53 protein-coding genes (1 of these 53 only partly in view) are annotated in these 57,087 nt (G+C 69.3%); 41 read left to right on the forward strand and 12 right to left on the reverse strand.

Going from position 1 to position 57,087, the window contains the following annotated elements:
* Positions 1–228: 228 nt before the first annotated feature.
* The 3 genes from ACFO5K_RS05510 (at position 229) to ACFO5K_RS05520 (ending at position 2,565) form a co-directional block, all read left to right on the forward strand.
* On the forward strand, positions 229–1,050 hold the full coding sequence (locus ACFO5K_RS05510) for an acyl-CoA thioesterase (protein WP_378556698.1): 822 nt from the start codon (positions 229–231) through the stop codon (positions 1,048–1,050).
* Positions 1,051–1,096: 46 nt separating this feature from the next.
* Positions 1,097–1,717 carry a pyridoxal 5'-phosphate synthase glutaminase subunit PdxT gene (gene pdxT / locus ACFO5K_RS05515; protein WP_378556700.1) on the forward strand — a complete coding sequence of 207 codons (621 nt, stop codon included), beginning with the start codon at positions 1,097–1,099 and terminating at the stop codon, positions 1,715–1,717.
* 92 nt (positions 1,718–1,809) lie between these two features.
* On the forward strand, positions 1,810–2,565 hold the full coding sequence (locus tag ACFO5K_RS05520) for a YebC/PmpR family DNA-binding transcriptional regulator (RefSeq protein ID WP_378556702.1): 756 nt from the start codon (positions 1,810–1,812) through the stop codon (positions 2,563–2,565).
* 51 nt (positions 2,566–2,616) lie between these two features.
* Here the strand turns inward: ACFO5K_RS05520 and ACFO5K_RS05525 are convergent, their stop codons facing one another.
* Positions 2,617–3,108, reverse strand: a complete 492-nt coding sequence (locus tag ACFO5K_RS05525) for an SRPBCC domain-containing protein (RefSeq protein ID WP_378556704.1) — start codon at positions 3,106–3,108, stop codon at positions 2,617–2,619.
* A 78-nt stretch (positions 3,109–3,186) separates the two neighbouring features.
* The gene (locus ACFO5K_RS05530; RefSeq protein WP_378556707.1) at positions 3,187–3,846 is read right to left on the reverse strand and encodes a TetR/AcrR family transcriptional regulator; all 660 of its coding nucleotides are present in this window, start codon (positions 3,844–3,846) and stop codon (positions 3,187–3,189) included.
* Between the two features lie 68 nt (positions 3,847–3,914).
* Here ACFO5K_RS05530 and ACFO5K_RS05535 point away from each other — a divergent pair, with 68 nt between their 5' ends.
* From ACFO5K_RS05535 to ACFO5K_RS05555, 5 genes are all read left to right on the forward strand, one after another.
* On the forward strand, positions 3,915–4,286 hold the full coding sequence (locus ACFO5K_RS05535; RefSeq protein ID WP_378556710.1) for a nitroreductase family deazaflavin-dependent oxidoreductase: 372 nt from the start codon (positions 3,915–3,917) through the stop codon (positions 4,284–4,286).
* Between the two features lie 317 nt (positions 4,287–4,603).
* Complete coding sequence (gene ruvC / locus ACFO5K_RS05540; protein WP_378556713.1) at positions 4,604–5,173, forward strand: crossover junction endodeoxyribonuclease RuvC; 570 nt, start codon at positions 4,604–4,606, stop codon at positions 5,171–5,173.
* Positions 5,170–5,769 carry a Holliday junction branch migration protein RuvA gene (ruvA, locus tag ACFO5K_RS05545; RefSeq protein ID WP_378556716.1) on the forward strand — a complete coding sequence of 200 codons (600 nt, stop codon included), beginning with the start codon at positions 5,170–5,172 and terminating at the stop codon, positions 5,767–5,769. The genes ruvC and ruvA overlap by 4 nt, the downstream gene beginning before the upstream one ends.
* A 3-nt stretch (positions 5,770–5,772) precedes the next feature.
* Positions 5,773–6,873, forward strand: coding sequence for a Holliday junction branch migration DNA helicase RuvB (gene ruvB / locus ACFO5K_RS05550; protein WP_378556719.1), 1,101 nt, complete (start codon positions 5,773–5,775; stop codon positions 6,871–6,873).
* A gap of 53 nt (positions 6,874–6,926) precedes the next feature.
* On the forward strand, positions 6,927–7,439 hold the full coding sequence (locus ACFO5K_RS05555; RefSeq protein ID WP_378556722.1) for a GtrA family protein: 513 nt from the start codon (positions 6,927–6,929) through the stop codon (positions 7,437–7,439).
* A 19-nt stretch (positions 7,440–7,458) separates the two neighbouring features.
* Here the strand turns inward: ACFO5K_RS05555 and ACFO5K_RS05560 are convergent, their stop codons facing one another.
* Entirely contained in the window at positions 7,459–8,028 is a 570-nt protein-coding gene (locus tag ACFO5K_RS05560) for a DivIVA domain-containing protein (RefSeq protein ID WP_378556725.1), read from the reverse strand.
* 254 nt (positions 8,029–8,282) lie between these two features.
* Between ACFO5K_RS05560 and ACFO5K_RS05565 the strand changes: the two genes are divergently transcribed.
* The 6 genes from ACFO5K_RS05565 (at position 8,283) to ACFO5K_RS05590 (ending at position 15,632) form a co-directional block, all read left to right on the forward strand.
* On the forward strand, positions 8,283–9,773 hold the full coding sequence (locus ACFO5K_RS05565; protein WP_378556728.1) for a flavin-containing monooxygenase: 1,491 nt from the start codon (positions 8,283–8,285) through the stop codon (positions 9,771–9,773).
* Positions 9,774–9,892: 119 nt separating this feature from the next.
* The gene (yajC, locus tag ACFO5K_RS05570) at positions 9,893–10,237 is read left to right on the forward strand and encodes a preprotein translocase subunit YajC (RefSeq protein WP_378556731.1); all 345 of its coding nucleotides are present in this window, start codon (positions 9,893–9,895) and stop codon (positions 10,235–10,237) included.
* 103 nt (positions 10,238–10,340) lie between these two features.
* Positions 10,341–12,119, forward strand: coding sequence for a protein translocase subunit SecD (secD, locus tag ACFO5K_RS05575; RefSeq protein WP_378556734.1), 1,779 nt, complete (start codon positions 10,341–10,343; stop codon positions 12,117–12,119).
* Positions 12,116–13,294: a protein translocase subunit SecF gene (secF, locus tag ACFO5K_RS05580; RefSeq protein ID WP_378556737.1), complete on the forward strand. Its 1,179-nt coding sequence runs from the start codon at positions 12,116–12,118 to the stop codon at positions 13,292–13,294. The genes secD and secF overlap by 4 nt, the downstream gene beginning before the upstream one ends.
* A gap of 23 nt (positions 13,295–13,317) precedes the next feature.
* On the forward strand, positions 13,318–15,030 hold the full coding sequence (locus ACFO5K_RS05585; RefSeq protein WP_378556740.1) for an ABC transporter substrate-binding protein: 1,713 nt from the start codon (positions 13,318–13,320) through the stop codon (positions 15,028–15,030).
* A 29-nt stretch (positions 15,031–15,059) separates the two neighbouring features.
* Positions 15,060–15,632, forward strand: a complete 573-nt coding sequence (locus tag ACFO5K_RS05590; RefSeq protein WP_378556743.1) for an adenine phosphoribosyltransferase — start codon at positions 15,060–15,062, stop codon at positions 15,630–15,632.
* A 3-nt stretch (positions 15,633–15,635) separates the two neighbouring features.
* Here ACFO5K_RS05590 and ACFO5K_RS05595 read toward each other — a convergent pair whose 3' ends face one another.
* Positions 15,636–16,247 (reverse strand): GNAT family N-acetyltransferase, encoded by a 612-nt coding sequence (locus ACFO5K_RS05595; RefSeq protein ID WP_378556746.1) that lies wholly within the window; start codon positions 16,245–16,247, stop codon positions 15,636–15,638.
* Between the two features lie 309 nt (positions 16,248–16,556).
* Between ACFO5K_RS05595 and ACFO5K_RS05600 the strand changes: the two genes are divergently transcribed.
* The 18 genes from ACFO5K_RS05600 to ACFO5K_RS05685 all read left to right on the forward strand — a co-directional run bounded on the left by ACFO5K_RS05600 (position 16,557) and on the right by ACFO5K_RS05685 (position 38,063).
* The gene (locus ACFO5K_RS05600) at positions 16,557–18,134 is read left to right on the forward strand and encodes an ATP-binding cassette domain-containing protein (protein ID WP_378556749.1); all 1,578 of its coding nucleotides are present in this window, start codon (positions 16,557–16,559) and stop codon (positions 18,132–18,134) included.
* 177 nt (positions 18,135–18,311) lie between these two features.
* On the forward strand, positions 18,312–20,675 hold the full coding sequence (locus ACFO5K_RS05605; protein ID WP_378556752.1) for a RelA/SpoT family protein: 2,364 nt from the start codon (positions 18,312–18,314) through the stop codon (positions 20,673–20,675).
* 255 nt (positions 20,676–20,930) lie between these two features.
* A complete protein-coding gene (locus ACFO5K_RS05610; protein ID WP_378556755.1) occupies positions 20,931–22,538 on the forward strand; it encodes a cutinase family protein in 1,608 nt (535 codons plus the stop codon).
* Positions 22,539–23,348: 810 nt separating this feature from the next.
* The gene (locus tag ACFO5K_RS05615; RefSeq protein WP_378556758.1) at positions 23,349–24,161 is read left to right on the forward strand and encodes a hypothetical protein; all 813 of its coding nucleotides are present in this window, start codon (positions 23,349–23,351) and stop codon (positions 24,159–24,161) included.
* A gap of 13 nt (positions 24,162–24,174) precedes the next feature.
* Positions 24,175–25,029 carry a MinD/ParA family ATP-binding protein gene (locus ACFO5K_RS05620; protein ID WP_378556761.1) on the forward strand — a complete coding sequence of 285 codons (855 nt, stop codon included), beginning with the start codon at positions 24,175–24,177 and terminating at the stop codon, positions 25,027–25,029.
* An 8-nt stretch (positions 25,030–25,037) separates the two neighbouring features.
* Positions 25,038–25,667, forward strand: a complete 630-nt coding sequence (locus ACFO5K_RS05625; protein ID WP_378556764.1) for a hypothetical protein — start codon at positions 25,038–25,040, stop codon at positions 25,665–25,667.
* Between the two features lie 94 nt (positions 25,668–25,761).
* On the forward strand, positions 25,762–26,055 hold the full coding sequence (locus ACFO5K_RS05630) for a hypothetical protein (RefSeq protein WP_378556767.1): 294 nt from the start codon (positions 25,762–25,764) through the stop codon (positions 26,053–26,055).
* Between the two features lie 8 nt (positions 26,056–26,063).
* Positions 26,064–26,309 (forward strand): hypothetical protein, encoded by a 246-nt coding sequence (locus ACFO5K_RS05635; RefSeq protein WP_371852067.1) that lies wholly within the window; start codon positions 26,064–26,066, stop codon positions 26,307–26,309.
* Between the two features lie 25 nt (positions 26,310–26,334).
* Positions 26,335–26,937, forward strand: a complete 603-nt coding sequence (locus ACFO5K_RS05640; RefSeq protein WP_378556770.1) for a hypothetical protein — start codon at positions 26,335–26,337, stop codon at positions 26,935–26,937.
* The gene (locus ACFO5K_RS05645) at positions 26,934–27,749 is read left to right on the forward strand and encodes a hypothetical protein (RefSeq protein WP_378556773.1); all 816 of its coding nucleotides are present in this window, start codon (positions 26,934–26,936) and stop codon (positions 27,747–27,749) included. Before ACFO5K_RS05640 ends, ACFO5K_RS05645 begins: the two co-directional genes overlap by 4 nt.
* A gap of 59 nt (positions 27,750–27,808) precedes the next feature.
* Positions 27,809–29,266, forward strand: coding sequence for a hypothetical protein (locus ACFO5K_RS05650; RefSeq protein ID WP_378556776.1), 1,458 nt, complete (start codon positions 27,809–27,811; stop codon positions 29,264–29,266).
* Positions 29,263–30,759, forward strand: a complete 1,497-nt coding sequence (locus ACFO5K_RS05655; protein WP_378556779.1) for an SCO6880 family protein — start codon at positions 29,263–29,265, stop codon at positions 30,757–30,759. Before ACFO5K_RS05650 ends, ACFO5K_RS05655 begins: the two co-directional genes overlap by 4 nt.
* A gap of 7 nt (positions 30,760–30,766) precedes the next feature.
* Positions 30,767–33,187 (forward strand): hypothetical protein, encoded by a 2,421-nt coding sequence (locus ACFO5K_RS05660; protein WP_378556782.1) that lies wholly within the window; start codon positions 30,767–30,769, stop codon positions 33,185–33,187.
* Positions 33,184–33,492, forward strand: coding sequence for a transposase (locus ACFO5K_RS05665; protein WP_378556785.1), 309 nt, complete (start codon positions 33,184–33,186; stop codon positions 33,490–33,492). The genes ACFO5K_RS05660 and ACFO5K_RS05665 overlap by 4 nt, the downstream gene beginning before the upstream one ends.
* A 61-nt stretch (positions 33,493–33,553) precedes the next feature.
* A complete protein-coding gene (locus ACFO5K_RS05670; protein ID WP_378556788.1) occupies positions 33,554–35,203 on the forward strand; it encodes a peptidoglycan DD-metalloendopeptidase family protein in 1,650 nt (549 codons plus the stop codon).
* The gene (locus ACFO5K_RS05675; RefSeq protein ID WP_378556798.1) at positions 35,200–35,784 is read left to right on the forward strand and encodes a hypothetical protein; all 585 of its coding nucleotides are present in this window, start codon (positions 35,200–35,202) and stop codon (positions 35,782–35,784) included. The genes ACFO5K_RS05670 and ACFO5K_RS05675 overlap by 4 nt, the downstream gene beginning before the upstream one ends.
* Positions 35,785–35,823: 39 nt before the next feature.
* Positions 35,824–37,650, forward strand: coding sequence for a type IV secretory system conjugative DNA transfer family protein (locus ACFO5K_RS05680; RefSeq protein WP_378556802.1), 1,827 nt, complete (start codon positions 35,824–35,826; stop codon positions 37,648–37,650).
* Positions 37,647–38,063, forward strand: coding sequence for a DUF4913 domain-containing protein (locus ACFO5K_RS05685; protein ID WP_378556805.1), 417 nt, complete (start codon positions 37,647–37,649; stop codon positions 38,061–38,063). Before ACFO5K_RS05680 ends, ACFO5K_RS05685 begins: the two co-directional genes overlap by 4 nt.
* Positions 38,064–38,104: 41 nt before the next feature.
* Here the strand turns inward: ACFO5K_RS05685 and ACFO5K_RS05690 are convergent, their stop codons facing one another.
* Complete coding sequence (locus ACFO5K_RS05690) at positions 38,105–38,710, reverse strand: hypothetical protein (RefSeq protein ID WP_378556808.1); 606 nt, start codon at positions 38,708–38,710, stop codon at positions 38,105–38,107.
* 151 nt (positions 38,711–38,861) lie between these two features.
* Positions 38,862–39,755, reverse strand: coding sequence for a peptidylprolyl isomerase (locus ACFO5K_RS05695; protein ID WP_378556811.1), 894 nt, complete (start codon positions 39,753–39,755; stop codon positions 38,862–38,864).
* 85 nt (positions 39,756–39,840) lie between these two features.
* On the opposite strand from ACFO5K_RS05695, the gene hisS reads away from it, so the two are divergent.
* Together hisS and ACFO5K_RS05705 are read left to right on the forward strand one after the other, a co-directional pair.
* The gene (gene hisS, locus ACFO5K_RS05700; protein ID WP_378556814.1) at positions 39,841–41,115 is read left to right on the forward strand and encodes a histidine--tRNA ligase; all 1,275 of its coding nucleotides are present in this window, start codon (positions 39,841–39,843) and stop codon (positions 41,113–41,115) included.
* A 71-nt stretch (positions 41,116–41,186) separates the two neighbouring features.
* The gene (locus ACFO5K_RS05705) at positions 41,187–41,819 is read left to right on the forward strand and encodes a hypothetical protein (protein WP_378556817.1); all 633 of its coding nucleotides are present in this window, start codon (positions 41,187–41,189) and stop codon (positions 41,817–41,819) included.
* 8 nt (positions 41,820–41,827) lie between these two features.
* Here the strand turns inward: ACFO5K_RS05705 and ACFO5K_RS05710 are convergent, their stop codons facing one another.
* Both ACFO5K_RS05710 and ACFO5K_RS05715 read right to left on the reverse strand, forming a co-directional pair.
* Positions 41,828–42,841 carry an Rv2578c family radical SAM protein gene (locus ACFO5K_RS05710; RefSeq protein WP_378556820.1) on the reverse strand — a complete coding sequence of 338 codons (1,014 nt, stop codon included), beginning with the start codon at positions 42,839–42,841 and terminating at the stop codon, positions 41,828–41,830.
* A 31-nt stretch (positions 42,842–42,872) separates the two neighbouring features.
* The gene (locus ACFO5K_RS05715) at positions 42,873–43,847 is read right to left on the reverse strand and encodes an NAD-dependent epimerase/dehydratase family protein (RefSeq protein ID WP_378556823.1); all 975 of its coding nucleotides are present in this window, start codon (positions 43,845–43,847) and stop codon (positions 42,873–42,875) included.
* A 190-nt stretch (positions 43,848–44,037) separates the two neighbouring features.
* Between ACFO5K_RS05715 and ACFO5K_RS05720 the strand changes: the two genes are divergently transcribed.
* Positions 44,038–44,367: a type VII secretion target gene (locus tag ACFO5K_RS05720; protein WP_378556826.1), complete on the forward strand. Its 330-nt coding sequence runs from the start codon at positions 44,038–44,040 to the stop codon at positions 44,365–44,367.
* Positions 44,364–46,007 carry a hypothetical protein gene (locus ACFO5K_RS05725; RefSeq protein ID WP_378556829.1) on the forward strand — a complete coding sequence of 548 codons (1,644 nt, stop codon included), beginning with the start codon at positions 44,364–44,366 and terminating at the stop codon, positions 46,005–46,007. The genes ACFO5K_RS05720 and ACFO5K_RS05725 overlap by 4 nt, the downstream gene beginning before the upstream one ends.
* 92 nt (positions 46,008–46,099) lie before the next feature.
* On the opposite strand, the gene ACFO5K_RS05730 is transcribed toward ACFO5K_RS05725, so the two are convergent.
* A complete protein-coding gene (locus ACFO5K_RS05730) occupies positions 46,100–46,594 on the reverse strand; it encodes a hypothetical protein (RefSeq protein ID WP_378556832.1) in 495 nt (164 codons plus the stop codon).
* Between the two features lie 45 nt (positions 46,595–46,639).
* On the reverse strand, positions 46,640–47,569 hold the full coding sequence (gene ypfJ, locus ACFO5K_RS05735) for a KPN_02809 family neutral zinc metallopeptidase (RefSeq protein WP_378556835.1): 930 nt from the start codon (positions 47,567–47,569) through the stop codon (positions 46,640–46,642).
* A gap of 197 nt (positions 47,570–47,766) precedes the next feature.
* Between ypfJ and aspS the strand changes: the two genes are divergently transcribed.
* Complete coding sequence (gene aspS / locus ACFO5K_RS05740; RefSeq protein WP_378556838.1) at positions 47,767–49,584, forward strand: aspartate--tRNA ligase; 1,818 nt, start codon at positions 47,767–47,769, stop codon at positions 49,582–49,584.
* Positions 49,585–49,652: 68 nt separating this feature from the next.
* Positions 49,653–50,615, forward strand: a complete 963-nt coding sequence (locus ACFO5K_RS05745; protein ID WP_378556841.1) for a DUF389 domain-containing protein — start codon at positions 49,653–49,655, stop codon at positions 50,613–50,615.
* Here the strand turns inward: ACFO5K_RS05745 and ACFO5K_RS05750 are convergent, their stop codons facing one another.
* Entirely contained in the window at positions 50,616–51,488 is an 873-nt protein-coding gene (locus tag ACFO5K_RS05750) for a hypothetical protein (RefSeq protein ID WP_378556844.1), read from the reverse strand.
* 340 nt (positions 51,489–51,828) lie between these two features.
* On the opposite strand from ACFO5K_RS05750, the gene ACFO5K_RS05755 reads away from it, so the two are divergent.
* Complete coding sequence (locus ACFO5K_RS05755; RefSeq protein ID WP_378556847.1) at positions 51,829–52,998, forward strand: phosphotransferase family protein; 1,170 nt, start codon at positions 51,829–51,831, stop codon at positions 52,996–52,998.
* Between the two features lie 56 nt (positions 52,999–53,054).
* Positions 53,055–53,891, forward strand: coding sequence for a siderophore-interacting protein (locus ACFO5K_RS05760; protein ID WP_378556850.1), 837 nt, complete (start codon positions 53,055–53,057; stop codon positions 53,889–53,891).
* A gap of 4 nt (positions 53,892–53,895) precedes the next feature.
* Here ACFO5K_RS05760 and ACFO5K_RS05765 read toward each other — a convergent pair whose 3' ends face one another.
* Positions 53,896–55,569, reverse strand: coding sequence for an alkaline phosphatase D family protein (locus ACFO5K_RS05765; RefSeq protein ID WP_378556853.1), 1,674 nt, complete (start codon positions 55,567–55,569; stop codon positions 53,896–53,898).
* A gap of 188 nt (positions 55,570–55,757) precedes the next feature.
* Between ACFO5K_RS05765 and ACFO5K_RS05770 the strand changes: the two genes are divergently transcribed.
* Positions 55,758–57,087, forward strand: the 5' portion of a protein-coding gene (locus tag ACFO5K_RS05770; RefSeq protein ID WP_378556856.1) for a replication-associated recombination protein A. The gene runs 17 nt beyond the window's last position; the window shows 1,330 of its 1,347 coding nt (coding positions 1–1,330); the start codon lies at positions 55,758–55,760; its stop codon lies off the right edge, out of view.

The raw sequence follows: 57,087 nt of genomic DNA on the forward strand, positions 1-57,087 counted from the left end.
ATGTGGTTGATGTGCCGTTCGTGGCCGAGGACGGTGTGTGGAAGGTCCAGAAGTCGTGGGCGTGCACGATGCTGACGAACCTGGGCCAGCAGTCGGTCGCCTGCGCCTGATCGCTGCGCACCTGGCCCCGATCGGATCACCGGTCGGGGCCTTCGTGTCGGCGCTGCCGTCGACGCCCGCGTGGAGCCGGACAAACCGCTCGGTCGGGCAGACGATAATCTCGAGCCCATGGCGACAATCGAAGAGGCGCTCGAGATCGAGCGGCTGGAGCGCGACATCTTTCGCGGCGCGGCTACCGAATCCCAGCTCACGCGCACCTTCGGCGGCCAGGTAGCGGGCCGGGCGCTGGTCTCGGCGGTGCGTACCGTCGACCCCACCTTCCAGGTGCACTCGCTGCACGGGTACTTCCTGCGCCCGGGCAACCCCGAAGAACCCACCGTGTACCTGGTGGAACGCATTCGCGACGGTCGCTCGTTCTGCACCCGCCGGGTCACCGGGTTGCAGGACGGGCAGGCGATCTTCACGATGTCGGCCTCGTTCCACCGCGGCGACGAAGGCCCCGAACATCAGGACGTGATGCCGGTGGTCGAACCGCCCGACGACCTGCCCGACGCCGCGACCACGATGAGCCCCGAACGCCTGTGGGCGATGCGCGAATGGGAGCACTGGGACATCCGCACCGTGCCCCAGGACCAGGTCGCGCGCCGCGAGGGCACCGTCTCCCCGCAGCAGGTGTGGTTCCGGTACCGGCACCCGCTGCCCGACGACCCGATGTTCCACGTCTGCACGCTGGCCTACATGAGCGACATGACGCTGCTCGGTTCGTCGAAGGTGACCCACCCGGGCGAACCCACCCAGGACGCCTCCCTCGATCACGCCATGTGGTTCCTGCGCCCGTTCCGCGCCGACGAATGGCTGCTCTACGACCAGTCCTCGCCCTCGGCGGGGTTCGGCCGCGCGCTCACCGGCGGCAAGATCTGGGATCGTGCGGGCAACCTGGTCGCCGCCGTGGTCCAGGAAGGTCTGATCCGCACGCCGCGGCACAAGTGAGGCCGTGAGCGGGCCCACACCGGCGCGGCTCGTAAGCTCAGCGGCTGTGAACGCAACCTCGACCGCCGACCGCCCGACCATCGGTGTCCTCGCGCTGCAGGGTGACGTACGCGAACACGTGGCGGCGCTGGCGCACTGTGGTGCCGCGCCGGTGCTGGTGCGCCGCCCGGCCGAGCTGGCCGCCGTCGACGGGCTCGTGTTGCCGGGCGGCGAGTCGACCGCCATCTCCAAGCTGCTGCAGGCCTTCGAGCTGCTCGAACCGCTGCGCGCGCGCCTGCGTGACGGGCTGCCCGCGTTCGGATCGTGTGCGGGCATGATCCTGTTGGCCAGCGAGGTCCTCGACACCCGTGCCGACGCCGAGCACCTGTCCGGCATCGATATGACGGTGCGCCGCAACGCATTCGGCAGGCAGGTCGATTCCTTCGAGACCGACCTCGACTTCACCGGCCTCGACACGCCTGTGCGCGCGGTGTTCATCCGCGCGCCCTGGGCGGAGCGGGTCGGCGCGGACGTCGAGGTGCTGGCGCGGGTGCCCTCGGGTCCGGCCGAGGGGCGCATCGTCGCCGCCCGGCAGGGCAATGTGGTGGCGACCTCGTTCCACCCCGAGGTCACCGGGGATCTGCGGGTGCACGATCTGTTCGTCGGGTTGGTGCGCGCGGCCCGCTGAACGCCCGCGTCCACCGCCGTGGTGGGCCCGAGTAGGCTGGTTCGAGCTTGTCCGCCCGGGCAGACGCGCAACCGACCTGAAGGAAGTAGGGCATGAGCGGCCACTCCAAATGGGCCACCACCAAGCACAAGAAGGCGGGAATCGACGCCAAGCGCGGCAAACTCTTCGCCAAGCTGATCAAGAACATCGAGGTGGCGGCCCGTACCGGTGGCGGTGACCCGGCGGGTAACCCGACGCTGTACGACGCCATTCAGAAGGCCAAGAAGTCGTCGGTCCCCAACGACAACATCGAGCGTGCGCGCAAGCGTGGCGGCGGCGAGGAAGCCGGCGGCGCCGACTGGCAGACGATCATGTACGAGGGCTACGGCCCCAATGGTGTCGCCGTGCTGATCGAGTGCCTCACCGACAACCGCAACCGCGCCGCGGGCGAGGTGCGGGTCGCGATGACCCGCAACGGTGGCAACATGGCCGACCCCGGTTCGGTGGCCTACCTGTTCGCCCGCAAGGGCGTGGTGACTCTCGAGAAGAACGGCCTGTCCGAGGACGACGTGCTCGAGACAGTGCTCGACGCGGGCGCCGAAGATGTCAACGACCACGGCGACTCGTTCGAAATCATCAGCGAGCCCGGCGATCTGGTCGCCGTGCGGACCGCCCTGCAGGGTGCGGGCATCGACTACGACTCGGCCGAGTCCGGTTTCCAGGCTTCGGTGTCGGTCGCGGTCGACGCCGAGGGCGCCCGCAAGGTGCTCAAGCTGGTCGACGCGCTCGAAGACAGCGACGATGTGCAGAACGTGTACACCAATGTCGACATCTCCGACGAGGTCGCCGCCGAACTCGACGACGAATAACCCTCGCCCGTACCGCCCCGGCCGTGTCGTCGGCCGGGGCGGTCGGCGTTTCTACTGCCGGTAGTGCCGGGCCAGTGCCGGATAGTAGTCGGCGAAGTCGGGTCGTTCGGTGTTGGTGCACGCGGCGACGAACATGTCCGCGTAGTACTCCCAGCCCGGTCCGATCCGCTCGATCTCGGCCAGTTGGTACTCCGAGGTGAGGTGGTGGACCAGGCGCACCTGGGTGCTCGCTCCCGTGTCGAGCAGGCTCACCTCCATCCGCCACAGCCCGATCTGGTCGGCCGAGGACAGGCCCAGGTGCAGCGGTGGGGTGCAGTCGTCGATGTGCATCTCGGTCCACGGTTCGCCCTCTTCGAACCGCATCTGCACCTGGATGGTGTTGCCCGTGCCGGGTTCTCCCTGCCAGGTGCCGTACCAGCCCGCGGTCAGATCGGGATCGGTGAGCCTGCCCCAGACCTGTTCGATCGGCAGGCCGAGTGAGCGGGTGATCACGAGGTCGCGTCCTTCGGGGTTGGGCAGGATTTCGCCGGTGGGTATGGCCATGTGCGGTTCTCCCTCGCCTCGGATGCGTCGAGCAAACGGGTCTCTTCCGAAGGTACGCCGCCCGGTGATCGAGTGGATCTACCCCGATCGACGGCGGGCTTGGAGTGCGTCCAGGATCAGGTCGAGGCCGAAGTCGAACTCGGCGGTGTGGTCGTAGCCGGGTAGCAGGGCGTGCTCGGCGATCATCTCGGTCAGATACGGCAGGTCGGTCCCGGTCTGGGCGAGGATGCCGCCCGCGACGTCCTCGAGCTCGGTTGCCGTGCGCACCGGCAGGCTCGCCTCTTGCAATACGTATCCGCTGATGTAGCTGTCGATGAGGGACACGGCGTGCGCCGCCATGGGCAGCGAGAACCCTGCTGTGCGCAGGACGCCGAGGACCGCGTCGTGGTGGCGCAATGTCGACGGCCCCGGATTGCGGCGCGAGTCCATGAGCCCCAGTGCCCAGCTGTGCTGTGTGAGCACCGCGCGAGCGGATCGCGCGCGGGTCCGGACCGCGGAGCGCCAGTCGGGGGAGTCGATGCTGGGCAGGTCGATGGCGGCGAACACCGTGTCGACCACGCCGTCGAGCACCGCGTCCTTGTTGGGCAGGTGGTGGTAGAGCGACATCGCCTCCACCCCTAGTTCCTGGGCGATCCGGCGCATGGTGATCGCCTCGGCGCCACCGCGATCGGCGACGCGGATCGCGGCGTCCAGTATTCGTTCCCGGCTCAGCGGTGTGCGTGTCGGCGACGGCGGCATATTGACAATCTTACAGGCGTAAGTCAGCCTTACAGCTGTAAGCCACGCACAACGAAGGAGGCCATCCGATGCCGATGCCGAAGTGGTGGGGTCAGGTGAACAAGCGCGTGTTCAACCCGCGCGCACTCACGGGCGGGAAATGGCCGGTGCTCACCCACACCGGTCGTGTCTCCGGCACCATCTATCGCACCCCGCTCGATGCCCATCCTGTCGATGGCGGCTACCTGTTCGTCCTGGTCTACGGCTCGCGCTCGGACTGGGTGCGCAACGTCTTGGCTGCCGGCCACGCCCACCTCCGCGTCGACGGCACCGACCTGGCCCTCACCGCGCCGCGCCTGCTCGACCAGCCCGAGGCCGCGCGCCTGCTCCCCACCGACGTCACCAGCCCGCCGAAACTCCTGCGCATCACCGAATTCCTGCGCATGGACTTCGCTGACTGACGAACCTGTCGGACGCCGGTGTCACACTGTGGGCATGACCGAACACGCACTGCCGAATCCGGCTCGGAGCCCAGCGCGAGTGCCCGATCTCCGTCTGCGGCAGCAAGTTACGAGCGCGGCTCGGTCGCGGTTCGGAGGCTGTCCGGGGTTCGGACGCGTTCGTGTGGCCGGTCGTATCCCGCGCCGATCGGACGAGCCGACCCGCTCTGCTCGGTGGACGTTACCGTATCGACGGGGGGACGTGTCGCTGGTCGGGCCCTGCGCGGCAATGCCTTAGACTTCGAACAACTGTTCGTTTTCTTCGAAGGGGTTTGCCGGTGCGGGTGATGGGCGTCGATCCCGGGCTCACCCGGTGCGGGCTCAGCATGGTGGACAGTGGACCCGGCCGTAAGGTCGTCGCACTGGATGTGGGGGTGGTGCGCACGCCGCCCGAGCACGAGCTGGCGTTGCGGCTGATGGCGGTCGCCGATGCCGCCGAGGAATGGATGGATGTGCACCGGCCCGAGGCGGTGGCGATCGAGCGGGTGTTCGCCCAGCACAACGTGCGCACCGCGATGGGGACCGCGCAGGCCGGTGGGGTGATCGCGCTGGCCGCGGCCCGGCGCGGGATCAGGGTGGCCTTCCATACGCCCAGTGAGGTGAAAGCCGCGGTCACCGGCAACGGTACCGCCGACAAAGCGCAGGTCACCGCGATGGTGACCAGGATTCTGGGGCTGCAGGTGGCACCGAAACCGGCCGATGCCGCCGATGCGCTCGCCCTGGCGATCTGTCATTGTTGGCGGGCGCCGCTGCTGGACCGGATGGCGGCCGCGCAGGCGAAGGCCGAAGAGGTACGTCGCCGCTACGAACAGCGGCTGGCCGAACAACGGAAGGTGGTGCGCGGGTGATCGCGTCGGTACGCGGTGAGGTGCTCGAGATCGCGCTCGACCATGTGGTGATCGACGCCGCGGGCCTCGGGTACCGGGTCAACGCCACACCGGCCACCCTGGGCGGGCTCACCCGCGGCCAGGAAACACGGCTCTACACCGCGATGATCGTGCGCGAGGATTCGATGACCCTCTACGGGTTCGCCGACACCGAAGCGCGCGAACTGTTCGGCCTGCTGCAGACCGTGTCCGGCGTCGGCCCCCGCCTGGCGATGGCGGTGCTGGCCGTGCTCGAACCCGAAGCCCTGCGAAAAGCTCTGGCGGAGAGCAACGTTTCGGCGCTCACCCGGGTCCCCGGCATCGGCAAGCGCGGTGCCGAACGGATGGTCGTGGAACTGCGCGACAAGGTGAACGCGGTGCCGGTGCCCACCGGGGCACCCGGCGCCGAAACGCCGCGCACCCCGGTGCGTGAACAGGTCGTCGAGGCGCTCATCGGCCTGGGCTTTCCCGCCAAACAGGCCGAACAGGCCGTCGACACCGTCCTGGCCGACCAGCCCGCCGCCACCACCTCACCGGCCCTGCGCGCCGCACTCGGCCTGCTCGGCAAGAACAGGTAGCGCATGGACGACGACTTCGAAACCGACGAAGCCCTCGACACCGACGAATCCGCGCTCACCGCCCGGTATCTCAACGCCGACGGCGAAGCCGAAACCGGTCTGCGCCCCAGCTCGCTCGACGAGTTCATCGGCCAGGCCCGGGTGCGCGAACAACTCGCCCTGGTACTGCACGGTGCCCGGCAACGCGGCGCCACCCCCGACCACGTCCTGCTCTCGGGGCCGCCCGGGCTGGGCAAGACCAGCATGGCGATGATCATCGCCGGTGAACTCGGCACCGCCCTGCGCATCACCTCCGGACCGGCCCTGGAACGCGCCGGTGACCTGGCCGCCATGCTGTCCAATCTGGTCGAGGGCGATGTGCTGTTCATCGACGAGATCCACCGGATGGCGCGCCCGGCCGAGGAAATGCTGTACCTGGCGATGGAGGACTTCCGGGTCGACGTGGTGGTCGGCAAGGGGCCCGGCGCCACGTCGATCCCGCTCGACATCGCCCCGTTCACCCTGGTCGGTGCCACCACCCGCTCCGGCGCGCTCACCGGGCCGCTGCGCGACCGCTTCGGCTTCACCGGCCACATGGACTTCTACGAACCCGCCGAACTGCTGCGGATCCTGCTGCGCTCGGCCCGCATCCTGGGCGTCGAGCTCGATCACGCCGCCGCCGCCGAAGTGGCCGGCCGCTCCCGGGGCACCCCGCGCATCGCCAACCGGCTGCTGCGCCGGGTGCGTGACTTCGCCGAGGTCAGGGCCGACGGCATCATCACCCATCCGATCGCGCAGGCCGCGCTCGAGGTCTACGACGTGGACGCCCTCGGCCTCGACCGGCTCGACCGCGCTGTCCTCGGTGCCCTGGTCCGCGGATTCGGCGGCGGACCGGTGGGGGTGTCGACGCTGGCGGTCGCCGTCGGCGAGGAAGCCGCGACCGTGGAAGAGGTGTGCGAACCGTTCCTGGTGCGGGCCGGGCTCGTCGCCCGCACCCCGCGCGGGCGGGTCGCGACCGCGGGCGCGTGGGAACATCTGGGCTTGGTCCCGCCGCCGGATCTGGTGATCGGCGCCATCGAAGTGCGCGGGCGCGAACCACATCCGGGTGTCGAGCTGCTGGACTGAGGCAGCCGGTACCCGGCAGGCAGAGCGCCGCGACGTCGTCTACTGTCGATTCGGTGGCAGTCCATGCGGTGGTGCAGCGGTTCCCCGAACCGCTGCGTTCCCTGTTGCTGAAGCACCGGGAACTCCTGAAGTTCGCGATGGTCGGTGCGATCACCTGGTTCATCGACACCGGCGTCGTCTACGCGGTGAAGCTGACCGTCCTCGGCGACAAGCCGCTCACGGCGCGTCTGCTCGGTGCGCTGATCGCGACCATCGCCTCCTACATCCTCAACCGCGAATGGTCCTTCCGCACCCGCGGCGGCAGGCAGCGCAGCCACGAAGCCGCCCTGTTCTTCACCGTCAGCGCACTCGGCATTCTGGTCACCATGATCCCGCAGGCGATCTCGCTGTACGCGCTGAATCTGCGGGTGCCGCACGTGGATCCGATGGTGCAGATGGTCGCCAACTTCGTTTCCGGCCAGATCCTGGGTGTGCTGCTGGCGATGGCGTTCCGGTTCTGGGCGTTCCGCCGCTACGTTTTCCCCGACGACCTGCGCGAAGCCGAGCTGCACAGCATCCAGGGCTGAGCCGGCCCGGCCGTCGCCGTCACACCTTGCGCTCGAGCGCGGTGATCACCAGGTCGACGAAGGCGTCGACCTCTTCGCGGGAATAGCCGCGGCTGCCCAGCCGGGTGTCGGTGAAGCGGACCCCGCGCACATCGGCGGCGGTGAGACTGCCCGGGCCGTCGTGGGCCAGGGTCGCCGCCACCAGGTCCAAGAACGCGTCGACCTCTTCCTCGTGATAGCCGCGTCTGCCCACCGCCGACTGGCTGAACCGCATGCGGTGCACGTCGTCGGGGGAGAGCATGTCGGTGGCGACATCGCCGGCCCGGGCGGCGGGGACCGGAGAGCCGCCCTTCTGGCGGTGTTCGAGTTCGGTCCTGACCCGGTCCAGGAAGTCGTCGACCTGGTCGGCCTGGTAGCCGCGGCCGCCGAAACGGGGCGCGGGGAAGTGGACGTGCCGGATGTCGTCGGCGGTGAGCGCGCCTTGCCCGTGCAGCGTGGCCGCGACCAGTTCCAGGAAGGCGTCGACCTCGTCTGCGTGGTAGCCGCGATGGCCCAGGGTCGGCATGGCGAAGTGGGTGCGGCTCACATCGTCGGGCGTCACAGCGGTCATTGTGTCAGGATTGCCCTTCCATCCCAGCGGTTTTCGTCATCGGGCAGCCACGCGCACGTCGGCGATGAACTACCGGCGCACCGCGTGACTGTACACCGACAGCCCACCGGATCAGGGTGACGCAGGTGGGCGACGATGCCCGCCGAAGGGTGTTCTCGCCCCATGGCTTCGGTACTTCGGCGGTGTTACTGTCGAGGTACCGGGGACGACCTGTCGTCTCGCGGGGAGATGCTCGCAGTGCGAGGAGGTTCGACGTGGCGCCTCAATGGGACGCGGTCGTGGTCGGGGCGGGTTTCGGCGGCATCGGTGCCGGCATCGAACTCGATCGGCTCGGACTGCACGATTTCGTCATCCTGGAGCGTGAGGACGACCTGGGCGGCACCTGGCACGTGAACAGGTATCCGGGTCTGGCCGTCGACATCGCCTCGGTCACCTACTCGTACTCGTTCGAACCGAATCCGTCGTGGTCCAGACTGTTCGCGCCCGGCGCCGAACTGAAGAAGTACGCCGAGCACGTCGCGGTCAAATACGACCTGCGCAGGCGGATGCGCTTCGGAACCGTCGTCGAGGGCGCGCGCTGGGACGCCGGCAACGAGCAGTGGGTGGTCACCGTCGCCGGTGGGGAGACCCTCACCGCGCGTTACCTGCTCACCGCCACCGGCTTCCTTTCCCAGCCCTACACCCCGCCGTTCCCCGGGATCGAATCCTTCGCGGGCAAGATCATCCACACCACCGCCTGGGACGACGACTACGACCTCACCGACCGCCGGGCCGCCGTCATCGGTACCGGCGCCACCGCCGTGCAACTGGTGCCAGAGGTGGCCGAGCGGGTCGCCGAACTGACGGTGTTCCAGCGCACCCCCATCTGGGTGGTGCCCAAGGTCGACGCCCCCATCCCCGGTGTGGTGCGCGGGCTGTTCGCCAAGGTGCCGCTCACCCAGAAGGCCGCGCGGCTGGTGAACACCGGCATGCTCGAGGCGCTGATGGTGGTGGGCGTGCTGCACTACGCGCAGGCCAAGCCGGTGAACTCCGCGGCCGCCGCGCTGGCCAGGGCCCACCTGTACGCCCAGGTACGCGACCCCGAGACCCGGGCGAAGCTCACCCCGCACTACGACTTCGGCTGCAAGCGGCCCACCTTCTCCAACACCTACTTCAAGACGTTCAACCAGCCGCACGTGCACCTCGAGACCAACCCCATCGACCACGTCGAACCCGACGGCATCGTCACCGCCGACGGTCACAAGACCGAGATCGACACCCTGCTGCTGGCCACCGGCTTCAACCTGTGGGACGTGAACTTCCCGGCCATCGAGATCATCGGACGCGACGGGGTGGATCTCGGAAAGTTCTGGCGCGACAACCGATTCCAGGCCTACGAGGGCATCACCGTGCCCAAGTTCCCGAACTTCCTGAGCCTCAACAGCCCGTACTCCTACAGCGGGCTGTCCTACTTCACCACCATCGAGGCCCAGATGAAGCACATGGGCAGGCTGTTCACCGAGATGTTGCGCCGCGGCGAACACACCTTCGAGGTCACCGAACGCGCCAACGCCGAGTTCCTCGACCGCGTCACCGCCAAGCTGGGCTCCTCGGTGTTCTACGGCGGCGACTGCGCCACCGCGCGCAGCTACTACTTCAACCAGCACGGCGAAGCGGCCCTGCTGCGCCCGACCAGCACCACCAACGCCCATCGCGAGGCGGTCACCTTCCCCCTCGACGACTACACCTACGGCCGCACCGCCTGAGGGCCTGGCCGCCCGGTTTCCGCGTGCGCGGTGGTGTCCGGTGTGTCGGTACGGCGGGGAACTGGCAGACTGTCAGGCGTACTTGCACGTCCACCACTGACTAGGGACTGACTTCGACGATGGACTTCCTGTTTCCGCTGCTGATCCTGGCCCTGCTCGTGCCGATGTTCTTCGGTATCCGCAAACAGAAGCGGGAGGCCGAGAAGGTCTCGACGATGCAGGAGAGCCTGCAGGTCGGTGACGCGGTGATCACCACATCGGGCCTGTACGGCACCGTCGTCGACCTCGACGATTCCACCGTCGACCTGGAGATCGCCGAGGACGTCATCACCACCTGGCTGCGACAGGCCATCCGTGAGGTGCGCGTCGAGGAGACCACCGCCGAGCAGACCGCCGCCGTGGCCGCCGACGCCCCCGTCGAGGAAGCCGCCGAGCAGACCGAGACCCGGCTGACCAAGGACTGAGCAGTCCTTCTCGAACCGGTGCGGGCGCCCTCGCCGCGCACCGGTCGGGCACGGTTGTGCCCACCCGATCCAGCCTCGACTTCCGCCTAGGAGATGACCTGCTGTGCCACCTTCCCAAGGATCGGCGCATCCGTTCCGGTTGCTCGGCGTCTACGCCGCGCTGCTGGCCGTGATCTACGCGCTGGTGTTCTTCACCGGTGACCATTCCCCGTCGGCCAAGCTCGGCATCGACCTGCAGGGCGGTACCCGCGTCACGTTGACCGCGCGTACCCCCGACGGCACCCAGCCCAGCCAGGAGAGCCTGAAACAGGCGCAACAGATCATCGAGAAGCGTGTCAACGGTCTCGGCGTCTCCGGCTCCGAGGTCGTCATCGACGGCGACAACCTCGTCATCACGGTGCCCGGCGAGGACAGCCAGCAGGCGCGCGCCCTGGCCACCACCGCCAAGCTCTATATCCGGCCGGTGCTGGCCGCCACCCCGCCGCAGGTCGGTGGGGCCGCGCCGCCGGAACAAGGTGGAACACCGCGATCCCCGGCCCCGGTGGATCCGAACGCGCCGGTCGATCCGAACGCCCCGGTCGCTCCGAACGCCCCGGTCGATCCGAACGTGCCGGTCGATCCGAACGCGCCGGTCGATCCGAACGCTCCGGCAGCCGACCCGGCGGCTCCCGCCGAGCCGGTCACCCCGGCACCGCAGTCGCGAGTGTTCCCCGCGCAGGCACCGCCGACCCCCACCCCGCCGCCGGGTGGTGAGCCCACCTTCCAGGAACAGCAGGCCAAGGAGATCGCCGAGGCCAAGGAACTGCGGCAGAGCACCGATCCGGCCGTGCAGCAGGCCGCGATGGCGAGCATGGACTGCACCGTGCCCGACCCGCTGACCGGTAACGACGACCCGGCTTTGCCGCTGGTCACCTGCTCGCAGGACGGCACCGAGGTGTTCCTGCTCGGCCCCAGCCGCATCGACGGCCAGGAGATCGCCGACGCCACCTCCGGCTTCAACGCCCAGCAGGCCCGGCACGAGGTGAACCTCGAGTTCAAGTCCGCGGGTGCCGACGAGTGGGGCAAGCTCACCGGTGAGTACCTGAACAAGCGGGTCGCGTTCGTACTCGACTCGCAGGTGGTCAGCGCACCGCAGGTGCAGCAGGGTCCGCAGCTCGGTGGCAGCACCTCGATCTCGGGCAGCTTCACCGCCGACAGCGCGACCGAACTGGCCAACACACTCAAGTACGGCTCGTTGCCGCTGTCGTTCCAGACCTCCGAAGCCGAGACGGTCTCGGCCACGCTCGGCTTGTCCTCGCTCAAGGCCGGTCTGCTCGCGGGCGCGATCGGCCTGGTCGCGGTGCTGATGTACTGCCTGCTGGTCTACCGGCTGCTCGGCCTGCTCGCCGGGTTCTCGCTGGTTGTCGCCGGGTTCGCCGTCTACGGCATCATCGTGCTGCTCGGGCGCTGGATCGGGTTCACCCTCGACCTGGCCGGTATCGCCGGTCTGATCATCGGTATCGGTCTGACCGCCGACTCGTTCGTGGTGTTCTTCGAGCGCATCAAGGACGAGATGCGCGAGGGCCGCAGCTTCCGTTCGGCCGTGCCGCGCGGCTGGGCCAGGGCACAGCGCACCAACCTGTCCGGTAAGACGGTCAGCCTGATCGCCGCGGTGGTGCTGTACGTGCTCGCCGCCGGTCAGGTGAAGGGCTTCGCCTTCACTCTCGGTGTCACCACCGTCCTCGACGTGATCGTGCTCTACCTGGTCACCGCACCGCTGATGATGCTCGCCGCGCGCTCCCCGTTCTGGGCCAAGCCGTCGGTGAACGGTCTGGGCGTCGTACAGCAGATCGCCAGGGAACGCGGCGCGGGCCAGGGCCGGCCGAAGGAGATGTCACGATGACCAATGCCAATCCCACCGGCGCCCCGGTGACACTCGACAAATCCGGTTCCGGCCCGGCGCCGCACTACAGCTTCTTGGAGCGGCTCTACACCGGTACCGGTGGCTTCCCGATCGTCAGCAGGCGCAAGCTGTTCTACTCGCTCGCCGCGATCTTCCTGCTGATCTCGTTGCTCAGCATCGCGGTGCGCGGCTTCACCCTGGGCATCGACTTCACCGGTGGCTCGCGCATCCAGATCCCCGCCACCGACCAGATGACCACCCAGCAGGTGGAGGATGTCTACGCCGAAGCGCTCGGCCACGAGCCGGTGTCGGTGCAGCGCGTCGGTTCCGGTGCCGCCGCGACGATCCAGCTGCGCTCGGAGACCCTCGAGGCCGAGGAGGTCGGCCAGGTCACCACCGCGCTGGTCGAGGCGTTCCAGCCCAAGGATTCCTCCGGCGCGGTCAGCCGCGATGCCATCAGCATCGCCGACATCAGCGAAACCTGGGGCGGGCAGATCACCCAGAAGGCCCTGATCGCGCTGCTGGTGTTCGTCGTGCTGACGATGATCTACATCGCGATCCGATTCGAACGGGACATGTCGATCGCGGCGATCGTGTCGCTGTTCTTCAACCTGATCGTCACCGCGGGCATCTATTCGCTGGTCGGGTTCGAGGTGACGCCGGCCGCGGTGATCGGTCTGCTCACGATTCTCGGTTTCGCGCTCTATGACAACGTCGTGGTGTTCGACAAGGTCGAAGAGAACACCAGAGGTGTATTGCACCTGCACAAACGCACTTACGCCGAACAGGCCAACCTCGCGGCCAACCAGACTCTGATGCGCTCGATCAGCACCACCGTCATCGGCATCCTGCCGATCATCGGCATGTTGGTGATCGCGGTGTGGCTGCTCGGTGTCGGTACGTTGAAAGACCTCGCGCTGGTGCAGATGGTCGGCATGATCGTCGGCGCCTACTCCTCGGTGTTCTTCGCCGTCCCGGTGCTGGTCTCGATCAAGGAACGTTGGGGGCCGGTGGCCGCGCACACCAAGAAGGTGCACGACAAGCGCGCCGACGTGGGCGTGCGTGCGCCGGTGACGGCGGGCGCGAGTGCGGCGCGTGGACCGCGGCGCGGCGAGGCGAGTGCACCGCGACCGGGTGCCCGGCCGAGCGGGAAGCGGCACAAGGGCAGGCACTGACGGCGACAGCAGGGGCTCATATCATGCGACGCAGCACGATTCGACTGATCACCGTGCTCGCCACGGCGGGTGTGAGCGCCGGCCTGCTGGCGGGCTGCTCGAGCAAGAACCAGGTGCCTTCCATCGGCTACGCCGTCGACGCGGTGGTCGCCAGCTACAACGGTGGCAGCACCCTCGGCGCGAGCAGCGGGTCGGCGGCGGTGTTCGGCCGCGTGCTGACCGGGTTCTTCTACACCGGACCCGATGGTCAGCAGGTGGCCGACACCGATGTCGGCACCGCCAAGGAAGTACCGGGCGAAACGCAGACGGTGCAGTACCGGCTCAACCCGGACGGGGTGTACTCCGACGGGGTACAGACCTCCTGTGACGATCTGGTGCTGGCCTGGTCGGCGCGTTCGGGCAAGTTCACCCGGCCGGGGGAGGGCGGACCGGTTCCGCTGTTCGACGCCGCGAGCACCGAGGGCTACGCCGATATCGAACGCGTCGAGTGTCAGCCGGGATCCAAGGACGCCACCGTGGTGTTCCGCCCCGGCACGCACTACCTGCCCTGGCGCACGCTGTTCACCGCTGCCGAGCTGATGCCCGCGCACGTGGTGGCGCAGGCGGTCGGTGTGCCGGAAGTGGTGAGCGCCCTGCAGTCCGGTGATCAGGCCGTGGTGCAGCGGATCGCCGATTTCTGGAACTCGGGCTGGACCATGGCACCGGGCGAGCTCGACCTCACCGCGTTCCCGTCCTCGGGCCCGTACCGGATCGAATCCTTCGATGCCGAGGACGGTCTGGTGCTGGTCGCCAACGAGAAGTGGTGGGGTTCGCCGCCGCAGACCAGCCGGATCGTGGTGTGGCCCAAGGGTTCGGACTTCGCCGCCAAGGCGAAGGACAACGCGCTCGGTGTCGTGGACCTCGGGGCCGGGTCGGTGCCCGAGCTGTCCCTCGAGGGTTTCGACGAGCGGACGGTGCCCAGTCGCAGTGCCGAACAACTCGTTCTCGCCACCGGCGGGGTGTTCGCTCCGGTGGAGGTGCGCCGGGCCTTCGCCCAGTGCGTGCCGCGCCAGGCCCTGTTCGACACCCTGGGCAGCGCCGGTGAACCACCCCAACACGGCCTCGGCGCGGGCCCGCTCAACAGCCGTGTGGTGCAACAGGACTCGCTGTACTACCCCGCGGTGGCCGGCACCGCCGACCGCTACCGTGGCACCGACATCCCGGCCGCCACGGCGACGCTGGCCTCGGTCGGTGCCGATCAGCCGACCGTCCGCATCGGCTATCGGGCGCCGGACGCGCGGCGTGCCCAGACCGTGGCGATGATCGCGGAGTCCTGCCGCGGCGCGGGGATCACCGTGGTCGACGCGGGCACCCCCGATTTCACCCCCGCCCAGCTCACCCAGGGTGCGGTCGACGCCGCCCTCGGTGGCACCGCCGCGGTGCCCGGCCCCGCCGGTTCGGCGACCGGAGTGCCCGCGTTCGCGGCGTTGCGGGCCGGTAACGGACTCGATGCCGGTGGCTTCGGCAACGGCCGCTACGATGCGATCACCGATCAGCTTGCGGGCGAAACCGATTCGACCGCAACGCTGAATCTGCTGACCGAAGCCGAAAACCTGCTGTGGGCGCAGGTGCCGAGCATTCCGTTGTTCGCGACACCACGCGTCATCGCGTTCGGCAACGGCATGCAGAACGGGATAGCCGGGCCGACGCAGGCCGGTACCGGCTGGAACATGGACCGCTGGGTGTTGCAGCGGTGAGCAGTCGTGATCGTGACGGAGAGGTGTCGATGAGCAAGCACGCGGTGGTCGAGTCCGACGACGAGGTGAACGAGCGGACCACCAGAGCCGCCGACGCGGTGTCGAGGCTCACCCGCTGGCACGACGACTTCCCCACGCCCGGTGTGCGTTTCGCTGATCTCACCCCCGTCTTCGCGGACGCCGAGGGGTTCCGGTCCGTCATCGATTGTTTCGCCGCCGTGGCGCCCGAAGCCGATCTGGTGGCCGGGGTGGACGCGCGCGGCTTCCTGCTCGGTGCCGGCGTGGCCGCGGCGCTGGGCACCGGCGTGCTCGCCATCCGCAAGGGTGGCAAGCTGCCGCCGCCGGTGGTGTCGCGCGAATACCAGCTCGAATACGGTTCGGCCGCACTGGAAATCCCCGCCGACGGCGTGGAACTCGAGGGCAAGCGGATCCTGCTGCTCGACGATGTCCTGGCCACCGGCGGTACCCTCGCCGCCGCGGGCGCGCTGTTCCAGGAAGTCGGCGCCGAGGTGGTCGCCGCGGCGGTGGTGATGGAACTCGAGTTCCTGAAGGGCCGCGAACACCAGGGTGACTACCCGGTGACCTCCATCGTCAAGCTCTGACGCTCAGCGCCGCGCGCGCAACATCGGCCAGATCGACGGGCCGCCGGGAAGCCGGAGTTCTCCGGTCACGGTGAAGCCGAAGCGTTCGTAGTAGCCGATGTTGTCGGGGTTACTCGATTCCAGGTAGGCATCGGCGCCCTCGGCGTCGATGCGATCGAGACGCGAGCGCAGCAGGGCGCTGCCGAAGCCGTCTCCGCGAGCGTCGGGGGCGGTGCCGATGGTGCCCAGGTACCAGTGCGGTTCACCGGGGTGATTCTCTTTCAGCAGGTCGCCGAGTTTTTTGCCGACCAGGGCGCGCCGGCCGAGAGCTCGCAAGATGCTCGGCAACATGCGCAGTTCGGTGCGAGCCGGGGTCCGCGCGTGTTCTGGTGGCGTCCACAACGCCACCCCTGCCACCGTGCGGTCCGGGCGCAACGCCAGGTCCGAGGCGCCGACCGGGACGAAGACGTGGCGGGCCATCGTGGCGAAGAAGCGGCGCAGTCCGACCGCGCGCCGAGTCGGGTCGGGCAGCATCCAGCTCATCACCGGGTCGTGCTGGAAAGCCGCGGCCAGGGTCTGCGCGGCGGCCTCGACGTCGCCGGGCCCGGCGACACGCATCGGAATGGTCTTCGACATGGCACTCCTATGAGGTTCCGGGCCGCTCGGGTATTTCGTCCGGGCGTCTCCCGGTGCCCAGGGTAATGGTCGCGTCATCGGGAGGTCGGGCGCGCTTGCCGCCCAACCGGTTTCCGCGCGCGGTGGCGACCCGGCGGGCCGGGGAGCGGACTGTCGCCCGAAAAAGGGGTGGCGGGGCGAGTGCGTTCGGTGTTATCAATGAAGAGTCCTGTTCCCGGCGATCGGAGTCGTGCGTTGATTTCTTGAGGTAGCTCTCGGACGGTCCGCAATCTGCGCACCGTGTATCCGTCGCACCTCCAGGGGATCCGCATGACCTCTTTGTCCTTTTCCGATCTCACCTTTCACTGGCCGGACGGCACCGCCCTGTTCGACGGTCTCGACGCCGTCGTCGGCCCCGGTCACATCGGCCTCGTCGGTGCCAACGGCGCCGGGAAATCCACACTGCTGCGACTGATCACCGGCGAGCTGCGCCCCGTCCGCGGGTCGATCACCGTGCCCGGCGGGCTCGGGTATCTGCGCCAGGATCTCGGCATGCGCGCCGGTCAGCGGGTCGATGCGGTACTCGGGATCGCCGGGTTGCGGGCCGCGCTGCACCGCATCGAGAACGGCACCGCCACCGCCGCCGACTTCGACACGATCGGTACCCACTGGCAGGTCGAGGACGAAGCGGTCGCACTGCTCGGCAAACTCGGGCTCGACTACGTTGCCGGGTCCGTCGCCGACCTGGATCGCACGCTCGACACCCTCTCGGGTGGGGAAACGGTGCTGCTCGGGCTAGTCGCCGAACTACTGCGAGAACCCGATGTGCTGCTGCTCGACGAGCCGACCAACAACCTCGACACGGTGGCGCGCGGACGGCTCTACGAGGTGATCCGCCAGTTCACCGGCACCGTGATCGTGGTCAGCCACGACCGGGAACTGCTCGACCGCATGGACGGCATCGCCGAGTTGCGGGCCGGAGCGATCCGGCTCTTCGGTGCCAACTTCAGCGAATACGAGCGCATCGTCGAGCAGGAACAGCTCGCCGCCAGGGCGGCAGTGCGTGACGCGCGCAGCGATGTGCGCAAACAGGCCCGTGAGCTGGAGGCGGCCCGGATCAAACTGGATCGACGAAAGCGATACGGGCAGAAGATGTTCGAGAACAAGCGTGAACCGAAGATCGTGATGGGAATGCGCAAACGCAGCGCCGAGGTGTCGGCGGGCAAACTGCGCAACTCCCACATCGACAAACTCGACAACGCCCGCGAGACCCTCGACCACGCCCAGGAGCTGGTGCGCGCCGACCGGGAGATCCGGGTGGAACTGCCCGGCACCCGGCTCTATCCGGGACAGGACTTGATCGCGCTGGACGGGGTGCGCCTGACCAACGGCCCGGTGGTCGAGCTGCGGGTGAGCGGGCCGGAACGGATCGCGCTCACCGGGCGCAACGGGGCGGGCAAGACCACGCTGCTGCGCCGGATCGTCGCCGAACAACCGAAGGTAGCGTGGCGATTGCTGCCCCAGCGCCTCGACGTGTTCGACGAGACGCGCACGGTGTTCGAGAACGTGGCCGCGGCCGCGCCGCACGCGTCGGCCGAACGGATCCGCGGGCAACTGGCTCGGTTCCTGTTCCGCGGCGCCGACGCCGACATCGCGGCCGCGGCGCTGTCGGGCGGCGAACGTCTGCGCGCCGCGCTGGCGACGCTGCTGCTGGCCGAACCGGCGCCGAAGCTGCTGATGCTCGACGAACCGACCAACAACCTCGACCTGCCCAGCCTGGCCCATCTCACCCAGGCGCTGGCGAGCTTCGAGGGCGCGTTGATCGTGGTCAGCCACGACGAACGCTTCCTCGCCGACATCGGGGTGACGCGCACCCTCGAACTCACACCCGAGGGGCTGGTCGAATAGCGTGCACGGCAGGGGCCGATGGTGGCGAACCCGTGCCGCATCGGCGCCGACGCACTACCGTCGCAGGCCTGTGACCGCAGGGATTCGAACACAGGGTCGGTGCGGGGACTAAAGTAGTGGTCCGGGGCGGTTGCAGCACTCGGTCGACGGACCGGATGCGGCGTGAGAGGTGGTGGCATGACCCGACAACTCGGCGAGGCGAAGGTGGGACAGGAATCCACCGACGCCCCGCGGAACGACGCTGCGCCCAAGACTCCCGAAAAGCAGTCTCCGACCGCCTCGGTGCCCAGCTCGGCGTCGCGGCGGGTGCGGGCCCGCCTGGCCCGCCGGATGACCGGTCAGCGCGGCATCGCGGCGGTCAAGCCGGTACTCGAACCCTTGGCCACGGTCCACCGTGAGCTCTACCCGAAGGCCAACCTCGCACTGCTGCAGCGCGCCTTCGACGTCGCCGACGAACGCCACGCCAAGCAGTTCCGCAAGTCCGGCGACCCCTACATCACCCACCCGCTGGCCGTCGCCAACATTCTCGCCGAGCTCGGCATGGACACGACCACCCTGGTCGCGGCCCTGCTGCACGACACCGTCGAGGACACCGGCTACTCGCTCGAGCAGCTCAAAGAGGAGTTCGGGCAGGAGGTGGCCCACCTCGTCGACGGTGTCACCAAGCTCGACAAGGTGAATCTCGGCGCGGCCGCCGAGGCCGAGACCATTCGCAAGATGATCATCGCCATGGCCCGCGACCCGCGCGTGCTGGTGATCAAGGTCGCCGACCGGTTGCACAACATGCGCACCATGCGTTTCCTGCCGCCGGAGAAGCAGGCCAAGAAGGCCAAGGAAACCCTCGAGGTGATCGCGCCGCTGGCGCACCGCCTCGGCATGGCCACCGTGAAATGGGAGCTCGAGGACCTCGCCTTCGCGATCCTGCACCCCAAGAAGTACGACGAGATCGTGCGCCTGGTCGCCGATCGCGCGCCCTCGCGCGACACCTATCTGACGCGGGTGCGCACCGAGATCATCAACACCCTGGCCGCGTCGCGGATCACCGCGGTCGTGGAAGGCCGCCCCAAGCACTACTGGTCGATCTATCAGAAGATGATCGTCAAGGGTAAGGACTTCGACGACATCCACGACCTGGTCGGGATGCGCATCCTGTGCGACGAGGTGCGCGACTGCTACGCCGCGGTCGGCGTGGTGCACTCGCTGTGGCAGCCGATGGCCGGCCGGTTCAAGGACTACATCGCCCAGCCGCGCTACGGCGTCTACCAGTCGCTGCACACCACCGTCGTCGGCCCCGACGGCAAACCTCTCGAAGTGCAGATCCGCACCCAGGACATGCACCGCACCGCCGAGTTCGGCATCGCCGCGCACTGGCGCTACAAGGAGACCAAGGGCAAACACTCCGGTGACGTCGCCGAGGTCGACGACATGGCGTGGATGCGTCAGCTGCTCGACTGGCAGCGCGAGGCCGCCGACCCGGCCGAGTTCCTGGAGTCGCTGCGTTTCGACCTGAAGTCGCCGGAGATCTTCGTGTTCACGCCCAAGGGCGATGTGATCACACTGCCGCAGAAGTCGACCCCGGTCGACTTCGCCTACGCCGTGCACACCGAGGTGGGCCACAAGTGCATCGGCGCCAGGGTGAACGGCAGGCTCGTGGCGCTGGAACGCCAGCTCGAGAACGGCGAGGTCGTGGAGGTGTTCACCTCCAAGGCGCAGAACGCGGGGCCCAGCCGCGACTGGCAGAACTTCGTGGTCTCACCCCGCGCGAAGGCCAAGATTCGCCAGTGGTTCGCCAAGGAGCGCCGCGAGGAGGCCCTCGAAAGCGGCAAGGAGCAGATCTCCAAGGAAGTGCGCCGCGTCGGGTTGCCACTGCAACGGCTGATGAGCGTCGACGCGATGACCGCGGTCGCCCACGAACTGCACTACTCCGACATCTCCGCGCTCTACACCGCCGTCGGTGAGCACCAGGTCTCGGCCCATCACGTCGTGCAGCGGACGATGGCCCAGCTCGGCGGCATCGGCGATGTGGAGAACGAGCTCGCCGAACGGTCCACGCCCTCCACCACGCCCAGTCGTCAGCGCGTCACCGGCGACGCGGGCGTGCTCATCCCCGGCGCCACGGGCACCGTCGCCAAACTGGCCAAATGCTGCACCCCCGTGCCGGGCGACGAGATCATGGGGTTCGTCACCCGTGGTGGCGCGGTGAGCGTGCACCGCACCGACTGCACCAACGCGGGTTCGCTCAAGGAGCAGTCCGAGCGGATCATCGACGTCGAGTGGGCGCCCTCGCCGTCGTCGGTGTTCCTGGTCGCCATTCAGATCGAAGCCCTGGATCGCACACGGCTGCTCTCCGACGTCACCAAGGTGCTCGCCGACGAGAAGGTCAACATCCTGTCGGCCTCGGTGGCCACGCACGGCGACCGGGTGGCCATCAGCAAGTTCACCTTCGAGATGGGCGACCCCAAGCACCTGGGGCACCTGCTCAACGTGGTGCGCAATGTCGAAGGCGTCTACGACGTCTACCGGGTGACCTCGGCCGCCTGACCACCACTACCGGCCCGGGCAGCGTCGTTCGCGACGGTGCCCGGGCCGGTGGTACGCCCGCCGCCGACCGGAGATCGCCACGAGTTTGCCGTCGTCGCGAGGTTTGCCGGAGGCAGCGGAAGGGCCGATTAGGGCAGGGGTTGGGTTACCCGGAATCTGTTACGGTTTACTGCGTTTCAACGTTCCACTGGTCAGCCGAAACGGACTGTGATGCGGATCGATATGGCTCGGTGCACAACACGACTCACGGGGACGATGATCGCGTTCACCGTCTCCTTGACGTCGGTGTCGGCGGGGGTGGCCGCCGCGGAAGAGGTCACCCCCGCCGCACCGTCGACACAGGTGGCGCTCGACGTGTGCCCCGCCTTGTACGCCTTGGGAATTCAGGGCACAGGGGAGTCCTCGCCCGATGCCGCGCCCAGCACCGACACCGGCATGCTGTCCACCGTCTTCCGGTCGATGTCGGCCGAGGCCGCCGAACCGGGACTCGTCGACCGGGCCTATGTGCCCTATGAGGCCGGCTTCGGCGGGGCCGTCCCGGGCGGTGTGGTGCCCTACACCGAATCGGTCGACGGCGGCCTGCAACGGCTGCGGGGGATGGCCACACAGGTAACCCAGCGCTGTCCCGACACACGGATCGCGGTGGTCGGGTATTCGCAGGGCGCGCACGTGGCCTCCCTGTTCGCCCAGGAGGTCGGCGCGGGCACCGGGACGCTGCCACCCGAGAAGGTCGCCGCGGTCGCGTTGTTCGCCGACCCGACCCGTGCCGAGAACGCCCCACTGTTCCCCGGTGCGCCCGACCGCGCAGCTCCCGACCCGGCTCCCGGCACCGACGGCATCGCGATCGCCGAGCTCGGCGAGGTGCGTCAGGCGGCGGCCCCCGGCGGTGGGCTCGGACCCCAGAGCGACCAGGCCGCCGACTTCGGTAGACTCACCGGACGCGTCGCAAGTTTCTGTGCCACAGGTGATCTCGCATGTGACGCGCCACAGGGCGCACCGATCATGCGCGCGGTCGCCAACCTGGTCGCGCAGATGAAACTGTCCGGCGGCGACCCGATCGGATCGCTGGTCTCGATCGCGCAGGCGCTGGCGTTCACCTCGATCAAGACCGCCACCACCGTGGTCGACGAGGACATCTCGGGCACCACGCTCGCCGATGTGTCGCTGTCGCCGAAGAAGTCGATCTCCCAGCGACTCGCCGACGCCTCCGACCCACGCAACCAACTCGATGTCAACGCCGCATTCCGGGCACTGCTGAAAGTGGGGATGATCGGCCTCAACGCGGTCACCACGGTGGTGAAAACGGTGCTCAATCCGGCCACTGTCGCCGAATTGGCCACCGCCACACTGTCGAACCCCCTGGCGGGTCTCACCCTGCTCGGCACCAAGCTCGTGGGCGCGGTTCCGCAGCTGGTGCCACCGACCACCGGTGTGCGGCTGGTGAACGAGGCGTTCACCGCCGTACAGCAGAACATCACCGACAACAAGGAACTGCTCGATGTCACCACCTGGGTGCGCTACTGGGACACGATGCGCCGCCACAACGCCTACTCGCGCATCGGCGCCGGTGCCCAGGGCACCACACCGACCGGGTACGTCGCCGAGTGGCTGGCCGCGCTGTCCCGCGACGCGGCGGCGGTCTCCGGCCGGGCAGCGGTGCCGGTCGGCGGGCCCGACACGCGCGGGGTGGGAATCTTCACGAGTCCGACCGGCGAGTCTACGACACCGAAACCATCCGGTGGGGGACAATTTCCGTTCGGGACAGGAGCCGATGGCGCCTCATCCGGCGGCGCGACGACTCCGCCTGCCGCGACACCCAGAACCAGCGCACCCACCACTGCCCGCCCGTTCTCTGTGAACTGATCACCGAGAGGTATCGATGCGAACCCATGTGCCCTGCGTTGCGGAAAGGGGGGAATGTTGAAGTCGTACAACGAACTGTCGCGCTGGTACTCGGCGCTGGAACCCGAGACCGACGCGTCCGACCCTGCGCGCCAGGACACCGCCGAACCGGCGCCGGGCGACGACGACGGTCCCGCCCGATATTCGCGGCGCCCCGAGCGCGCACCGTCCACCGAGCAGCCGGCCACGCCCGCGGCCCCCGGCGCCGACGATGACAGCGACGAATCCGTGAAGTCCCGGCAACCCGCGCCGGCGCCCGTACCGGCACCCGAACCCGCGCCGGCCTCGGAAAACGGGCCGTGGCCCGAACCTGCGCCCCCGTCCCGACCCGCGCAGGCGCGGAGCCCTCGAGCGAAATCCGGGTCGGCGCACGACCCCGCGCAGGCGCGGAGCCCCCGAGTGGAATCCGGGTCGGCGCACGACCCCGCGCAGGCGCGGAGCCCTCGAGCGGAGTCCAGGTCGGCGCACGACCCCGCGCAGGCGCGGAGCCCTCGAGCGGAGTCCAGGTCGGCGCACGACCCCGCGCAGGCGCGGAGCCCTCGAGCGGAGTCCGGGTCGGCGCACGACCCCGCGCAGGCGCGGAGCCCTCGAGCGGAATCCGGGCCGGCGCACGACCTCGGGTACAGGTGGGAATCGGCGACAGATCCGGAGCCGGGGCCGGGGCTCGCGCAGTGGCGCCGATCTGGGACGGCCCCCGAGTCGGAACCCGAACTCGAGCAGCGGCGCGAATCTGCGATGGAGCCGGGGCTCGCGCCGCGGCGGGCACCTGAAATGGCCCCTGGTCCGGAGCCGTTGCGCGCGCCCGAGCTCGCGCAACGGCGAGAACCGGCGCCGGAGTCCGCGCCCCCGCCGCCGGTGGAACTGGCCGAGGTGGCCGCGCGGCGCAGTGACTTCACCGGTGGTTGGTCGGACTGGGTGGAACCGGCGCCCGGCCCCGACGACGACTACGACGCCGAGCTGGTCCAGTTCCCGTGGCACGATGCCGCCGCCGACGACTACGACGAAGCACATGTGCTCGAACCCTCGGGCGCGCTGCGCGAGCGCCGCATGCGCCACCGCAACCGCACCTTTCTGGTGCTCGCGGTGTCGGTGCTGGTGCTGGTGCTCGCCGCGACCGGGGTGTTCTTCCTGCTGTTCGGCCGCGAGAGCCGTCCCACGGCCGCCGCCCAGACGCCGCTGCACTTCACGGCGGGCAACCTGAGCGCCGAGAGCGTGGGCGCGTGCCCCACCGAACGGACCGACCTGGTGGTGCGCAGTGCCGAGGCGGGCGGCACCGATTCCGGCCCGGACGCGGTGCTGGCGTTCCAGTACGCCTACTACGTGAGCCGGTCGGGGGCCGAGGCCAGGGCGGTGGCCACTCCCGACGCGGAGGTGTCACCAGCGGCGGTGATCCAGCGCGGTATCGATTCCATTCCGGTGGGGACCACTCACTGTGTGCGGATCACCACCGTCGCCCCGAACCGGTACACCGTGGAGGTCACCGAGTTCCGGCCCGCGGGTGCGCCGGCCACCTATACCAAGCAGGTGGTGCGCACGGCGCGGGTCGGCGATCGCACGCTCATCACGGGCATCGCGGCAGGGTAAAGGAGTAGAGGCGATGACAGACGACTGGAGCCGATGGCTCGACGACTCTCCCGAGGGGGAGGCGCCGAGCGAACAGACGCGTGATCCGGCTCCGGTGGTGCGGTTGCGGCGCAGAACCGGTGAGCGAGCCGACGGGGCCCGCAGGCCGATCCTGGTCGTTGGTGGTTGCGGCGGTGCGGGAACCACGACCACCACGCTCGGTCTGGCGGCCGAACTGGCCACCGACGGCGCGGCGACGGTGGCGGTGGACGCCACCGCGGCAGGCAGCGATCTCGCACTGCGCGGTGCCGACAAGCACCTGCACCCGGTGAACCTGCAGTCGTGGGTGTACGGGCGCGGCGACGACGAACCGGCGCCGCTCGAGGACTGCCTGTCGCGCTCGACATCGGGTTTCGGACTGCTCTGGCGCGACGCGACCCCGCTGCGGCGGCGCGCGACATATCTCACTGTGGCCAGGGCATTGGACGCGGGTGGCTACACCGCGGTCTACGACGGGGGCAACCCGATTGCCGGGCGGCAGCTGCGGCCGCTGCTCGATGACGCCGATATCGCCCTGGTACTGGCCATTCCGGCCCGAGTGGACGCGGCCAACCGGCTGCGGGTCACCCTGGAATGGCTCGACGACCACTACGGCGACGACGGAGCGGGCGTGGTCGCCGACACCACCATCGTTGTCTCGCATCAGTATTCACACGACGACTCCCGGGTTGCCGAGCATTTGCGCGAGCATCTGTCGGGCTGGGTTCGCGAGGTCGTGGAGATCCCCTACGACCCACATCTGGCGCGTGGCGAGCTGGTTCGCCACGGCGAGCTGGCCGAGACGACGCGCACAGCGTATGGGAGCTTGCTCGCCGGGGTGGCATCATGACGGCCGCTATGAATCTTCGTCGTCGTCGTGAACCGGAGGTGCGCGTAGGTGTCGTCGCGCCGCCGGAATCGTTGCGCGCCGAGATCTGGGAGCGTCCGATTCCCGGCGTGGGCCGGGCCCCGCTGGTGTGGCTGCTCGGTGTGCACGGTGGCTCGGGTGCCACCACCCTCGCACACGTGCTCGCCCCCGCCGCCGACGCCCGTGGACGCTGGCCCGGGGTGTTCGACCGTGAGTCACCCTATGTCGTGCTGGTCGCCAGGGAGACCATCTCCGGACTCACCCGCGCCCACGACCTGCTGCGCCAGCATCACGCCGGGCTGGCCGGCCCCTCGCACGTGCTCGGCCTGATCACCGTCGCCGCGCGCCCGGGACGGGTGCCACCGGAGATCCGGCGCTACCGGGACGTGGTCGGCTCGCTCGCCGGGCACGTCTGGCAGGTGCCGTGGTTCGAGGAGTGGACCCTGGTCGAGTCGGATGTGTTGCCGGTGTGGTCGCCCGGTGACGAAGTGACGGTCCGAAAGCGCCGGGCGGATCCGCTCGACGAGGTACCGGTCGAGATCGGTGAGCTCGGTGCCGATCTGGTCGCCGCGATCCGGGCGAGCTTGGACTCACCCGGTGCGAGCAAGGGTCGATCATGACCGCCGGGCGGGTCGTCAGCCGGTGGTGTACAAACGTGTATCGGCGTCGAAGTGTTTGTGGCACAACACCTTTACTGTGGGAGAAAGGCACCCGATGAGCATGATCCTCCTCGCCGTGCAGGACACGTACGGCACCGTCCTGGCCCAGGTGGGTAATCCGACGCCGGAAGCGCCCCCTGGATCGGAGAAGATCCTGCAGCTGGTGCGCTACCTGACCTGGTTCGTCCTGCTGTCGGGTATCTGCGGCATCACCTACGCCGGTGGCAAGTTCGCCTGGGAGCGCTGGACCGGCGGCGGTCTGGAGTCACCGAAGATGGTGGCCGGCGCCATGATCGGTGGCGTCGTCGCGACCAGTGCGGGCACCATCATGAATGCGGTCATCGGTTAGTGATCACCATGCTCGCCTACAAACAGATCCCGGCCGATGTCCTGGCGCCGATGATGCAGTTGCTCAACTGGCTGCTCTGGTTCGTCCTGCTGTCGTGCCTGGCCTGGATGATCCTGTCGGCGGGTCGATTGTGGATCGCGTTCCGCAGTGACCTGGCGGTCAACGATGCCTCGCACGGTGTGCTGATGAGCCTGATCGGTGCCTCGGTCGCCAGTACCGCGTCCGCGATCGCGCTGGCTTTTCTGCCGGCGTGAGGCTGCGGACGGAAAAGACTCGCAGATGAATTCCACAGTGACACGACCGGTCGCGGTCGGGATCGCGCTGCTGGCGGTGGGTTGCGGCGGCGGCGCCGAGCCCGGCCCTCAGCTGTCGGCCGCGCCCACAGGTGTGCGCTGGATCGACTACCAGGGCATCGCGCTCCCGCACGCCGATCAGGGCCCGGCCGACGTGACCGAGGGTGCGGCAACCGGATTCGAGCATTCCCCACGGGGAGCCGGGCTGGCGGCGCTGACCCACACCATCCGGTTGTCGGTGGCACCGGACACCGAGTGGGCCGAGGTCGTCAACCGGGAACTGGTTCCCGGCCCGGCGCGCGACGAGTGGGCCCTGAACCGGGTGCAGCTGTCGATGACCGGGCCCGCCACGCCGGAGTACGCGCCGACATTGTTGGGCTACAAAATCACCGAATACCGTGACGAGCAGTCCCTGGTCGATGTCTACACCGAGTACTCCGACAGTTCGCGCGCGGTCAACCACACCACGGTCAGCTGGTACGGCGGAGACTGGCGGCTGCGGTTACCCGATCCGCAGTCCACCGTCCGGCCCGTCGACGCGATCGACCGATTACCACCCGACATCGTGACATTGGAGGCACCGAAGTGAGCCAGAAGGAGGCGTCGACGCGCGACCGCGCTTCTTTCGGCATGATCGCCTCCGGTGCTCTGCTCGCCCTGATCCTGGTCGCCGGCGCGGTCGTGTACTTCACCAGCAGCGGCGATTCCGACACCGACAGCGCCCCGCCACCTCCACAGGCTGCGGGCGGAACGGGTTTCGCCGATCCCGAGGTCGATCTGTTCGGCAGGCGCGTCGACGTACCCAACAATCCGGCGGGGCAGCCACTGGCCCAGGACCCGAGTGCCCGCCGCGCACCCTCTGACCCGGACTGGCTCACCGCCGCGCCGTCGGGGACGAAGGATCCGCACGGCTGGCAACGCGTGTACGGCGCGTCGGTGCCGTTCTCCACTTCCGACGGGCCCTCGCGCATCGAGGACGGACTTGCCGTGGGTTACGCACGCACGCCGCAGGGTGCGGCGCTGGCCGCCGCGCAGATCACCTACCGGCTCAACGCCCGGCCCGCCGATCGCGACCTCTACGTCACGCAGTTGCGGGTGAGCAGTACACAACTGGCGGCCTACGACAGCGCGCTGGCAAGTGACCGGCTGCCCGAACAGCAGCCCGAGAAGGTGACCCGCTACTTCGTGGCCTCCGACGCTTTCAAGATCGACGACTACGCCGAGGACCTGGCCATCGTGCGGCTGGCCTCGCGCGGCCCGGTGATCGAGGGCAAACAGCTCTACGCCGCCATGCGCATGATCATGGTGTGGGACGACGGGGACTGGCGGCTCAAGCCCGCGACCACCACCAATACGCAGACCGAATACGTTGAATCGCTGGCGGGGTGGACGACATGGTGAGCATCGAGGTCAAGCACAGCCCGGATCGATTCCCTGCGGACCATCGAGGGGTGCCAACAATGCTGAGGCGGCTAGTCACCATACTCGCGGTGATCTTCACCGTGATGATCGCGACGCCGACGGTGGCCTACGGTCAGACCTACGGTTTCGACGAGGCGTGCAACGAACTGCACGACACCCTCGACAGTGTGGCCATTCCCGGGGTCTCCCTCGGTGATGCCGCCTCGGCGGTGTGCAAGGCGGGCAACGCCGCCACCCACCCCGGCGACGCGGCGACCGCGGTCAAGGACAAGGCGTGGGACTCCACCTTCGGCAAGGTGGTCGACTCGCTGATGAAGGGCCTCGGTGAGGCGCTGATCCTGGCCTTGACCTTCTGGATGAAGGTGCCCAACGAGGCGGTGAGCGACTCGGGCGCGTTGTTCACCCAGATCAACGACTACACCTATCAGATCCAGATATTGCTGTTGATCGCGTCGGTGATCATCACCGGCGGACGATTGGCCGAGGCCAGACGCGGGGCGGCGGTGAGCGAGGCCGCCGAATCGTTCCGGTTGTTCGCGCGGGTGGTGTTCAGTTCGTGGATGCTCGGGGCGGTGATCGTGGCCGGCACCAGGGCTTCGGACAAGTTCTCCGAGTGGATCATCTCCGACGCGACCGGCGGCAATGCCAAGAACATGGCCGAACTGATGGTCAAAACCTCGAAATTGCAGGCCTTTTCGCCCGGCCTGGTACTGATCATCGCGATCGTGGGCCTGCTCGGGGCGCTCGCCCAGATCGTGCTGGCCATCGTCCGCCAGGGTCTGCTCGTGGTCGCGGCCGGGGTGCTGCCGCTGGCGGCGGCGGCCTCGGCGACCGGGACAGGTAAGCAGTCCTACCAGAAGCTGGTGGGCTGGATCATCGCGTTCATGCTGTTCAAACCCGTGGCCGCGATCGTCTACATGATCGCGTTCACCACCGCGGGCCACGTGGACGAGACCACCTCCTCCGGCGGACTGCCCAGCGGTGAGGAGGCGCAGCGCATGCTGGTGGCGCTGGTGCTGCTGTGCAGTGTGGCGTTCGTACTGCCCGCGCTGATGCGCCTGGTGGCACCGGCGGTGGCCACCGTCGGCCAGGGCGGCTCAGGTCTGGTGGCGACCGGCGGTGTGGCGCTGGGCGCGATGGCCCTCGGCGCGATCGGTACGAAGGCGGTCGCCTCCCGTCCGGTGGCAGCACCGGGCGCGGCCGGCTACTTCGGCAGCGGCGGTGCGGGATCGGGTGCCGGCGGAACCGGCGGAACCGGCGGCACGGCCGGTCCTCGCGGCGGCGGACCCCGGCCCACCCCACCACCGAGGGGAGGTGGTGCGGCGCCCCCGCCCACGAGTTCGGGTTCGGTACCGGCAGGGGCGGCCCGCAATGTGGCCGCCGCGCGGGCCGCGGCGGGCGGAGCACAGCGCGCCGACGACTCGATGGGCGACATGGCCGGTGACCGCTGGGCAAATCGTTCCCCCGACCTCGGCAGGAGCACGATTCCGCGATGACGACCTCGGTGACCGACAACTACGAACGCCGCTCGTACGGACTGTGGCAGAAACCGCGCAGCGCCGGCCTTTTCGGTCTGCGCTGGGAAGAGACGGTGATCGGTTTCGTCGTGGTGATCGCGGCGCTGATCTGCGCCATGGTCGGTGGATTCAAATGGGGTCTGATCGTCGGCGGCCTCGGTGCGCTGGTGATGTTGCCCCTGGTGTGGCGGACGGGGGGCCGTTCGGGCTATGAGACGGGACTGATGATGTTCAACTGGATGCGCTCGCGCAACAACGGCGAGCACGTGTATCGCGGGGGCCGGTTCTCCCGGATCCCCGGCGGGGTCACGAAACTGCCAGGACTGCTCGCCCCGTCGAAACTCTACGAAGGCATCGACGCGGGCGGCTACCACTTCGGGATGATCCATCTGCCCGCGTTCGCGCAGTACACCGTCGTGCTGCGGGCTTGGCCGCAGGGGCACGAGGCGGTGGACCAGCCGGTGATCGACCGCTGGGTCGCGGCCTGGGGCACCTTCCTCGCCTCGGTCGGCCAGACCAGCGACATCGTCGCGGTGGTGCCGGTGATCGACACGGTGCCCGAGACCGGCAACAGGCTGCTCAACGAGGTCTCCACCATCACCCGGCCCGAAGCGCCCGAACTGGCCCAGCAGGTGATGTACGAGCTGGCCACCGAGTTGCCGCAGGAACGGGTGCAGTTGTTGCCGCGGGTGGCGATCACGTTCAAGGCCACCACCGCCGAGCGGCGCAAGAACCCGGCCGAGGAGGCCGTGGAGATCGGGCGCAGGCTGCCCGGCATCTGCGCGGCGCTGGCCGAGGCCGGGGTACGCGCGCAACCGATGTCGGCCGAGGAGGTCATCTCCTTCATCCGCCGCAGCTACGACCCGGCGGCCCAAGCCGACCTCGAGGTGGCCGCCGCCGATCCCGGTGGGCACGGGCTGGGCTGGGACGACGCGGGCCCGGTCTCCTACGACGAGAAATGGGATCACCTGGTCCACGACGGCGGCCGTTCGGTGACCTGGGAGATGGACGCCGCCCCCGAGGGCGCGGTCGACGAGCGGGTGCTGCAGCGCTTGCTCGCCCCCAATCCCGAAGTGCCGCGCAAGCGCATCGCGATCGTCTACCGGCCGCACTCGGCCGCCGATGCCGCCGAGATCGTCGACGACGACTTCAAGAACGCGCTCGTGGCCCAGCAGAGTGAACGCGGTGTGGTCTCGGCGTCGGCGACCCTGCGCGTCGGTGCCACCCAGCAGGCGCGTGAGGAACAGGCCCGCGGGCACGGGGTCACGCGGTTCGGAGCGCTGGTGACCATCACCGAACCGCTACGTGGTGACCTGCCGCGCATCGAGGCCATCACCCGCGACCTGTCCACGCAGGCCCGGCTCAAGATCCGCCGCTGCTACCGCTATCAGTCCGCGGCGTTCGCGGCCTCGCTCGGTTGCGGTGTGATCCTGCCCGAACACGCGACCATTCCGAAGGCATTGGCGGGGTGAGGCGATCATGGGACGCGACTACGAACCACCGGTACGCGACCGCGACGACATCGCGTTGCGTCCGGTCCACCGGCCGCCGCGCATCCGCGGCGAACGCGAGCCACGGCCGGCGAGCAGCACCTCGCGCGTGAGCGACGACGTGCTCGGCCTCGACGAGCGCACCGACCGCGACGACGAGACCTCGTCGCGGGGCTCCCGCATGCCCGAAGACCGGGTGGGGGAGCGCACCTCGCGGGCAGATCCACGCCCCGATCGCGGTCGTCAGCGCGCCCGTGGTGAGGAACCACGCGGACCGCGCGAGGACGACCGGCGTCGATCGCGCGACGATCAGCCGCGCGGAGCACGCGAGGATCAGCCGCGCGGAGCACGCGAGGACGGACCGGCCCGCGGCGATGAAACGCGCGGGCTCGGTGGTGCAGCGGGGCGGCCCGGCGGGGGACGTCGTGGCAGCCGGGACCCGGAGCGCCGGGTTCGTGGGCCGCGATCGGCGGCAGAGCGCGATGCCCGCGCCGGGCGTGGGCTGCGCGACGAGGACCACGGTCCACGGCTCGAACCCGAACAGCCGCGGCGACGGCCGAAGCCGCCCGGTCCCAAGTTGACCAAGAAGCCACGACCCGTCAAGGCCGCGCGTCCCGACCGCCCCGTCCGGCCCGACCTGGCCGCCGACCGGGCGATGGGCGCCGGGCGGTCGGTGAAGGTCAAACCCGAACGCCGCCAGTCCGGTCCGTCGCTGCTCGACGACGCCACCCGCGCCCGCTACGAGATGATCGCGCGCGAACAGTCGGGGTTGCGCGCGGCCTGGGCGACCTTCCGTCTCCACACCGACGACCTGCGCCGCCACAACGCCCAAGCGCGCACCGAGGCCGTCGTCAAGGACGGATTCGACCGCACCACCGCCGAACTCACCGACCGCGGTTACTCCGGTGAGGGTGGCGGCAAGATGAACGTGGTCGGTAGGCCCGTCGAGTACCGGGCGACCACCGCCCAGGTCGCGGGCCTGTGGCCGTGGTCGGTCGGTGCGGGCGCACCGCTGATCGGCACCCCGCTCGGCTCACACCTGCACACCGGCGCCCCGGTCTGCTTCGACCCGATGAACTGGTTCATGCGCGGCAGCTTCATCACTGCGCCGAGCCTGTTCGTGCTCGGCCTCAACGGGTTCGGCAAGTCCTCGCTGGTGCGCCGGATCGTGCTCGGCGGTATCGCCCAGGGCATCACCCCGCTGATCCTGGCCGATGTGAAACCCGACTACCGCAAGATGGTCGAACTGGTCGGTGGCCAGGTGATCGACCTGGGATACGGGCACGGCAAGCTCAACCCGCTCGCCGCCGGTGTGCTGGGTTCGGTGGTGCCCCGGCTCGAGGAGTTCCCCGCCCTGCAGTTGCAGGTGCTCCAAGATCTGCGCGCCCGGCAGGTGACGCTGATCGCGGGCCTGGTGGAACTGGTGCGTGGCGCCCGCGTCGCCGACTTCGAGGAAACCCTCATCGCGACCGCCCTGCGCATCCTGTACCAGCCGGGCAGCGGCTACGCCCCCGAGAAGCCGCCGATCATGGAGAACTTGCTGGAGGTGATCGTCGGTGGCGGCGCCGAGCTGATGCTCGACGCGGGCGCCGACAACGAGGACGAATACCAGCACGCCATCAAACACCTGCGCCGCTCGTTGCGCGCGCTCACCCAGGGCCCGTTCGGCGCGATCTTCAACGGTCAGACCACCGTGCCCATCGACACCGGTGCCGTCGCGGTGTGCATCGACGTCTCCCACATCCCCACCGGCGACAAGAAACTCAAAGCCGCGGTGATGCTGGCGTGCTGGGCCGACGGGTTCGCCTCGGTGGAGGCCGCGCACGTGCTCGCCGACGCAAAACTCGGCCCGCAGCGCTACTTCCAGGTGGTGATGGACGAGCTGTGGCAGGTGCTGGGGCTGGGCGACTTCATGGTCGACCGGGTCGACGAGCTCACCCGCCTGCAGCGCGGCCTGGCCACCGCGCTGATCATGATCAGCCACACCATCAAGGACCTGCAGGCATTGGGTTCGGATGCCGCGATCGCCAAGGCGATCGGCTTCCTGGAACGCGCGCGCGCGAAGATCTTCGGCGCGCTGCCCGCCGAGGAGATCTCGCGCCTGGACTCCACGGTGCCCTTCACCGCGGCCGAGCAGGAGATGGTCACCAGCTGGTCGGCGCCGCAAGCGTTGACCGGTGAGGCGTTGAGACCGGGCCAGCAGCGGCCGTCGCCGCCGGGTACCGGCAAGTTCCTGTTGAAGATCGGTGAGGATCGCCGTCCGGGCATCCCCTTCCACATGGAGTTCACGGTGTCGGAGAAGGAAAGCGGAATCCACGACACGAACCAGCGATTCAGCGAGTTCGGCGACCACCCACGCGGGCAGGCGGCGCCACCGCCGCCACCGTCGCCGGACGGGGAGCAGCCATGATGCCGCATCGCTCCTATCGCCGGGTCTCGCCCGAGGTTCGCCACGCCGCCGTCGAGCAGGTGCTCGCGCTGACCGACAAGTTGCGCAGCGAGTCCGAGGCCTGCCGGGTGGTGGCCGAACAGATCGGCGTACACGCCAATTCGGTGCGCAATTGGGTGCGCGCGGCCGAAGGCCCCAGTCTGGAGCGGCTCGACGCCACCGCGCTGCGGCGCAAAGTGGCGCTGCTGCAACAGCAGCTGGCCGCCGCCGCGGAGATGAACCGCACGCTCGCCGACACGCTCAACCAGACCCGGCGCGGCCCGTGAACACCGCCGCGGCGGACGATCGCGAGGTCGGCGCCCGGCGCGGCACGCGGGGAGGCGTCCGATGAATGCCCGCTCGATCCTGGTGTCGGTGTTCGGCTCGGTCATCGGGCTGGTGGCGTTGGTGCTGGTGATCGTGCTGCCCTCCTCGGACGAGACCTGTGAGACCGGGCAGGTGCTCGACGGGTCGGCCGTGCCCGCCCTGCCCCGGCTCGGCGGTGACCCCCGCGCGTCCGGCGCGGCCGTGCCCACCCCGAATCCGACCGTCACCGGCACACCGTCACTGGCCGCGGGGGTGGGTCCATTGCGGCGCACCCTGCCGATGGAGGTCGGCACCTTCACGATCTCCGATGTGTTCGGTTCCCGCGGTGGCGGGCACAAGGGCATCGACATGGCCGCCGCCGACGGCACCACCATCTACTCGGTGTCCGACGGCCGGGTCGTCGCGGCGGGCGCCGCGTCGGGTTTCGGCAACTGGATCGTCATCGACGCCGTCGACACCAACGGGCGCGCCTACTCCGCGGTCTACGGGCACATGTGGGATCACGGCGTGAAGGTCCGCACCGGCGACACCGTCACCGCGGGTCAGCCGATCGGCATGGTGGGCTCGGCCGGCGAATCCAGTGGCCCGCACCTGCATTTCGAGATCGTGCCCGGTGGCCGGTTCACCGGTGGGCGTCAGATCGACCCGATGCCCTGGCTCGACGGCGCACCGACCCCAGATGTCGGTGGCGCCCGCGCCTTCTCGGTCGATCCGAACTGTGTGCGCGGCTTCGGCAGCGCAGGCGGACTGCTCGCCGACGGCAAGGTGCCCGCCGAGCTCGAGATCTGGTACCGGCGCGCGGGCACGGTGTGCCCGGAGATCTCCTCGTCGCTGCTGGCCGCCCAGGCCAAGCAGGAATCGGGTTTCCGGCGCGGACTCACCTCACCGGCCGGCGCGCAGGGCCTGGCCCAGTTCCTGCCCGGCACCGCGGTGAGCATCAATCCCGACGACGGTCAGCCCTACATCCTCGATGCCGACGGCAACGGCACCGCCAGCGTCTGGGACGACGGTGACGCCATCATGGGCCAGGCCCGCTACATGTGCGCCATCGCGCACAAGGTCGCCGGCTGGTTGGCCCAGGGCAGGGTCTCGGGGGACCTGGCCGCGCTCACCCTGGCTGGTTACAACGCCGGTGAGGGCGCGGTGCTCGCCTCCGGCGGCATGCCGAATCAGTACGCGGCGCACTATTCCGAGACCCGGCCCTACGTCACCAACATCTTGACGATGGAGCCGCTGTACCGCGCGCCCGGCGCGAACGGGCGGTTCAGTCCCGAACCCGGTGGCGGCGGCGCGCAGATCGCCGAAGCCGCCCACGACTGGCTGGGCACGCCCTATGTGTGGGGCGGCGGCGGACCGCAGGGCCCGACCAGCGGCGGGTTCGATGCGCCGGGACTCACCGCCGCCGCGGTGTTCGCCGCGTCGGCAGGTGAACTCGTGCTGGCCCGCACCGCCGAACAGCAGTGGGAAGTGGGCGCCGAGGTGCCGCTGGCGCGGGTCGCGGTGGGGGATCTGGTGTTCAGCGAATTCGGGCCGAAAGGGCCTGCGCAAGTGGGGATCTACGCGGGCCGGGGGCAGCTGATCCAGGCGGTGCCGGCGACGAGTAGGAGTGGTGGTGGCGGTGTCGTCGAGGTGGCGGTGCCCGGCGACGCGCGGGCGAGGAGGATGTTGTGACCACACGGCCGGCGCCACCGGCGATAACCTGGTGGGACAGAACACGAATCCGCACGATCCCGGCGGTGATGCTCGTGGCGGTCCTCACCTCTGTCGCGGCCTGCGGCGGTGACGTCGATCCGGCGCGCCCGGATCAGGCCGGCTCGACCACCCGGCAGCTCGAGGCCGCCGCCACGGCGGATCCGTCCACGCCCGAAGGAGTGGCCGTGGTGGCCCTGCGCGAGATCTTCACCTGGAACCCGCTCACCGAGGAACCGGGCGATTCGGTGGCGCGTGCGCGAAAATGGCTGGGGCCCAGCATGGTCCGTATGCTGGACGCCTCGACCGGCGAGGCCGCGGCAGCGAAACCCTCACTGCGGTGGGCCGAATGGGCCAAGGCGCGAGCGCACGTGGAAGCGTTCACCTTCGCTTCGGGCGACCAGGCGCCCGAAGACGCCGATCCCGCCGTCGCGCAGTTCAAGATCGGCATCGAACAGACCGTGGTGTACCCCAACGGGAGCACCGAGGCCCTCCCGCCGAGCACGGTCATCGCGACCGTGGTGCAGACGACACAAGGCTGGCGCCTCGACGCGTTCCGCTGAGCACCCACCCAACCGACGAAGGTCCACAAGGAGGCACCCGTGGCGAAGAAGAAGGTGAGGGATCCGGCCGCGGTCGGACCCGACACCACGCTGATACTGATCGTGTTCGGCTTCGCGACACTGATCACCCTCGCGGTCGCACTGCACCTGGGCAACGCGATGTCGGTGGTGCCGCAGAACATTCCGATGAATCCGATCGAGGTCGTGGCCGATCTGGCCCGCGGCAAACTGCAGTGGCCGCGCGCCTCCACGGTGATCGTGCTGCTGGTGATCGCCGCGGCCGTCGCATTCGTGGTGATCCGCAAGCAGCTGAAGAAGCGCGCGGGCAAGGGCCGGCTCTCGGTCGACGACAAGGCCGACTACATGGGCAGCGGCTCGGCGATCGCCTCGATCACCGAGGCGGGAGTCCGCGCCAAGGCCAAGGACCTCGGCGTGCGGTTGGGCACCCACGATGCCCCGGGCGTGCCGATCGGGGTCGCGGTCGCCGACGGCACCCCCCTCTACGGTTCCTACGAGGACCTGCATCTAGACATCTGGGGTCCGCGGCAGGGCAAATCGACCTCGCGGGTGATCCCGGCGATCCTGTCCGCGATCGGCCCGGTGCTGGCCACCTCCAACAAACGCGATGTCGTCGACGCGACCCGCAACGTGCGCGAAGCCAAGGGCTCGAGCACCTTCGTGTTCGACCCGCAGAATGTGGCCGGGGAACGCGCCACCTGGTTCTGGGATCCGCTGTCGTGGGTGGACTTCCGCACCGAAGGCTGTGAGATGCGGGCGGCGCGACTGGCCGGTCACTTCGCCGACGCCGAGACCGGCGGCCTCGAGGACCGCGACAACTTCTTCGACCCCGAAGCCGAGGACCTGCTCGCCGCGTTCTTCCTCGCCGCCGCGATCGCGGGCAAGCCGATCACCCAGGTGTGGGAGTGGGTGACCAACCCGCAGAACACCGAGTCGATCGAATTCCTGCGCGGTGCCGGCCATCACTTCACCGCCTCCGGTCTGGCCATGCAGTACAACGCCGACGAACGCACCAGGAGCGGCATCTTCGGCACCGCCAAGAAGATGATCCGCTGCCTGCAACTGTCGAACGTGCACCCCTGGATCACCCCGGGCGGCGACGCGCGCCCGCAGTTCGACGAGCTCGAGTTCGTCGAGCGCAACGGCACGCTGTACTGCCTGTCGCTCGAAGGACGCGGGTCGGCGGCGCCGCTGGTCAGCGCGCTCACCGAAGCCGTGATCGATGTGGCGATGCGCAAGGCGTCACGCTCGTCCGGTGGCCGGTTGCCGATCCCGCTGCTCGCGGTGCTCGACGAGGCGGCCAACGTGGTGCGCTGGAAGGATCTGCCCAAGCAGTACAGCCACTTCGGTTCACGCGGGATCGTCGTGATGACCGTGCTGCAGTCCTGGGCCCAGGGCGCGCGCTGCTGGGGCGACGCCGGCATGAACGCGCTGTGGTCGGCGGCCAACATCAAGGTGCTCGGCAGCGGCGTCGACGACATGGCCTTCCTGCGCGACCGTTCCGAGGCGATCGGCGAATACGACTCGATCTCGGCATCGATGTCGCAGTCGGGCACCAGCAAGAGCTACTCGCGTTCCCTGAGTTCCTCGGTGACCTTCACCGCGCAGGCCCTGGCGACGCTGCCTCGCGGCCGCGCGGTGGTGTTCACCTCCGGTCAGCCCGCCGTGCTCGTGCGGACTGTGCCGTGGTGGGAATCCGAGTACGCCGATGCGGTCAAGCAGTCGATCGAGTACAACGATCCGACGCGCAAGACCCGCATCGACGATCTGATCGCCACGCAGGTCGCGGCGGCGAAAACCGATCCGCCGGAAGAGCTCGGTGAAGTCGAGGAGGTCAGACCGCTGTGAACAACGAAACGCCGGATACCGACAGGCAGGAACGGGTCTACGCCGGGGTCACCGATTTCGTCGGTGAGTATCTGAGTCAGCTCTACCGGCGACAGGTCACCGACATCAGCGACACGGTGTGGTGCCCGGAGTGGTGGCGCCACCCCGAGGCCGCGGTGCGCCTCGAGGCGCTGTGGCAGGCGTGGGAGCACTTCCGGATGCAAGGGGGGCCGGGCATCAGCTTGTGGTTCCTCGACCACGCCGACCCGCACATGAGCAAGCTGTTCGACCCGCGCGGCCCGTTCAAGTACTGCAGTGTGCGCAACGGCCACAAGGAGATGCTGTCGTCGTTGCCGTTGAAGACGCCGGAAGAGCGAGATCAGTGGACTGAGCCGCACAACGGCGTGTGGCACACCGGACCCGTCCGCGATTGAACCGAACGGTCTCGGCGGTACCCGGCCGGGTACCGCCGGGATCAGCGTCCGCGCTCGATCCCGCGCTCCAGGCCACGTTCGATGGCTCGGGCGCGCACGGGCGGGGTGCGGGTGGCCGCGTCGCGCATGTGGATCGCTTCGTCCGGGGAGATGCCGTGGCCCATCTCGACGAGCATGCGCACCTGACTCAGTTCCGGGGACACGCCGGAACGTTGCAGATGCGCGGCGATCGCCGAACGACGCTCGGCGGAGTTGTAGCTCGGCGTCGCGGACTGCGCGACGCCGGCGGCGGCGAACGGCGACCCGGCGTCCTTGCTGAGACGGATACCGTGTGATTCCACCGACCGCGATTCCATCGATCGCGATTCCATTGCCCGCGACTCCACCCCGCGTGACTCGATCGAGCGTGAGCCGACCGACATCATCTGCATGAGTTCCTGATTGCGGGGGTCCTTGGCCTTGAGGTCGCGCGCCTCGCGGATCTGCAGCTCGCGCGCTTCCTTCATCTTGGCCTCGATCGCCTTCGCGCGGGACTCGGCCTCCTTCTGGCCTTGCTCGCGAGACTTGAGGGCGACCAGGGTGGCCATCTGCAGCATGGTGCGCATCATGGCCGCCGTTTCGCTACCGATGTCGTCGAGTTCCGCCAAGACTGCTCCCCGATGCCGGTGTGGAAGTGGACATCTGAGCCTACCGCGTGCGGGGCGTGATCGGAGGTCGACGCAGCGCGAATCGCGCCGAAAACGGCGACGGGCCGGACGCGTCGTCGCGTCCGGCCCGTCGCCGTGGTCAGGACCGGATTCAGCCCACCTCGACCGTGTCGAACGAGATCGGCATGGCGGGTGCGCCGTCGCGTGCGCCGCCTTCGACGCCCGCGCCCGCGACCTTGTCCAAGGTCTCCAGGCCCGCCTCGTCGATCGTGCCGAACACGGTGTACTTCGGGGGCAGCTCGGTATCACCGAAGACCAGGAAGAACTGGCTGCCGTTGGTTCCCTTGCCCTCGGGTGACGTACCCGCGTTGGCCATGGCGACCACGCCGCGCTGATAGTTCACCGGCTGTTCGAGCGCCTGATCGCCGGGCGCGAACTGATCGGTGGGGTATTCGTTGTCGAAGCTGTAGCCCGGGCCGCCGCCACTGGTGCCGGTCGGGTCACCGCACTGCAGGATGCCGAAACCGGGGCTGGCCACGATGCGGTGGCAGCTGGTGCCGTCGAAGTAGCCCTGTTCGGCCAGGCTCACGATGGAATTGACCGTGCACGGGGCCTGGGCGCTGTTGAGCGACAAGCCGATCGGGCCCTGCGTGGAATCGATCGTCAGCCGCACCTCGGGTCCGTCGGTGGCCACCGATGTCGTCGCGGGCGGCGTCACCGGCTTGGCGGCGGGCTCGGGGCTCGCCGGGTAGGCGCAGTCGACGGTCGCCGGCTTCGCCGTCGGCGGCGGCGGGCCGGGAATGTCGAGGGGAGTGTTGACGAACGGCGTCGTCGGCACCGCCGAGGACTGTTCGGCACTGGTCGCCGGATCCTCGCCCTTGGTCAGGAAGTACACCCCGGTCACCGCGGCGGCGACCACGATCACACCCAGTACCGACCCCGCGATCATCAGGCGCTTGCGCTTCTTCTCCTGCTCGGCCCGTCGTGCCAGCTGGCGCTCCAGCTTGCGCTTGGCCGCCGCCCGTCGCTGTTCGTTACTCGGCACTACCGCGTTCCTCCCGTGTCGTCAGGTTCGTCTAGAGGGTAACCGGTTGGACTGGAAGGGTGCCCGTGGGGAAAACTGGGTGATCGTGACCAAGACCAGCAGCTTCACCGCCCCGAAGGGTGTCCCGGATTACGTGCCGCCCGGCTCGGCCGAGTTCGTCGCCGTGCGCGACGGCTTGCTCCACGCCGCCCGACTCGCCGGGTATGGGCACATCGAGCTGCCGGTGTTCGAGCAGACCGCCCTGTTCGCGCGCGGTGTCGGCGAATCGACCGACGTGGTGAGCAAGGAGATGTGGACCTTCGCCGACCGCAACGGTGAGAGCTTCACCCTGCGCCCGGAGGGCACCGCGGGGGTGATGCGCGCGGTCATCCAGCACGGTCTGGACAAGAGCGGCCAGCTGCCGCTCAAACTGAGCTACGCCGGTCCGTTCTTCCGCTACGAACGTCCGCAGGCCGGCCGGTACCGCCAGCTCCAGCAGGTCGGCATCGAGGCGATCGGGGTCGACGATCCCGCTCTGGACGCCGAGGTCATCGCCATCGCCGACGCCGGATTCCGTGGGCTCGGCCTGGACGGTTTCCGTCTCGAGATCACCTCGCTCGGCGACGAGACGTGCCGCCCGCAGTACCGCGAAATGCTGCAGGAGTTCCTGCTCGGGCTGCCGCTGGACGAGGAAACCCGCCGTCGCGCCGAGATCAACCCGCTGCGTGTGCTCGACGACAAGCGCCCCGAGGTCCGCGAACTCACCGCGAACGCGCCGCTGATGATCGATCACCTCTCGGAGTCGGCCAAGGCCCACTTCGAGCAGGTCCTGGCCCACCTCGACGCGCTCGGCGTGCCGTATGTGGTGAACCCGCGGATGGTGCGCGGCCTGGACTACTACACCAAGACCACCTTCGAGTTCGTGCACGACCAGCTCGGCGCCCAGTCGGGCATCGGCGGCGGCGGACGCTACGACGGGCTGATGGCCCAGCTCGGCGGCCAGCCGCTGTCGGGCATCGGTTTCGGGATCGGCGTCGACCGCACCGTGCTGGCGTTGGCGGCCGAGGGCAAGTCGGCGGCCGATCCGGCGCGCTGTCAGGTCTACGGTGTGGCGCTCGGTGACGACGCCAAGGCGCGGATGGTCGCGCTCGGCGGGCAGTTGCGCGCCGCCGGGATCAGCGTCGACCTGGCCTACGGCGGGCGCGGCATGAAGGGCGCGATGAAGGGCGCCGACCGCTCCGGTGCGAAGTTCACCCTGGTGCTCGGTGACCGCGACCTGGCCGAGGACACCATCGGCGTCAAGGAGATGACCTCCGGCGATCAGCGGCAGGTGCCGCTCGGCGAGGTGGTCGGCGTGCTGCGAGAGGCGCTCGGGCGCTGAGGCCGGTGCGCGGGGGCGCGGTAGTCTGACCGCGCCTCATGCCGGGCGGGCCGGTGGCGGTGGAGAGGGACATGGTGGACGGGGAGTCGGGGCGTTCGACAGCGGAACCGGTCGGTATCGATCTGGTGGCGCCCGAGGTGTTCGCGCCCATGCTGCGCAAGCTCCGACTGGCCGCGCTCGGTCTCGGGATCGGCGCGACGTTGCTGTCGTCGTTGTGGTTGAGCTGGCCGTATGCGATTCTGCTCGGTCTGATCGTCGCGGTCCCCACCATCGGCTACGTGATCGCCTTCCAGCGCAGGCGAATGTTGCTCGGCGGCACCGTGATCCACGCACACCGCCTTTTCGGCGCGCGCGACATCGACCTCGCCGCCGCGACCGGTGTGCAACTGCTGGTGTTCCCCGGTCGGCTCAGCCGGATCGTGCTGCGGGTCACCGCGGGCGCCGATACGCAACTCGTGCCGCTGGCGATGTACACCGACGCCGGCAGCGGCCGCGAGCTGCACCTGCTCGCCCTGCGCAAGCTCGCCGACGCCCTGACCGCCAGCGAACTCGTCGCCGAGGTGCTGATCGCCCAGTTGCGTGCCGAGGCCCGCGATGCCGGCCTCGATGAGCGCCCCCTCTACCGCGCGGTCCAGCTGGCCCGCGCCAAGGACTCGGTCGCCGCGGTGGTGCTCACCGACTCCGAGGTCGCCACGCTCACCTGAGTGGACGCTCAGCTGAACAACGCGAGCTGGGGGTCCGGTGCGGCCGGTGCCGGGTTCGGTGGTGTCGTGCGGCCCTGATCGCTGTGCAGGCCGTGCGCGGTGAGGAGCGGGTGGACCCGATCGCGGAGCCAGGCACGATAGGCGGGGTCGACGGTGCCGCCGTGGGCGTAGAGGCGGCGGTAGCGGCGCAGCAGAGCCGGGTGTTCGGTGGCGAGCCAGGCGTGGAACCAGGCACGAGTGGGGCCGCGTAGATGCAAGGGGAAGGCCACGGCGCTGGCGGCGCCAGCGTCGGCGATGGCGGCGAACAGCGCGTCGAGATGGGCGGTGCTGTCGGTCAGGCACGGGATGATGGGCGCCGCCATCACGTGCACGAGGAAACCCGCGTCGGCCAGGGCGCGTACGAGGTCGAGGCGGGCTCGGGGTTCCGGGGTGCCCGGTTCCAGGCTGTGGTGCAGGTCGGGGTCGAGGATCGCGATAGAGACAGCCACGCTCACCTCCACCCGCCGGGCGGCGTCGACGAGCAGCGGCAGGTCGCGGCGCAGCAGCGGACCCTTGGTGAGAACGGAGAAGGGTGTGCCCGAATCCGCCAGGGCGCCGATGACTCCGGGCATCAGGCGGTACCGGCCCTCGGCCCGCTGGTACGGGTCGGTGTTGGTGCCCAGCGCCACCGCCTCGCGCTGCCAGGATCGACGCGCCAGTTCCCGGCGCAACACCGCGGCGACATTCGTCTTCACCACGATCTCGGAATCGAAGTCCTCGCCCGCGTCGAGCCCCAGATATTCGTGGCTGCCGCGCGCGAAGCAGTAGCGGCACGCGTGGGAGCAACCGCGCATCGGATTGATCGTCCAGCGGAACGGGAGTGCGGTGGCCTCGGGCACCTTGTTCAGCGCGCTCTTGCACAGCACCTCGTGGAAGGTGATGCCCTCGAATTCGGGGGTGCGCACGCTGCGTACCAGGCCCGCCCGGCTCAGGCCGGGTAGCGCGCCGTCGTCGGCGTCGAGGGTTTGGTTCTGCCACCGCACCCCATGAGTCGAACATCTGTTCGATCAGCTGTCAAGCAGCGCGAGCTCCGAGCACGAAGTCGACGAGGTCGTGCACCGTCTGCTCGGCCGAGCGCGGCTGATAGCCGAGTTCGCGTTCGGCTTTGCTGTGATCGACAACCGGCGCCGAGATGATCGCGCCCAGCGCCGCCTTGGACAGGATGTCGGAGTTGACGAGCTTGCCGATCGGCTCCAGTACCGGGATCAGCGCGCCGATCGCGCGGGGCGGGATCGCGAAACGCGGCCCCTTCGCGCCCGCCCGCGCGGCGGCCATCCGGCACAGGTCGAGCAGGGTGGTCATGTGTCCGCCCAGCAGGTAGTTCTCGCCGGTGCGGCCTTTCTCGCCCGCCAGGATCAAGCCCATGGCGACATCGCGCACGTCGACCAGGTCGAAACCGCCGCCGATCATGGCGGGCACGCGGCCGCGGGCCGAGTCGATGGTGATCCTGTTGACTCGCGAGAGCTGTTTCGGATTGTCGACCGGGCCGTAGACGCCGGTCGGGTTGACGATCACCGCGTCGAGGCCGCGCTCGATCACCGGGCGCAGCTCCAGTTCCCCGGTCCACTTGGAACGGTCGTACACCGGAAGTTCCGGGTTGTCGGAGCGTTGTGCGGTTTCGTCGATGTGGCCGCCCGCGCGGTACTGGTCGAAGGAGTGGATGGAGCTGGTGTGGACGAATCTGCGGGCCCCCACCTCGAGCGCGGCCTCGGCGGTGACGCGCACACCTTCGGTGTTCACCCGCCAGGCGAGGTCGTTGTTCTTGGCGAGGGTGATCAGCGCGACCAGGTGGTAGACCACCTCGGCGCCCGCCAGGCTCGTTCGCATCGACGCCGGGTCGAGTACGTCGCCTTCGACCCAGGTCACCGCCGGGTCGGACGTGGTCGGCGCGACGCGATCGATGGCCACGACCTCGTGGCCGCGCTCGACGAGCTGCGGAATCAGATTGGTACCGAGGTAGCCGGCTGCGCCGGTCACTGCGACCTTCATGACGCCGAGGATATAGAACAAGTTCTAGTTTTCCCAGTGGTTCGCCCGGATCGGGCTCGGCACGAGTCGAAACCAGTCGGGGTGTTCGGCTATATTTGGCCCACTGCGCAATCGGGCGGCCGCGTCGGGAGTTTCGCGGCCACCGATCGTGGCTCGATATCGACTTTTCACGACGAGTGGGGGGATTCGCATGAACAATCTCTCGGTGCAAACCGAAGCCGTCGCGGCGTTCGCGGCGACGAATGGGGCAGTGGCCGGAGAGGTCGCCGCGGCGGGCAATTTCGACGCGGTGGCCAATGTGTCCGCGATGACCCCGGTGTTCGGGCTCATCGGCGCCGACTACCTGGCGATGTTCGCCGCCGCACAGGCGTTGCAGGCCAAGGACATCAACGATCTGTCGGCCCGGTTCAGTTCACTCTCCGATGCCGCCTTCAGAACGTCGGTCACCTTCGAGTCGACCGACCTCGACAACGCTGCCGACCTGGCCCGCCAGGCTGCCGGACTCGGCGGCGGCGCATGAAGCCGTTGAGCTCCGGCGACACCGGCGTCATCGCGCCCGAAGCCTCCCTGGCCGCCGCCGAGCCGATGACCGACTCGGCCCTGAACGCGGTGCCCGCCGACCTCGCCGGGCAGGCGATCCTCGACGTGCCGCTGATGCAGCTGCCCGAAGACGTCGAGGAACCGGTCTTCACGCTGTCGCAGCGGATCACCGAGGAATCCCAGCATGCCGGTGTCCCCGGCGGTATGCCCGGTCTCTCCGGACTCGGCAACGGCACCATGGACCCGCAGGACATCCTGTCCGGTGTCTCGGCCGATGCGTCCTCGGCGCTCGGCGAGGCCGAAGGCGCGATCAACGCGGCGGTGGCGCCCGCGCTGGCCACCGCGCAGACCGCGTTCGATCAGGCCAAGAGCGCACTCGCCGGCGCCGGCGTGGGCACCGGCGGCGCGGGGACCGGCGCCAACGGCGCGAGCTCGGCCGCCGCGACGACACTGACCGACGACCCGGTCGCCGCCTTGATGAACGGGGCGTCGCTGCCCGCACTGCCCGGTATCGACGCGCTGTTCCAGCCGTTTCTCGACCTGCTCAGCAGCTTCGGCACCGGCATCTTCAGCTCGCTCGACCCCACCGCGATCCTGAGCAGTTCCTCCGCGGTCATCGAGCAGGCGATGTCGCTGGCCCAGGGCGGGGTGAAAACCGTCCAGCAGCTGTGGGAGGGCCAGGCCTCGGAAGCGGCGACCGCCACCAGTCAGCAGGCCCAGACCCACGGCCAGGAAACCGGTCAGCGCGGTATCGACATCTCCGCGCTCACCCAGCAGGCCGCCGCCGTGGTCCAGTCGGGCAACGCGCAGCTGACCACCATCGCGACCACGTTCGCGGCGCAGGCCACCGCGCTGGCGCCGACGATCATGCTGCCGCCGACCCAGGCCACCCTGATCGGCTTGGCCACCACCCACCTCGGCGAAGCGGTCAGCGTCGTCAACATCACCCGTGGCCAGCTGGCCGGTTACACCGGTGAACTCAGCGGCGTGGTCGGCCAGCTGGCCGGTCAGAGCGGGCTGCCTTCGCCGGAGGAAGTGCTCTCGGCCGCCTCGGAGAACATTGCCGAGCCACTGCTCACCCAGGCCGAGTCCGCGCTCACCGGCACCGGCGACGACACCAGCGCCGCCGGTCTCACCGGCACCGGTGGCAGCGCCGTTCCCGGCGCCGCCACCGCCGCGGCGGCCGTCGGCGGTTCCGGCGGCAGCGGCTCGGGCGGGGCGGGCGCCGCGCTCGGCGCGCTGGGCACCGCCCGCGGCGGCGGATCCGGTGCCGGTGGCGCGAGCGGCGGCGGCACTCCGAGTGCCGGATCGCCGAAATCGTCCGGTCTGCCGGGCAGTGCGATACCCGGCGCGAGTCGCCTGATGGGCGGGGCCGGACCGGCGGGCATGGGCGGTAACACCACCGCGGCCGGTACCGGCTCCGGTTTCATGGGTGGTGGCGGTGGCGCCGCCGGTGCGGGCCAGCGCGGCGGCAACGACGAGGAACACGGCCGCACCGTGCAGCCCTACCAGAGCCGCACCGGCAACGACGACCTCACCGGTCCGCTCGGTGAATCCACACCCGATGTCATCGGCGCGGTCCACGAGGACGAACGCGACGTCGACGAAGACCGGTTCTGAACGGCGGGTCCGTCGGCGGTGGTGGCCGCCGACGGACCGTCCCCGGTTCATCGGGCCGCCCGGTCAGTGGAGGCGCGGAGTCCGTGGCGGGCTCAGCTCTCGAAGGCGTCGACGAGCTTTTTCGTCAGGTCGGTGAAGCGTTTGCGGGCGGCCTGCTGCTCGGGGTTCAAACCGGCGGTGGAGTCGGGGGAGTAGACGACGAGGTGGGCGTCGTCGTCGGGATTCGCGGGCAGCAGGTCGATGATCTGAGTGCCCTTGCCCTCACCCGTCGGGATGCCGAAGTCGACCTCCCGCAACGCCTCGATCTCGTCGCGCGCCGCCGAGATCACCTCGGTGGCCACCGTTCCGGTGACCTTCTCCGGTGCGGTCTCGGCCGCGCGGTCCTTGCTCACCGCGTCGGGCCGGTACACCGCGTCACCGTCGGGGAAGATCTGCAGTACGGGCCGCAGGTCGGTGCGCACCGCCCAGCCGTCGGGAATGGTGGTCAGGCTGATCAGGGGCAGCGGAGTCGGCTCGGCACGGGCCACGGCACTGACGCCGGGCAGGGCCAGGGCGCAGACGAGCAATCCGGTGATGGGCAGGCGCATGGGTTCCCCTCGAGCAAGAACAATGTGTCGGATCGTGTTCGAGGATCAGCGTAGCCCGGGCGGGTTGTCCAGGTCGGTGGCGGAATAGGTATCGCACGACCGCACCGAACCGCTGCGGTAGCCGGCAAGGAACCACTTCTGCCGCTGCTCGGAGGACCCGTGCGTCCACGATTCGGGGTTCACCCCGCGGCCGGCGGCGCGCTGGATGCGGTCGTCACCGACGGCATTGGCGGCCGAGAGCGCGTCGCGGATGTCGTTGTCGGACAACGGCTGCAGGAACGGCTGGTCGCTGCCCGGGGCATTCTGCTCGTCGGCGAAATGGGCCCACAGCCCCGCGTAGCAGTCGGCCTGCAGTTCGGTGCGCACCGCACCGGATTCGGCCCCACGCGGATCCCGTTGGGCGCGACCGATATCGCCGAGCTGGTTCTGGATGTGGTGGCCGATCTCGTGCGCTACCACGTACTCCTGAGCCAGTGGGCCCGCGCTGGCGCCGAACTGGTCGACGAGCTGCTGGAAGAAGCTGGTGTCGAAGTAGGCGGTCTGGTCGGCGGGGCAATAGAACGGGCCGACATCGCTGGTGGCGTTGCCGCAGCCGGTGGCCACGGCCCCGGAGAACAGGACCAGTTCGGGCTCCACGTAGCGCTGACCGGTCTGCCGCGGCAACTCCTGGGCCCACACCGCGTCGAGGCTCTGCGCGGTGAGCACGACCCGGCAGTCGACGTACTCGTTCGCATCGGCGCCGGTCTTGCAGTGCGCCGGGGTGCCCGCCGTACCCGCTCGGCCCGCCTGCTGTTCGGTCTGGGCGCCGGTGAAGCTGCCCAGCACCGAATCGGGATCACCGCCGAGCAACAGTGTGATGACCAGCAGGATCAAACCGCCCGCACCGCCGCCGAGGGCGAGCTTGCCGCCCATGCCGGGTCCACCGCCCGAGGAGGCCCGGCCGGGATCGATCTGCATACCCTCGTTGAAGGTCATCGCGATACTCGCCTTCGCTCGGTTCTCCAGCTGCCCCGCAGCACGATTCACCGTCACACGACGGCGGCCGGTGAGCATATGTCACAAGCTTGACACGACGACGAAGATATCGGTTTTCACTCGGGGAACGTGTCTCACTACGATGGCAGTGCACCCGGTCTTCTCCGTCGGTGTGACGAATCGTCGAAAGGAATACCGTGCTGCGCACCCACTTGGCTGGTTCGCTCCGAAGCGAGCACGCCGGTCAGACCGTCACCCTCACCGGCTGGGTGGCCCGGCGTCGTGACCACGGTGGCGTGATCTTCATCGATCTGCGCGACGCGTCCGGTGTCGCGCAGGCGGTGTTCCGCGAGGGCGAGGCGGCCGAACAGGCCCACAAGCTGCGCGCGGAGTACGTCGTGCAGATCACCGGTGTGGTGGAGCAGCGGCCCGACGGCAACGAGAACCCCGAGCTGCCGACCGGCCAGATCGAGGTCGACGTCAAGGAGCTCGTCGTGCTCAACGAGAGCGCGCCGCTGCCGTTCCAGCTCGACGAGACCCCCGGCGACGAGGCCCGCCTCAAGTATCGCTACCTCGACCTGCGTCGCGAAGGCCCCGGACACGCCATCCGGTTGCGCTCCAAGGTCAATGCCGCCGCCCGCGACGTGCTGGCCGGCCACGACTTCATCGAGGTCGAGACCCCCACGCTCACCCGCTCGACGCCCGAGGGCGCCCGCGACTTCCTGGTCCCCGCGCGTCTGCAGCCGGGCAGTTTCTACGCTCTGCCGCAGAGCCCGCAGCTGTTCAAGCAGTTGCTCATGGTCGGCGGCATCGAACGCTACTTCCAGATCGCGCGCTGCTACCGCGACGAGGACTTCCGTGCCGACCGTCAGCCGGAGTTCACCCAGCTCGACATCGAGATGAGCTTCGTACGCCAGGACGACGTGATCCTGCTGGCCGAGGACATCCTGTCCGCGCTGTGGAAACTGGTCGGCTACGAGATCCCCACCCCGATCCCGCACATGACCTATGCCGAGGCGATGCGCCGCTTCGGCTCCGACAAGCCCGATCTGCGCTTCGGTGTCGAGATCACCGAGTGCACCGAGTTCTTCGCCGACACCCCGTTCCGGGTGTTCCAGGCCGAGTACGTCGGCGCGGTCGTGATGCCCGGTGGCGCGAGCCAGCCGCGTCGCCAGCTCGATGCCTGGCAGGAGTGGGCCAAGCAGCGCGGCGCCAAGGGCCTGGCCTACATCCTGGTCAACGAGGACGGCACCCTCGGCGGCCCGGTCGCCAAGAACCTGTCCGACGCCGAGCGTGAAGGCCTGGCGAAGCATGTCGGTGCCGAGCCCGGTGACTGCGTGTTCTTCGCCGCGGGCGCCACCAAAGCCCAGCGTGCGCTGCTCGGCGCGGCCCGCGGCGAGATCGCCGTCAAGTGCGACCTCATCGACCCCGACGCCTGGGCCTTCGTCTGGATCGTCGACGCCCCGATGTTCGAGCCGGCCGCCGAGGCCGCCGCCAGCGGTGACGTGGCGCTGGGTCATTCGTCCTGGACCGCGGTGCACCACGCGTTCACTTCCCCCAAGCCGGAGTCGATGGACACCTTCGACACCGACCCCGGTTCCGCGCTGGCCTACGCCTACGACATCGTCTGCAACGGCAACGAGATCGGTGGCGGTTCCATCCGTATCCACCGCCGCGACGTGCAGGAACGGGTGTTCGCGGTGATGGGGATCGACAACGAGGAAGCGCAGGACAAGTTCGGCTTCCTGCTCGACGCGTTCGCCTACGGCGCCCCGCCGCACGGCGGCATAGCCTTCGGGTGGGACCGCATCACCGCCCTGCTGGCCGGCGAGGACTCGATCCGTGAGGTGATCGCGTTCCCGAAGACCGGTGGCGGCGTCGACCCGCTCACCGACGCGCCCGCTCCGATCACTCCGCAGCAGCGCAAGGAAGCCGGTATCGACGCCAAGCCCGAGGTGAAGGGCGCGGGCAAGCCGGCAGGCGACGCGCCGAAGGACGGTGCCGCCGCGAAATAGCGGTCCGTGATCGCCGCCCGGTACCTTCTGGTCAGTGTCGCCGTGCCGACATCGACCAGGAGGCCCCGGTGCTGCATCTGCGAGTGATCAGCCCTGCTGCCCAGACTTCGGCGTTGCTGCGTGTGCTGCGCGCCGACGGGGGCGTCACCCATCTGACGGTCGCACGCGGTGCCGCCGTGGACCCGGCGGGTGATCTCGTGCAGGCCGATGTGGCGCGCGAGGCGGCGAACAAGGTGCTCGCCGATGTGCAGGCGCTGGGGATCGTGCACACCGGTGGGCTCACGGTGAGCGCGGTGGAGTCGGTGTTCTCCGACGCCGCCGAGCGCGCCACCCGCGCGGCCCCCGGTGATCCCGACGACACGGTGGTCTGGGATGAGCTCCTCGAGGAAACCCACGAGGAATCCACGCTCAACGTCACCTTCGTCGCGTTCCTCACCATCGCTTGCCTGCTCGCCGCGATCGGTGTGGCGACGAACTCGCCGGTCACCATCGTCGGTGCGATGGTGGTGGGTCCGGAGTTCGGTCCGCTGGCCGCGCTGTCGGTGGCGTTGTTCCGCCGCGACCGACCCCTGGCGCGGCGTTCGGTGCTCGCGCTGGTCGCGGCATTTCCGGTGGCGATGGGCATCACCTTGGTGGCCACGTTGGTGTGGGAGCGTTTCGGCTGGATCACCGCCGAGGAGGTGATGGCGGCGCACTACATCGACTTCATCTATCAGGTGGGGCCATTTTCCCTGGTGGTGGCGTTGCTGGCCGGGGCGGCGGGGATGCTGTCGCTGGTGTCGGCGAAGTCGGCGGCGTTGATCGGGGTGTTCATCTCGGTCACCACGGTGCCCGCGGCGGGCTACGCGGTGGTGGCGGCGACGCTCGGTGAATGGCAGCGCGCGTTCCAGTCGGTCGCCCAGCTCGCGGTGAACCTGGTCGGCATCGTCGTGGCCGGTGTGCTGGTGTTGGCGTTGCTACCGCGCGCGGGCCGGCGGTACGGCCCGTTCGGGCAGGTCGTGCAGATGTTCAGCGGGCGGCCCCGTCGCTGATCACAGGCGCGCGACCGGGCCCGCGGTGAGCATCCGGTAGGCGTAGGTGACCGCGATCACCGACACCGGACCGGCGACGAACAGGCCGAGCCCGCACAGGATCGCGCCGACGAAGGTGACCAGCATGACCGTGAGCGCCAGCAGCAGTGCGGCCCACAGATTCGCCAGTACCAGCTGGGTGCTGGCCTTGATCGCCTCGACCGGACCGTAGTCGCGGTCGATCACGAAGTGCATCGAGAACATGCACAGGAAGCCGACGATCAGTCCTGGTGCCAAGCACAGCGAGGCGGCGAGCAGCGTCGCCGAGAAGGCCAGTAGCGAGGTGAGCAACACGTTGCCCGCGTTGACGAATCGGAAGAACGACCCGAAAGCCGGTGGATATCCGTCGGTTTCGTAGAGCGCGCCGCGCACCATCGCCGCTTGCAGCAGCCACAGCGCCACCAGCACGACCAGGAACAGCAGCAGCACGCTCAACGGTGAGGTGGGGTTGACGATCTGAACGATCGCCACCGCCGCGAGGTAGATGAGCACCCCGACACCCATGACCCCGAGCCACGGTCCGGTGTTCCTGCGCAGTCGTTCCACGCCGTAACTCAGCGATTGGCCGATGTCGAGCGCTTGTGCTCCCGAATCCTGGTATCCCGGCGGCTGTTGGCCGCCGCCGGGCGACACGCCGGGCGCCGGAGCGGCGGGGTAGCTCACGTTGCCCGGTGCGGCCGGCGACGGTGGGTGGCCGGGGCCGGTGCCGGGGCGGCCGTAGTGCGGGGTGGAACGGCCCGCGCCGGCGACCGGCGGTGGCGGTTCGAGCGGCTCCTGGCCGTACTGTGCCGCGCCGGGGCCCTCGAACTGCGGATAACCTGCGCCACCGGCCATTCCGTGTCTGCCCGGGCCGGAGCCCGGACCCGGTCGCTGCCCCTGACCGCCGTGTTTGCCGGATTCGTGAGGGAATTGTCCGCCATCACCGGGCGCAGGTGATCCGCCCGGTGAATCGCTCGATGCGGCGGACGGTGTGTCGGTCACTGTGGTAGACCTTTCGACTCAACCGGTATGCGGTGGGGCGCACGGTAGTTGACGTCGAGAAAACCCGACGACCGACTCGTGTGTCAAGCGAACAGGCTCGCCCGTGCAACCTCGGTGCCAACACGCCGAGCGACGCGGAAAGGTTGTGTAACCGCTCGCTAGAAGTGACTGAAGACGAGTAGCTTGAGAGGCGATGACCGCACTATTGGCCGAACGCGCCGCCGACGTCGTGTCCGCAGCACAACAGTTGCTCACAAAGCGAATGGGTGCTGCGGTGAAACTGAGTGATCCGATCGAGCTCAGTGGTAGTGGCAGGACCACAGTCCTGCGTGTGCGTGTCGCGGAGAACTCGTTCTCGTTACCGCGCACGCTGATCGTGAAGCAGGTGCGCGGATCCGCTCAGGACCGCCGCACCGGTGGCATGGCGCCCGGAGTCGCCAGTATCGACTCGGCGTTCCTGCGTGAGGCTGTGTCCTACCAGTTCACCACCGCGCTGAGCCCCGAGTACCGCCCCGGCGCCTATCTGATCGCACACAGTGTGCCCGACCGCATACTCGTGCTCTCCGACCTGGGCGACAATGCGCTGCTCACCTCCGTGTTGCAGGCCCGTGTCGAACCGGGCACCCACAATTCGCTGATGGCCTTCGGGCAGGCACTGGGCCGTATGCACGCCGCCACCGTCGGCCGCGAACCCGACTTCGTCGCCCTGCTGCGCCGGGTCGATTCGGTGCACCGGGTGGACGGCATCGCCCAGCAGGCCCAGGCCGCCATCGCCGAGGTCCCCGGGCTGCTCGAGGCCGAACTCGGCATCGATGTGCCCGGCGAGATCGCCGAACGCATCGTGCACGGCAACCGGCTGTTCACCGGCGGCCGCTACCGCGCGTTCAGCCCCTCGGACCTGTGCCCGGACAACGTCATCATGAACGACGAGGGCGCCCGGTTCCTCGATTACGAGTGGGGCGGTTTCCGCGACGCCACCCTCGACATCGCGTACGCGCTGGTCTCTTTCCCCGGCTGCCTGTGCGACTTCGAACTCTCGCGCAGCCGGGCCAGGGAGATGGTGGAGGCCTGGCGTTCGGCCGTGGTCGGTGTGTGGCCCTCGCTGGCCGACGACACCGTGCTGGCCGAGCGCATTCTCGAAGCGCGCCTGATCTGGGTGTGGTTGTCGACCTACTGGTTCCTGCCCGCCGACCACACCCGTATCGCCACCGCCCGTGAGCACGGGCTGTCGGTGCCACGCTCGGAGGCGCTGATCAACCGCTGGTCGGCACTGGCCGAGGACGCGCGCGTCACCGGCGACGACGCGGTCGGCGACTTCGCCGAACAGGTGTCGGCCATGCTGGAAGAGCGCTGGTCGGAGTGAACACCTAGCTTCCCACCATCGGGCCGTCGCGGAGTACCGTCGAGCGGAGTCCACAGATGGGAGCACTCGTGCCGCAGTCGATCACTGTCACCGTCGAGCGCAAGCAGTGGTTGACCCCGCACCTGGTGCGGGTGGTCGGCACTGTCGCCGCCGACCTGTTCATCCCCAACGAATTCACCGACGCCTACGTGAAATTGATCTTTCCCGTGCCGGGAGTGGTGTACCCGGAACCGTTCGATCTGGACACGGTGCGCGCGACGATGGATTCGGCGAGCCAGCCGGTGCTGCGCACCTACACCGTGCGTTCCTTCGACCCCGAGCGGCGCGAGATCATGATCGATTTCGTGGTGCACGGTGACGAGGGCATCGCCGGGCCGTGGGCGCGATCGGTGGAACCGGGCGACGAGTTCCGGATGTCCGGACCCGGTGGCGCCTTCGCGCCGGACCCGGCGGCCGACTGGTTCCTGCTGGCCGGCGACGAATCGGCGCTGCCCGCCATCGCGGCCGCGCTCGAGGCCTTACCCGCCGGTGCCCCCGCCGTGGTGGTCGTCGAGGTGGGCGGCGAGGCCGACGAGATCGCCCTGGACTCGCCCGCTGATCTCCGGTTGCGGTGGGTGCACCGCGGCGTGCCGTCGGACCGCATTCCCGACGACCTCGCCGGTGCGCACTCGCCGCTGGTCGCCGCCGTACGCGCCGCCGAGTGGCTGCCCGGACAGGTGCAGGCGTTCGTGCACGGGGAAGCCGACGCGGTGATGCGCCATCTGCGTCCCTATCTCCGCAAGGAACGTGCCGTCGCCCCGAAGTGGCTGTCGGTGTCGGGATACTGGCGGCGCGGACGCTCCGAGGAGGGCTTCCGCGAGTGGAAGCGGGAACTGGCTGCCGAACGCCCCTGACCGGTCAGCTCCGCGGGACGGCGCGGGGTTCGAGCCGGCCGCCGGAGCGCACGGCGAAAGAGGCGCCGTGGCGGATGCCGGTGGCGGGGTCGGTGACGTCGAAGGCGTAGAACCAGTCCATCTGGGTCTGGTGCGGGTTCACTTCGAGCACTCCGAAACCGTGTGAGTCCAGTTCGACATAGCGCAGGTGATGGTTGGCCGACTTGATCGCCTCCTCGGCCGCCACCGAGGCGGTGCGCGGCGGCGCCTTCAGCACATCGCCGACGCTCGCCGATGTCACCGAGGGGACCACGAACTCCGCGCCGACGGTCGGCCCGCCGGGATAGTTCGCGGCATCGAGGGGCAGGTCCGCGGCCCAGGAGGTATGGATGTCGCCGGTGAGGAACACCACGTCGCCGATGCGGTGCTCGGCGATGGTCCCGAACACGGCGCGCCGGTCGGCGGTGTAGCCGTCCCATTGATCACCGTTGACGGTGATGCCGCCCTGCGGGATACCGAGGGCGGCGGTGATCGCCTGGGTGGTGGCCGATTCCAGCGGCGGGAAGACCAGCGGCGCGATCATCACCGGGTTGCCGACGAGCTTCCACTGGACCGGCGAGGACACCAGTCCGGCGGTCAGCCAGTCCATCTGGGCGCGTCCGGTGATGGTGCGGGCCGGGTCGTCGGCGTGGCGCCAGCTCGCGCCCGGGCCGACTTCCTCGTCGCGGTAACTGCGCAGATCCAGCATCGACAGCTCGGCCAGGGTGCCGAAGCGCAGGCGCCGGTAGATCTGCACGGCGCCGTCGGTGCGGGTCTCGCGCACCGGCATCCACTCGAGGTACGCCTTCGCGGAGGCGGCGCGCCGATCGGCCCAGGGGCCCTCGGTCGCCGGGTCGTGGTTCTCGGCGCCGTCGCGCCAGGAGTTGTCGGCCGACTCGTGGTCGTCCCAGGTACAGATGAACGGCAGCGCGGCGTGCAGGGCCATCAGGTCGGGGTCGGTCTTGTACTGGCCGTGCCGGATCCGGTAGTCGGCCAGGGTGACGATGTCGTGCGCCGGGTCGTGGGCTCGCACCGCGCCGTTGCGGCCCACGTACTCGCCGCGACCGTATTCGTAGAGGTAGTCGCCCAGGTGCACGATCGCGTCGAGGTCACTGCGCGCGGCCAGGTGCCGGTAGGCGCCGAACCAGCCGGCTTCCCAGTTGGCACACGACACGAGCCCCAGCCGCAGCCGTTCGACCGCGCTGTCGGGCGCGGCAGCGGTGCGTGTGCGGCCGACGGGGGAGGTCTCGCCGAGCGCGGTGAAGCGGTAGCAGTAGTCGGTGCCCGCCGACAGGCCGGTGGCGTCGATCTTGACGGTGTGATCGGTGTCCGGGCCCGCGGTGACGGTGCCCGTGGCGGCGATCGACGCGAAGGAGTCGTCGGTGGCGATCTCCCAGCGCACTGTGGTGGGCGCGCCGAGGCCGGAGCCGGGGGTGGCGTCGGCGGCGACGCTCACTCGCGTCCACAGGATCACCGCACCGGGCAGCGGGTCACCCGAGGCGACGCCGTGCCGGAACACCGCGCCGTCCGCGTGCGCGGTCGCGGTGCTCAGCAGCACCGCCGCCGCGGCCGCCGTACTGCCTTTGAACAGGGTGCGGCGGGCGAACTGGCCCGCAGGGGCGACGACGCCGGTGTTTTCGACCACGATCAGCGATCTCATCCCAGCCGGGCCCGCCACGCAAGTCGAACACGCAGAAGTTGGTCAAGTGTTCAGGCGTTCGCTTCGAGTCGCGTCGCGGAACGGCCGGGACTGCGCAGGTCACCCACCGAGTGCGACCGGTCGCCACATGGCTGTCGCCGGGTGCGATCCGCCCGACGTGTCCGACCGTATCGGTAGCCTGGCTCGACGTGAGTGATCAGTTGTTCGACGTGCCCGGTGAACCGGTCGAGCCCGAGGACGGGCTCGACGCGGTGGTTCGGCGCGGTCCGGGCGCGCCGCTGGCGGTCCGCATGCGGCCGCGGTCGCTGGACGAGGTGATCGGTCAGCAGCATCTGCTCGGCCCCGGCTCCCCGCTGCGCCGGTTGGTGGAGGGTTCCGGCGCGGCGTCGGTGCTGCTCTACGGCCCGCCCGGCACCGGGAAGACCACCCTGGCCTCGCTGCTGTCGCAGGCCACCGGGCGCCGGTTCGAGGCGTTGTCGGCGTTGTCGGCCGGTGTGAAGGAAGTGCGTGCGGTGATCGACCTGGCGCGCAGACGGCTCTCGGCAGGTGAACAGACCGTCCTGTTCATCGACGAGGTGCACCGGTTCTCCAAGACCCAGCAGGACGCGCTGCTGGCGGCCGTGGAGAACCGCATCGTGCTGCTCGTCGGCGCGACCACCGAGAACCCGTCGTTCTCGGTGGTCTCGCCCCTGCTGTCACGGTCGCTGGTGCTGCAATTGCAGTCGCTCACCCCCGACGACATCCGTGCTGTGCTCGATCGCGCGATCGCCGACGAGCGCGGGCTGGCGGGGGAGTACTCGGTCACCGAGGAAGCGCTCGACCACATCGTGCGCATCGCCGGCGGCGACGCCCGCCGCGCACTCACCGCGCTGGAGGCCTCGGCCGAGTCTTCGCTGGACGGCACGGTCGACGTGGAGCTGGTCGAGGCCAGCGTCGACAAGGCCGCCGTCCGCTACGACCGGGCCGGTGACCAGCACTACGACGTGATCAGCGCGTTCATCAAGTCGATTCGCGGCTCCGATGTCGACGCCGCCCTGCACTACCTGGCGCGCATGCTCACCGCGGGCGAGGACCCCCGGTTCATCGCCCGGCGCCTGATGATCCACGCCAGCGAAGACGTCGGCATGGCCGACCCGATGGCATTGCAGACCGCCACCGCCGCGGCTCAGGTGGTCCAGCTCGTCGGCCTGCCCGAGGCGAAACTCGCACTGGCCCAGGCCACTGTCCACCTGGCCACCGCCCCGAAGTCGGGTGCGGTGACCTCCGCGCTCGCCGCGGCCATGTCCGACATCACCGCGGGCAAGGCCGGTGCGGTGCCACCGCATCTGCGCGACGGTCACTACGCGGGTGCGGCGGCGCTTGGCAACGCTCAGGGCTATCGGTTCCCGCACAAGGCCCGCGACGGTGTACTGGCCCAGCAGTATCCGCCCGACGAACTCGTCGGCACCGACTACTACGCGCCGACCGAGCACGGCTTCGAACGTGAGGTCCGCACGCGGGTCGCCAAACTGCGCCGCA

The sequence above is a fragment of the Nocardia halotolerans genome, assembly GCF_042650145.1.
In the GTDB taxonomy this organism is placed as follows: Bacteria; Actinomycetota; Actinomycetes; order Mycobacteriales; family Mycobacteriaceae; genus Nocardia; species Nocardia halotolerans.

Coding starts and splice junctions, on each gene's coding strand:
- ypfJ (WP_378556835.1), bottom strand. CDS start 47,569: ATGACCTTCAACGAGGGTATGCAGATCGATCCCGGCCGGGCCTCCTCG.
- ACFO5K_RS05650 (WP_378556776.1), top strand. CDS start 27,809: ATGCTGAGGCGGCTAGTCACCATACTCGCGGTGATCTTCACCGTGATG.
- ACFO5K_RS05620 (WP_378556761.1), top strand. CDS start 24,175: ATGACAGACGACTGGAGCCGATGGCTCGACGACTCTCCCGAGGGGGAG.
- ACFO5K_RS05720 (WP_378556826.1), top strand. CDS start 44,038: ATGAACAATCTCTCGGTGCAAACCGAAGCCGTCGCGGCGTTCGCGGCG.
- ACFO5K_RS05525 (WP_378556704.1), bottom strand. CDS start 3,108: ATGGCCATACCCACCGGCGAAATCCTGCCCAACCCCGAAGGACGCGAC.
- ACFO5K_RS05750 (WP_378556844.1), bottom strand. CDS start 51,488: ATGGCCGGTGGCGCAGGTTATCCGCAGTTCGAGGGCCCCGGCGCGGCA.
- ACFO5K_RS05640 (WP_378556770.1), top strand. CDS start 26,335: ATGAATTCCACAGTGACACGACCGGTCGCGGTCGGGATCGCGCTGCTG.
- ACFO5K_RS05655 (WP_378556779.1), top strand. CDS start 29,263: ATGACGACCTCGGTGACCGACAACTACGAACGCCGCTCGTACGGACTG.
- secF (WP_378556737.1), top strand. CDS start 12,116: ATGACCAATGCCAATCCCACCGGCGCCCCGGTGACACTCGACAAATCC.
- ACFO5K_RS05755 (WP_378556847.1), top strand. CDS start 51,829: ATGACCGCACTATTGGCCGAACGCGCCGCCGACGTCGTGTCCGCAGCA.
- ACFO5K_RS05560 (WP_378556725.1), bottom strand. CDS start 8,028: ATGACCGCTGTGACGCCCGACGATGTGAGCCGCACCCACTTCGCCATG.
- ACFO5K_RS05625 (WP_378556764.1), top strand. CDS start 25,038: ATGAATCTTCGTCGTCGTCGTGAACCGGAGGTGCGCGTAGGTGTCGTC.
- ACFO5K_RS05510 (WP_378556698.1), top strand. CDS start 229: ATGGCGACAATCGAAGAGGCGCTCGAGATCGAGCGGCTGGAGCGCGAC.
- ACFO5K_RS05665 (WP_378556785.1), top strand. CDS start 33,184: ATGATGCCGCATCGCTCCTATCGCCGGGTCTCGCCCGAGGTTCGCCAC.
- ACFO5K_RS05530 (WP_378556707.1), bottom strand. CDS start 3,846: ATGCCGCCGTCGCCGACACGCACACCGCTGAGCCGGGAACGAATACTG.
- ACFO5K_RS05670 (WP_378556788.1), top strand. CDS start 33,554: ATGAATGCCCGCTCGATCCTGGTGTCGGTGTTCGGCTCGGTCATCGGG.
- ACFO5K_RS05635 (WP_371852067.1), top strand. CDS start 26,064: ATGCTCGCCTACAAACAGATCCCGGCCGATGTCCTGGCGCCGATGATG.
- ACFO5K_RS05585 (WP_378556740.1), top strand. CDS start 13,318: ATGCGACGCAGCACGATTCGACTGATCACCGTGCTCGCCACGGCGGGT.
- ACFO5K_RS05610 (WP_378556755.1), top strand. CDS start 20,931: ATGATCGCGTTCACCGTCTCCTTGACGTCGGTGTCGGCGGGGGTGGCC.
- ACFO5K_RS05730 (WP_378556832.1), bottom strand. CDS start 46,594: ATGCGCCTGCCCATCACCGGATTGCTCGTCTGCGCCCTGGCCCTGCCC.
- ACFO5K_RS05765 (WP_378556853.1), bottom strand. CDS start 55,569: ATGAGATCGCTGATCGTGGTCGAAAACACCGGCGTCGTCGCCCCTGCG.
- ruvB (WP_378556719.1), top strand. CDS start 5,773: ATGGACGACGACTTCGAAACCGACGAAGCCCTCGACACCGACGAATCC.
- yajC (WP_378556731.1), top strand. CDS start 9,893: ATGGACTTCCTGTTTCCGCTGCTGATCCTGGCCCTGCTCGTGCCGATG.
- ACFO5K_RS05535 (WP_378556710.1), top strand. CDS start 3,915: ATGCCGATGCCGAAGTGGTGGGGTCAGGTGAACAAGCGCGTGTTCAAC.
- ACFO5K_RS05725 (WP_378556829.1), top strand. CDS start 44,364: ATGAAGCCGTTGAGCTCCGGCGACACCGGCGTCATCGCGCCCGAAGCC.
- ACFO5K_RS05760 (WP_378556850.1), top strand. CDS start 53,055: ATGGGAGCACTCGTGCCGCAGTCGATCACTGTCACCGTCGAGCGCAAG.
- ACFO5K_RS05520 (WP_378556702.1), top strand. CDS start 1,810: ATGAGCGGCCACTCCAAATGGGCCACCACCAAGCACAAGAAGGCGGGA.
- ACFO5K_RS05615 (WP_378556758.1), top strand. CDS start 23,349: ATGGCCCCTGGTCCGGAGCCGTTGCGCGCGCCCGAGCTCGCGCAACGG.
- ACFO5K_RS05630 (WP_378556767.1), top strand. CDS start 25,762: ATGAGCATGATCCTCCTCGCCGTGCAGGACACGTACGGCACCGTCCTG.
- ACFO5K_RS05660 (WP_378556782.1), top strand. CDS start 30,767: ATGGGACGCGACTACGAACCACCGGTACGCGACCGCGACGACATCGCG.
- ACFO5K_RS05600 (WP_378556749.1), top strand. CDS start 16,557: ATGACCTCTTTGTCCTTTTCCGATCTCACCTTTCACTGGCCGGACGGC.
- ACFO5K_RS05595 (WP_378556746.1), bottom strand. CDS start 16,247: ATGTCGAAGACCATTCCGATGCGTGTCGCCGGGCCCGGCGACGTCGAG.
- ACFO5K_RS05705 (WP_378556817.1), top strand. CDS start 41,187: ATGGTGGACGGGGAGTCGGGGCGTTCGACAGCGGAACCGGTCGGTATC.
- ACFO5K_RS05605 (WP_378556752.1), top strand. CDS start 18,312: ATGACCCGACAACTCGGCGAGGCGAAGGTGGGACAGGAATCCACCGAC.
- ACFO5K_RS05715 (WP_378556823.1), bottom strand. CDS start 43,847: ATGAAGGTCGCAGTGACCGGCGCAGCCGGCTACCTCGGTACCAATCTG.
- ACFO5K_RS05590 (WP_378556743.1), top strand. CDS start 15,060: ATGAGCAAGCACGCGGTGGTCGAGTCCGACGACGAGGTGAACGAGCGG.